Source organism: Rhodospirillales bacterium, assembly GCA_023898805.1.
GTDB lineage: Bacteria > Pseudomonadota > Alphaproteobacteria > Micavibrionales > UBA1664 > UBA6145.
This window is the reverse complement of record CP060260.1, coordinates 1,819,186-1,875,644: the sequence shown is the minus strand read 5'-3', so window position 1 is coordinate 1,875,644 and position 56,459 is coordinate 1,819,186. Positions and strand designations below refer to the sequence as shown.

Here is a 56,459-nt window from a genome sequence, read left to right as displayed (position 1 = left end):
TCCTCGGCAATCCGCCCGCCTGCCACCAGCAGGATGCGGTCGGCATGCAGGACGGTGGACAGGCGGTGCGCGATCACCAGTGTGGTACGACCCTTTTCCAGACGACGGAGCGAATCCTGCACATAGCCTTCCGATTCGCTGTCCAGCGCCGAGGTCGCCTCGTCCAGCAGCAGGATGGGCGCGTCCTTGAGGAAAGCGCGGGCCAATGCGATGCGCTGGCGCTGGCCGCCCGAAAGCGAGACGCCGTTTTCGCCCAGCCGCGTTGCATAGCCGTGCGGCAGGCGGCTGATAAATTCATGGGCATGGGCGGCACGGGCGGCGGCGACGACCTCCTCCTCGGTGGCGCCGTCGCGGCCATAGGCGATATTGGCCAGCGCGCTGTCGTCAAAAATCGTCACCTCCTGCGAAACCAGCGCGATATGGCGGCGCAAATACCCGGCATCGAGTTCGCGCACGTCGTGCCCGTCGACGCGGACCGCGCCCGCGTTCACATCATAAAAACGCAGGATAAGGTTCAGGATCGTCGATTTCCCACCGCCAGACGGACCGACCAGCGCGGTGACCTTGCCTGCGGCGGCGGTCAGGCTGGCGTTGTTCAGGGCCGGGCCTTCGGCACCGTCATAGGCGAAATTCACGCAATCGAAGCGGATTTCAGGCAGCGCAAGCGGCGGCGTCACGCCGCCGGATTCGCGGATTGCGGGCTTGGTGTCGATCACCTCGAACACGCGTGCAGCGGCGCCAAGGCCAATCTGAAGCGTGTTGTTCAGCTTGGCGATGCGCTTCATCGGTTCGTAGGACATCAGGAAGGCGGTGATGAAGGAAGTCAGTTCCCCCGCCGTCAGGTGTTCGAGGCGCACCTGCTGTGCGCCATAACAGATCAGCCCGAACATGCACAGGCCGACCAGCACGTCGTTGACCGGCGCGTTGATGGTGCCGGTGCGCACGTTTTTGATGTTGAGATCGCGGACCTCGTCAATCCTTGCGCGCATCCGCGCGGCCTCCCACCCCTCGCGGCCATAGGCCTTGACCTGCCGGATGCCCTGAAAGGTCTGGGTCAGCAGGGCAGCCATGCCGGCAACCGATTCCTGCGTGCGCTGGGAGAGTTTGCGCAGACGTTTGCCAAGCTTGGAAACGAAGATCGAAGTCACCGGAAAAATAACGAAGACCGCCAGCGCCAGCACCCAGTCGCGCCAGAACATCACCCCGATCAGCAGGATCAGGGTCAGGGTGTTCTTGCCAAGGTTGGTCAGCCCCTCGGCAACCGCCATGCGCATCACGGAGGTATCGGCGGTCATGCGCGAAAGCAGCGTGCCCGACGCGTTGCGATGGAAATACGCCAGATCCAGCCCCATCAGATGCCCAAAGACGTCGCTTTGGATGTCGGAAACGATGTGCTGGCCGGTGCGGTTCATCAGCACGGTCTGCATATACGTGGCAAGCCCGCGCATGACCAGACAGGTCAGCACCCCGAACGCCAGCGGCAGGACCATGGGCCGGCGGGCATGAACCAGCACGTCGTCGAAAACCGGCTGAACCAGCGCCGCGAAGACGGCGGACATGCCCGCGCCGACCACCATCCAGACCATGGCCTGCGCGACCCATGGCGCGTAGGGGCGGACATAGGTACGCAGGATGCGGTTCATCAATGGGCGGCTGGCCCGGTCTAGTAATGTGATCATGTCTGTTTCTCAGCGCGGAAATTACGCTAAACTTGCGGGAATGAAAAGATTTAGCGCCTTAGGCGTTGCGGTTTTCACGGGGCTGCTTGTGCTTGCCCCCCTGCTCGCCCCCCGGCCCGCCTTCGGGGCGCGGGCGTTTCCGCTGGCCTGCGTGCCGGGAAAAACCTGCTTTATCCTTGGTTATCCGGACCTCGACGCCACGCCGGGCCAGGCGCGCGATTACACCTGCGGCCCCGGTGCCGAGGACGGCGACGTGTTCTTGCATATCGGGTTGCCGGATGTCACGTCGCTGGCCCTGAAGCCCGCGGTGATCGCGGTGGACGACGGTGTGGTCAAGGACGCGAATGACGGTCTGCCCGATCTGGTCGCGGCCAGCAAAAGGCAACTGGCCAAGGGCACGCCGGTGTGCGGCAACGGCGTGGTCATCAAACATGCGGACGGCAGCGAAAGCGCCTATTGCCATCTGCGCCGGGGCAGCGTGACGGTCAAGCCGGGTCAGCATGTGCGGCAGGGCGACGTCATCGGCACCGCCGGGCAGTCGGGCGTCGCGCTGTGGCCCCAGCTTGCCTTCACCTTGCGGCGCGGCGGATATTTCATCGACCCGATGACCGGGGCGACGACGCTGGAAGGGTGCGGCGGACGGATCGCGCCGGAAATCGAAATGCCCGCGCCATTCGACACCTATCAGCCCGCGGCGATCACCGCGCTTGGATTCGCCAATCAGGCGATGGATGCACAGCAGGTCGCGCTGGGCCGTGCGACACGTTTCGCCGCCATCGAGCGCGAGGAGCGGCGCATATCGCTGTGGGGGATGATCGTGGGCCTGCGCGCGGGGGACGAGGTTGAAACCCGCATACGCGACCCGCGCGGGCGGACGATTTTTCACGAAACCTATACCGCCGCGCACGACACGCCGCGCGTGCCCGTCGATGCCACGATCACGCGCGGATTCATCGGTTGGCGCAGCGGCCTTTACAGCGGCGAGGTCGCGGTGACGCGCACCATCAACCTGAAATCTTATACCGTTTCGCGCAATGTGAGCGTGCAGGTAGAATAGACCTCGGGCCTTCGGCCCGCCTTGCAATGACGATTCAATCGCGTTTTTGGCGGCGCTTGTTCTTGCGGTCCAGCAGGACCTTGCCCCAGTGGAATTTCGGAATCCAGAAATTCGGGCGGGCGCCAAAATTGGTGCCCAGCGCACGCAGAACCTTGTGACAATCATCGCGCGACTTGACGCCGCGGAAGGACGCGCCGTGCACGCCGGTCGCCACCAGACAGGTATCAAGCCCGCAGTTGATGCCGCCCATGATGTCCATAGGCAGGGAGTCGCCGATGACCACGGTGGTCGAGGGCAGCACGTCGTGGAACAGGCTTTGCGCGTGGCGGAAGGCGGGCGGGAACGGTTTGCCGATATAGCGTACGACGCCGCCGAATTCCTCATACCTCATGGCCAGCGCGCCTGCCCCGGCATGGGTCGATGCGCCGATCAACGCCTGTAAATCCGGGTTGGCGCAGATCATCCTCAAGCGGCGCTGCACGCCCACGCGCAGCACGGGTTCAAGATCGGCGACCGTGCGCGCACCGGGCGTGCCGGGGTCGTCCATACCGGAAACCAGAATGAAGCTTGCGTCCTCGGGCCGGTCGACCAGCGTCAAGCCCAACCCGTCGACCAGCGTCGCATCGCCCCCGCGCGAGATCAGATAGCAGGCATCGCCCAGTCCCTCGAACGCGCCGATCTTGCGCTCCTTCAGACCCATCCATGTAATTTCGCCCGACGTCAGGACATGGTCGAACAGAGATGGGTCGAATCCCAGATTGCCCAGCCGGCGGATATTATCCTCGGCGCGCTTGCCGGAATTGGAAAGAATAACGACCTGTTTCTTGCGGCTTTTGAGCTCTTTCAGCGCCTCGATCGCGCCGTCATACGGGCGCCGCCCATCATGCAGCACGCCCCACTGGTCGATAATGTACCCAGTGTAGGAATCGCAAAGTTCGGAAATGCCCTGACACAGGCGCGTATCGTCCATGGCCCCTCAAGGATGACCCGTCTTAGGTTATCACCCGGTTAATCGTCGTCTACCCTACAGCAGGTTGCAACACTTTGAAAGGGCTTGACTTTCTTTTAAGAAAGTCAGGGTTGCCGCGCAAAAGCCCGTTGCGCGTCACGCCAGTAGCCGGCGCGCGCGTTTTCGGCAACGACCGTGTATTGCATGCCCATGTCGAAAATGGCGTCGGCAATGGCGGCGTTGTGATTTTCGGCCAGAATAGCGTGGGCGCATTGCGCCGCGTTTTCAAAGACCGCGACCAGTTTCGGGTCTTGCTTTTCAAGCATGATTTCCGCGATGTCGTAACGGGGACCGCAGCGCCGATCCACATCGATGCGCGCAAGCGTGTCCGCATCCAGTTTCAGGCGCGGCTGGTTAGCCGCCCCGCCTTCCAACGCGATAAAGTCGTTTTCCCACTGACGGGCAAGCCTGCCCATGCCCATGGAATCCTCGTCGGCGGCTGGCTGCGTGCGCGGCTTCAGGCCTTTAGCGTCGGCAGACGCGGTCGACAAAATTGCGGCCATTAGAAATCCAGCATTAAAGAATTGATTTGAAATCATTTTTTTAAAAAGCGCCACGTAAATATCCTTGATTTTATTATTATGGAAAATTTTTAACATGAGCGCGTGCCCGCGAGCAAGCTATTTCCTTTCAGGATACCGCAAAAGCCAAGAAAACAAAGCGCCCCTGATCAGGGGCGCTTTGAAGGAGTTCGCAAAAAGCCGAGAGCTTATGCGGCCTTGACCTTTTCGGTGAAGCCGCGCGGTTCGCGGCCCGCCGCGTGGCACAGGAAGCGGTACAGCTTGCCGATGTCCGATGCCAGGAAGGTCGCGCCAAGCAGGTCGCCACGGTCGGTGTCCATCGCCTGATCGAAGACTTCCTCGTACTGGCGGATGTAACGCTGGACGTAGTTGCGGAATTCGCCGTCGCCCGCGAATTTCTCGCGCACCTTGTCGACAGGTACCTTGTCGAGGCTTTCGACCAGACGCTGGGTGAAGACCGTAAGATCGCCCTTCTGGTACGATTTCCAGAGTTTTTCCGGCACCTCGCCTTCCAGCATGCGGACGAAATCGACCGACAGGCTGTGCAGGCTTTCCATGATGAAGCGCGCGGAAGACAGGAAGGTTTCGCGCTGCGCCCGGATTTCGGCGGCACGGATCTTCTCGGCATTTTCCAGCGCGTCCTTCGACGCCTTGAACAACAGATTCGACTGGCGCGAGAAGCTTTGCGCCGCTTCGTCCGCAGAGGTAACGGCCTTGAGCGCGCTTTGCACCAGTTTGTCCGATTGCTCGGTCAACTGTTCGCCCGCGCCATCGACCTTGCGCACCACATCGCCCGCGGATTTTCCGACTTCGGACATGCGGCTTTGCAATTGCGCGGTCGCGCGCGCGATTTCGTCGGCGGTCTTGGACGACGCCTCGGCCATCTGGACGACCTGGGCGCGCAGTTCCTGACCATAGGATTTCGACGTGTCGAGCGAGGATTTCATCTGGCCCGAAACCTCGCGCGCCTTGATCGAGAAGGATTCCCCGATATTGCGCAGGTCGGTCAGCGCCTCGACAGTCTGCTTGAGCAGCATTTCCGACTGGGTTTGAACCTTGGAAACGACGCTTTCCGCCAGATGCACCGATTTGGTCGCGGCATCGTTCAGACGTGCTGTTTCCTCGCGCGCCTTGGTGCCCGCGACGTCGAAGCGTCCGACGATTTTTTCGGACGCCGTCGACACGTCGTCGGAACGGCGGACGAATTCGGCCCCCGCATCCTGCATCTGGGCCAGCGCCTGACCCACGGCCTCGGCCAATTCGTGGAACTGGTCGTTGATCGCCTTTTGCACGCCTTCGATCTTAAGAAGCGTCTGGTCGGTCAAAATGTGGATGTCGGAAGACTGGCGTTCCATCGAGCTTGAGATCGAACGCATTTTTTCCGACGCCGATTTCGCCGCGCCCTCGATGTCATCGACGCGTTCGCGCAGATGGTCGGAGGACGATTTGAGCAGCGATGCCGCCTGCTGCGAACCATCCTGCAACTTGGCAAGGCGGTCATCGAACAGCACGCCGATCTGTTTGAGCCGGTCGAGGTTGGAAGACGCCGTGGCTTCGAACCCGCCGCGCAATTTATCAAGCGATTGCTGAACGTCGCGGGTTTGCTCCATCACCCCATCGAACAGCGGGGAGAAGGTGCTTACCGTTTCCTCAAGCGCGCTGGACACATTGCGGATCGCGCCGGTTGCGTCCTCGGCCCGCAGGACAAGCTGTTTGGAGCGGAATTCAAAATCCGTGTCCACATCCGTGAGCGCATGCACCGCCGCCTTGGCGCTTTCAGTGATGGTGTCGCTGGTCGCGGTCACCGAGTCCTGAAGCCGGGTCACGTCGACGGCCGCATCCGAGGAGATGGCACGCAGACGTTTCGACGTCGTGTCGAGGTCGTCGCGTACCGAGCGCACTTTTTCAAGCGACGCCAGCACCGTGGCGTTGAGGTCGTCGCGCGCCGAGGACATCTGTTCGTTGATGGTGCGTGCGTTGCCCGCGATCTGACCCGAAAGGGCCGAGATTTCCTGCGCCTGACCGCGCAGGATGGAGCGGATGTTTTCCGCCGATTCCGTGGCTTTTTCCGACGCCTCCTTCAGATCGTCGACGCGGCGCGTAAGCGTGGTCTGGATCTGTTCGTGGCGGCCGTCGGCGTCGGCGATGGCGATGCCGATGCTGCGCAGCGGCTCCTCCATCGCGCGCGAAACGGTGGCGATGCGTTCGGCCAGCGTGGTGGTGGACAGGGCGATCTTTTCGGACTGGTCGTCGACCGCCGAGGTCAGTTTCATGACCTGTTCGTCGGCGAGTTCGGCCGCGGCTTCGATCTGTTCGCGCGAGCGTTCAAGCAGCGCGACCATTTCCTTGACCGATTCCACGTTGCCCGCACCCGACGCGTTGAGGCGGTCAATGTGGTTGCGGGTGGTTTCGATAAGGGTGTCGGAGCGTTCCTTCGCCTCGTCGGTCGCGCGGTTGAGGGATTCGACCCCGCGGCGAATGGCATCGCCGATGCGGCTGGCCCCGCCGACTGCGGATTCCACCGCTTCGGAAAGGATGTGCGCCGCGCTTTTGCCGACTTCCTCGATCTTGTCGGCCTGGGCCGAGATACCGGTCACCGTCTGGGTGAGCATCAGAGCCTGTTTCTGGAGGCGGCCTTCAACGCTGTCGGTTTTTTCGATCACAGTGTCGGCGGCCTGTTCGATCATGGTCACCGAACCGGATACCGCCGAGGCGATGTCGCGGGCACGGTTCATCAACTCCGCCGCGCCGGCGTCAAGGCCCATGCGCTGCTGTTCGATCGACAGGGCGGATTCGGTCATCGCCTCGACGGTGCGGGCGGTCGTATCCTGCAATCCGTCGATCTGGTCCTCGACCATCTGGGCGAGGCGCGCGGCTTCACGCGTCACATCCTCGACGACGTTTTTCAGGCCGCTGGTGTGGCCGGCGAATTCGCCGGAAATGCCGCCCAGCTTCTCGGCCACGGTAGCGACCGAGTTCATCAGACCTTCGCAGCTGGCGTCCACGGTGCGGGAAATCTGCTTTGCCTTTTCCTGCGCGCGGTCCGCCGCTTCGAAAATACGGGTCGTGCCCTTGCCCATCGCGGCTTCGATCTCGCCCGCGCGGTCGAGAATGGAAAGGGTCGCGTTGTCCCACGCCTCGGCCCCCGCACGCGATTTTTCGTCGATGCTGGAAACGCGCAGTTCGATTTCGTCGGTCAGCCCCAAAAGCGCGGCCGAACGGTCGTGCAGGCTGTCGGTCAGAGTCTGGATATGGACTTCGGCCTTTTTGGTCAGGGTCGCGAATTCGCGCATCTCGCCACGCAGCCCCTGACGCGCACGGTGCACGGATTTAAGTGTCGCCTTGGAGGCCAGCGCAAGTTCCGCCGCCTGTTGCAGCAGGCGTTCGATATCCTTGTTGACCTGCTGGGCGCGTTCCTCGGAGGGGAAGATCAGGGTCTGGATTTCGCGGCGCATCGCCTGGGCGTAAAGCCGCGCCTCGGCCCCGCGCAGGAACTGACCAAGCGCCATCCACAACACCGCCACCGGCGCAAAGGCGCCCGCAATCATCGCGGCCCAGTCGGCACCGCGCAGCGGTATCTCGCCATCGGCCTGCGCCATCGCATAGACGGCAAAGCCACCCAGCCAGACCGCCGACACAATAACGCCGATGGTGCGCAGCGCGAGCAGCGCGGGGTTGACCTTGAGCTGTGGGACATCCGCGCCGGGCAGGCCCGCGCGCAGGGCTTCGATTTCCTCGCGCAGTTCCTCGGCCAGTACGGCGGAGCCGGTGGGCGCAGCATCGGGATTATAGCCGATATGGGCGCTTGCGTCCTCGCCCACGCCCTCGACGCGGATGCGGCGGCTGCCCGGATTGCCCGAGAAGGTCACAGTGGGGGATGATGCGATCCCGGCCTCCTGCCCCGCTTCCATGACCCCGGTATCCTTGCTGGCAGCATCGTTGGCCACGATTTTCGTGACTGTGGACCGGTCTGTGGACAAGTCTGTGGAAGAAGGCGTTTCAGCGGCGGTTTTGGCCGTTTCCTGCGTCATTAAAGTCCCCATTCTCTTTTTGTAGATGATGGGGACGACCTTAGAAGGTTAATTTTAGCGAATCAAAGGACCGATTCGGCTTATCCACAAGCAAAAGCCGGGCTTGTGAATAAGCTGTTTATATGCCAATTAAAATTATATAAAACAATGAATTATATGATTTTATTAAATCAATATTTTAACTTGCTGTGGCGCATCGAATAGCCGAAGTAAATCAGCAGCCCGACCGCCAGCCAAAGCACGAAACGAATATGGGTGACCAGCGGCAGGAAGGCGATCAACGCTCCACAGGACAGGACCCCCATAACCGGCAAAACAATGCCGCCCGGCACCTTGAACGGGCGCGACAGATCGGGCTGGGTCCGGCGCAGGACGATGACCCCGATACAGACCATCACAAAGGCCGCGAGCGTGCCGATATTGACCAGTTCGGCCAGCACGCCCAGCGGGATCAGACCCGCACCCACGGCCATGATTACGCCGCACAGGACGGTGTTGCGGACGGGGGTGTGGGTTTTTTCGTTCACTCCGGCAAAGAACGGGGGCAGAAGACCATCCCTGGCCATGCCCAGAATGATGCGGGTGAGCGCGTAATACAACACCAGCATCACCGTGGTCAGCCCGGTTATCACCCCGGTCGCGACCAGCGCCGCGGCCCAGTTGATGCCGATTTGCTGTAACGCGTAGGCGACGGGGCTGGAAACGTTCAGGGTCGAATAATGGACGATGCCGGTCAACAGGCCCGAAACCACGATGTAAATCAGGGTACAGAAACCCAACGACCAGATGATGCCGCGCGGGACGTCGCGCTGGGGATCGCGCGCCTCCTCCACCGCCGTGGACACGGCGTCGAAGCCGACATAGGCGAAGAAGACCAGACTAGCCCCGGCCAGCACCCCCACCGTCGTCCCGTCCGCCTGCGTATGGAACCAGCCGAAGGGCATGAAGGGCGTCCAGTTTTCGGGATGGATGTTGAACAGCGCCACCGCGATGAAGACCGTGATGGTCAGCAGTTTCACGAAAACCATGCCGGTGTTGAGGCGCGCGGATTGCTTGACCCCGACGATCAGCATGACCATCAAGGCCAGGATGATGCCCACAGCCGGCAGGTTGATCAACCCGCCCGCCGCCGGTCCCTTGGTCAATTCCTCGGGTATCGGCAGGCCGATGGCGGAAAGCGCGGTCGCGAAATAGCCGGACCAGCCATTGGCCACGGCCGCGACCGAAACCCCGTATTCCAGAATCAGATCCCAGCCGATGATCCATGCCAGCAATTCGCCGAAGGCCGCGTAGGAATACCCATAGGCCGAGCCAACCCCGCCGACCGAGGACGCCAGTTCGGCATAGGCCAGCGCGGCAAAGGCGCAGGCCAACCCCGCCACCACGAAGGACAGAATGACCGCCGGGCCAGCCTGTGTCGCGGCGGCGTGGCCGGTCAGGACGAAGATCCCGGTGCCGATGATCGCGCCGATGCCAAGCAGCGTCAGATCAAGGACGGACAGGCAACGGCGCAGCCCTGTTTCCTCGCCCTCCGGCTTTAGCGGTTTTTTGGCCCAAAGCTGTCCGAATTTCATATTGCCCCCTGAAATGCTTGAATTCCCTTACAATCCGGATGAATGGACCATGAGAGATCGGCCCTGCCAAGGGGCAATGGCGACTTGGTACGCGTTTTATGTGGATAAAGCTGTGAGCCGATTCCGGATAACGCCGGTATGGTGCCGGTATGCTTTGGCTAAGGAAGCCAGGCCAGAAAAGGCTCGAGCGTCAGTAGCCCTGCTGCATCGGCGTGCCGTCATGCGGATCGGCAATTTCGTGTTGCGCGGACATCTGTTCGGGGCCCGCCGCTGTCGGCACGGCTTCCTGTGGCATCATGTTGGCATGGGTCTTGATGATCGGCTTGGCCAGATCGCGGCTGGCCACCGGCGCGGCCTGCGTCGGCGGATTGACGCCGGGGCAGATGCGATGGGTGATCGGATAGGTCGGGAACACGGTTTGCGCCCAGCGGCGGAACTGGTCCTCGGACATCGCGTTCGCCTGCGCGATGCGGTTCGAATAGGCGCGGCAGAATACGTTGGGCTGGAGGCGGACGGCCTCGTTCGCGATGTGGTTGGCCAGCATGGTGCGGAAATTGTTCAATTCGGCTTCGCCGTCGCTCTTGCCCTCGGTTCGGAAGACGCGGCGCATGGCTTCCTCGTAAGCCTCGATCAGGCGCAAGTGCCGGCGCGTGAAATCCTCGTACTGGTGGTTCAGGGCGACGCCCGTCCCTTCCAGATGCTGGCAGTTGAGGGCGATGATCATCAGCTCGGTATGGATGCGCAGGCCCTGCTCCGCCTCCAGCGAGGACATATCGTAACAGACATCGGACGCACGGGCGGCGGTCGCGCCGCACATCAGGGCGGCGGTCAGGGCAATCAGTAAAAGGCGCATGGAGGTTCCCGATAAGGTCAGAGGATAAGTCCGGCCGTCAATTTACCGGTGTTATAAGCGGTTTACCAGAGAAATACGCGTCCAGATTGGCGAGGACGATTTCGCCCATGATGGTGCGCGTTTCAAGAGTGGCCGAGCCGATATGCGGCAGCAGCACGACATTGTCCATGGTCTTGAGCGTATCGGGAACGGCGGGTTCGTTCGCGAACACGTCCAGCCCCGCCCCGGCGATCGTTTTGGCGGAAAGCGCCGCGACCAGCGCATCCTGATCGACCACCGAGCCGCGGGCGATATTGATCAAGTACCCTTTCGGTCCCAAGGCGGCCAGCACCCGGTCATTGACCATGTGGTATGTATCCGGCCCGCCCGGCACCGCGCAGATCAGATAGTCCGCGTCTTTTGCCAGCGATTCCAGATCGTTATAGAATGACCAGGCCAGGTCAGGCTTCCGCTTGCGCCCATGATAGGCGATGCGCATGTCAAAGGCGGTCAGCCTTTTGGCGATGGCCCGACCAATGCGGCCCAACCCGACGATGCCCGCCGTTTTGCCCTTCGGGGTCGTCCCCAGCGGCATCGGTCCGCCCGACCATTTACCGACGCGCACGAACATGTCCGCCTCGCAGATCCGGCGGCTGAGCGCCAGAAGCAGCGCCACGGCAATATCGGCGGTGTCGTCGGTCAGCACATCGGGGGTGTTGGTGACGGCGATCCCGCGTTCGCGTGCGGCATCAAGGTCGATATTGTCCACCCCCACCCCGAACTGGGTGATGATTTCCAGATTCGGCAAGGCTTCGATCAACGGACGGCGCACGGGATGCCCGCCCGCCGTGGACAAAATACCGACCACGTCGTTGCGCACGGCCTGCAACGTTTTTTCCGGGTCGGGTTCATTGTACAGGCGCACGACGCGAAACCGGTCGTCGAGCCGCTTCATTTCCGGCGGCAGCAAGGACGCGAGGGCAAGGATGGCGCGCGGGGACGTGGGCATGACCGATACGGGTATCGGTTTTCGCTTGCCTGCGCAACGTGATTTCCCTGTATAAGGGCGACATGGGCAAAACCAAGACCGTATTCATCAAGACTTACGGCTGTCAGATGAACGAATATGACAGCCGGCGCATGACCGACGTGCTGGCGCCTTTGGGCTATGTACCGGCGGAAGCGGCGGACGATGCCGATATGGTCATCCTGAATACCTGTCATATCCGTGAAAAGGCGACGGACAAGGTTTTTTCCGACCTTGGCCGGATGCGCGCGCATAAAGAGGCGCGAGAAGCGCGCGGCGAAAAGACGATACTGGCGGTCGCGGGATGCGTTGCGCAGGCGGAGGGCGAATTCATCGCAAGGCGCGCGCCGTACGTGGACATGGTGTTCGGGCCGCAAACCTATCACCGCCTGCCGGAAATGATGATCGCGGCGGGCGCGGCGCGGGTCGTGAACACCGATTTCCCGGCCGAGGCCAAGTTCGACCACATGCCCGCGCCGGGCGCGCAGGGCCCCAGCGCCTTTCTTTCGGTGCAGGAGGGGTGCGATAAATTCTGCACATTCTGTGTCGTGCCGTATACGCGCGGGGCGGAATATTCGCGCGGGGCCGACGCGATTTTGGCCGAGGCACGGCATCTGGCCGATCAGGGCGTGCGCGACATCACGCTTTTGGGCCAAAACGTCAATGCCTGGCACGGCGCGAACGGTGAAAGCCTGGGCGATCTGCTGTTCCAGTTGCACGAGGCGGTGCCGGAGATCGCGCAGTGGCGTTACATGACATCACACCCGCGTGACATGCACGAACGGCTTTACGAGGCGCATGCCCTGCCCCGCGTCATGCCCTATGTGCATCTGCCGGTGCAATCCGGGTCGGACGCGGTGCTGCACGCGATGAACCGCAAACACACGGCGCGCGATTATCTGGACATCATCGCAAGGCTGCGCAAGCTGCGGCCCGACATCGCGTTTTCATCCGACTTCATCGTCGGTTTTCCCGGCGAAAACGAGGCGCAGTTCGATCAGACCATGGCGCTTGTACGCGCGGTCGGTTTCGCGTCAGCTTACAGCTTCAAATACTCGGCCCGGCCCGGCACGCCCGCCGCCACGATGGGCGGGCTGGTGCGCGAGGACGTCAAGACCGAGCGTCTGGCGCGATTGCAGGACCTTTTGAACGCGCAGCGTCTGGAATTCAACCGATCGCTGATCGGGCGCGTCTTGCCCGTGTTGCTGGAAAACCCCACAGACCGGGCGGGCCAAATGTATGGCCGCACGCCGTATAATCAGGGCATCCATGTCGACGCGCCCGCCCGTCTTGCCGGGCATGTCGTCGACGTGACGGTGGAGGACGCCAATATCAACTCGCTTAAAGGGTGCGTCGAAATCAGGGAAAGAGCCACAGGATGACGGATTACGATATCAAAGTTTTCGCCATGGGCGGAACCATCGATAAGGACATTTATAGCTACGATCACTCCAGCTATATCGTCAACGAACCGCGCGCGCCGAAAATTCTTGAAGCCGCGAATGTCAGCGCGCGCATCGTGATTGAATCGCTGGTCAAAAAGGACTCTCTGGACCTCGACGATCAGGACCGTGCGTTGTTGAACGGAAAAATCAGGGGCGAGCCCTGTCCCAGAATCGTGGTCACGCACGGCACCGACACGGTAACGAAAAGCGCACAGGCGCTGGACGGCATCAGCGGCAAGACCATCGTGTTCACCGGCGCCATGCTGCCGGGGCGGTTCGTCGATTCCGACGCGGCATTCAACATGGGCGGCGCGATCATCGCCGCGCAAACCCTTCCACCCGGGCTTTACCTGATCATGCACGGACGCGTACTCGACCCGCTGACCGTAAAAAAGGACCGCCTTAAATCACTGTTCCTTCAAGATAACAAAGACTAAAGCAGTGGCTGGATTTTTCTTTGTTTTTTCAAAGGGTTTTCGTGTATAATTGGGTATAGTGACACAAAAAAAGAACTCCACCCTTACGCTTGATGTCGGCACGACGCGGCTGGCGCGCATGCTGGCCGGGCCGCACCACGCGCATATCAGCGAGTTGGAGCAGGCGTTCGGCGTCGTCATCCGCGACGAAAGTTCGTTGTTCCGCATCACCGGCCCCGCCGCCGCCGTGCAGGATGCCGAGCTTGCGATCAAGGCCTTGCTGGACATCGCGCGGCAACGCGATTTCGACACGCATGACGTGATCGCGGTCATCCGCCATGGCGGCGATGCCGACAACGCGGCAGCGGCCATCGCCACGCGTAAAAAAACCGTGGTCGCCAAAACGCCAAAGCAAAGCGACTACATCCGCGCCATTCAATCGAAGGAGCTGGTGTTCGGCATCGGCCCCGCGGGGACCGGCAAGACCTATCTGGCCACCGCCTACGCCGCGGCGCAGCTGGAGGCCGGGGCGATCGACCGCATCATCCTGACCCGCCCCGCCGTCGAGGCCGGGGAACGGCTTGGCTTCCTGCCGGGTGACATGAAGGAAAAGGTCGATCCGTATCTACGTCCGCTTTACGACGCGCTGTACGACATGCTGCCGCCCGAACGCGTGGCGCGCGCGATTGAATCGGGCGCGATCGAAATCGCGCCGCTGGCCTTTATGCGCGGACGGACGCTGAGCAACGCGGTCGTTCTGGTGGACGAGGCGCAGAACACCAGTTCGATGCAGATGAAAATGGTGCTGACGCGGCTGGGCGAAAACTCGCGCATGATCATTACCGGCGACCCCAGCCAGACCGATTTGCCACCCGGCCAGATTTCCGGCCTGAAAGAAGCCGTAAACGTGCTTTCCGGGATCGACGAGATCGGCATCATCACCTTCACCAACCGCGACGTGGTGCGCCACAAGCTGGTGGGCAAGATCGTCGATGCCTATGACCGCACCCGCTCGGCCCATGCCAAATCGCCCGATGCCTGAGTTCGTTTTCGACGTCGTACGCGAAAGCCCTTTATGGGCGCGGGCGCCGCGCCTGAAAACATCGGTGGCGCGCATCGCCGGGCTTCTTGAAGGGCGTGCGTCCGGGCATGTCAGCTATATCTTCAGCGACGACGCCATGGTGCAAGGCCTGAATCTGGCGTGGCGCGGCAAGGACAAGCCGACCAACGTGCTGTCCTTTCCGGACGGTGACGCGGACGAAACCGGCATCACGCACCTGGGCGACGTGATTCTGGCCCATGAAACCGTGACGCGCGAGGCCGAGGAAATGGGTATTCCCGTGGACGACCATCTGGCGCATCTGATCCTGCACGGTTCCCTGCACCTTTTGGGGTACGACCACGAAACCGAAGCCGAAGCGCAGGTGATGGAAAATCTGGAAACCGAATTGCTGGCACGGATCGGCATCAAAGACCCTTATCAATCGGGCGCAAGGGCGCTAGATTAAGGCCGTCATGGATTCACACGATACCGTTTCGGCCGCTGGGGAAAGCGGCGAAGACGCGCATAAGGCACGGGCACAGCCGGCCCTGCCCGTCCCTCGCGTCCAGCAGCATACGCCGGATACCGGCTTTTTCATGCGTATGATGCGCTTCCTGTTCGGGTCGCAGAAGGACCGCGCGTTCAAGGAAGCGATCGCCGAAGTCATTTCCGAGGACCATATCGACGCCGAGGCGGAAAAAACCGCCCTGCACCAAAGGCTGCTGATCTCCAACGTCCTCAAGCTCAAGGACATGCGCGCCTTCGACGTCATGGTGCCGCGCGCCGACATCGTGGGGATCGAGGTCAATACGCCGGCGGAGGACGTGCTTGCGCTGCTTTCACAACGCCAGTTTTCACGCCTGCCGGTTTACCGCGATACGCTGGACGACGTCATCGGCACGGTCCACATCAAGGACATCCTGTCCAAAACCATGACTGGCGAACCCATGGTCATCGCCGAGATGGTGCGCGACGTGCCCGTCATCTCGCCCGCCATGCCGGTGCTGGACCTGTTGCTGATGATGAAGCAGCAGCGCCGCCATATGGCGCTGGTGGTCGACGAATACGGCGGCATCGACGGGCTGGTCACCATCAATGACATCGTCGAAACCATCGTCGGCGAAATCGACGACGAATATTACACCGGCGAGGACGACGGCGAATTGATGGAAAAATCCGACGGCAGCATCATCGCCGACGGGCGCGTTGACCTTGAAACCTTCGAGCAGCGTTTCGGCCGCGTCCTTTCGGAGGACGAGCGCGAACATATCGACACGCTGGCCGGGCTGGTGGCCAAGCTGGCCGGCCGCGTGCCCGCGCGCGGCGAGGTACTGACCCATCCCGCCGGCCTGGAATTCGAGGTGTTGGACGCCGATCCGCGGCGCATCCACCGCCTGCGCATCCGCCATGTCGCTATGACGACAAGCGAACCGGAAAAGGCGCGCGCATGAACGTTCCGCCCCGCCTTGTCCGCGCGGCGGACTGGATATTGAATCACCCCAAACTGTCCGTGACCGTCGCCGGCGCAATGGCGGCCTATGCCATGGCGCCGTTTTATATCTGGCCGCTGATGATGCTGGCGCTGTGCGTGTATGTCCTTGCGATGGCACGGATCACCAGCCCGTGGCGCGGGGCGTGGACGACCTTTTTTTTCGGCATGGGTTTTTTCACCTTCGGGCTGTGGTGGATCGTCAACGCGCTGATGATGGACATCCGTCAGTATTGGTGGGCGCTTGGGTTTTCCATTCTCGGCCTGCCGGTGCTTTTATCGCTGCTGTGGTTCGTCGCGGGCTGGCTTGCGGTGCGGCTCACCCCGCCGGGTGGCCTTGCACGCGCCGTCGCCACGCTTACCCTTCTGATGGCGGCGGAATACGGCCGCGCGTTCAACCTGAGCGGTTTTCCGTGGAACCTGTTCGGCTATATGTGGGCGGACGTGCCCGCGCTGATGCAAAGCGCGGCGATCGGCGGCGCGTATTACGTGACCTTCATGACCAGCCTGTGGATGGCATTGCCCGCCCTTTTGTGGCTGGCGCGCCCGTCGCGGCGGCGGCAGGTTGTCATCGCCGTCATCGGGATCGGCAGTTTCGCCGCTTCCTTCGCCTGGGGTGCGTGGCGGCTGGCGGAACATCCAGCTACGCCGCGCGAGGATACGGCCGTGGTCATCGTCCAGCCCAACATCACGCCTGACGAAAAATGGCGCCCCGAAGACGCGGTCGAGCATTTCAAAACGCATATCGACCTGACCCGCGACGGCCTGAGCGAGCTTGACCAGCATCAACCTCCCTTCATGGACGTGGCGGTGGTATGGCCGGAAACCGCGCTGGACGAACAGATGGTCATGGGCGTGCCGGAGGTGCCGAAACTGCTGGTCGAAACGCTGCGCGGACATCCCTATCGCGCGGCGATGGTCACCGGGCTGTGGCGCGAGGACGGGACCGATTCACTCAACCAGCCGAATTACTACAACTCGGTGGGCGATATTTCGCTGGTGGGCGGCAAGCTCAATCTGGACGACGTCTATAACAAGCACCATCTGGTGCCGTTCGGGGAATACATCCCGCTTGAACAGACCCTGCACATGAAACCGATTGTCGGTTTTGCCGGATTCAAATGGGGCACCGGGCCGAAGGTGCTGCAATCCCCGGTCGTGCCGCCGGTCGCGCCGATGATCTGTTTCGAGGCGATCTTTCCGTGGTACGGCAAAAGCGAGGGCGCACAATGGCTGGTCAACACGTCCAATGACGGGTGGTATGGCGACACCGCCGGGCCGTACCAGCATCTGGCGATGACCCGTTTCCGCGCGGTCGAACAGGGCAAGCCCGTGATTCGTAGCGCCACCACAGGCATTTCGGCGGTCATCGGTCCGTATGGACGGGTTTTAAGGTCCGTTGCCTTCAACCACGCGGGGTATATCGCCCTAGCGCTTCCGGATTATATAAAAGGCGGCACCTTATATACATATTGGGGGGAAACGCCGTTTTTTGCCCTTCTTGCGGCAGGATTGATCGTTGCCGCTTTTCTGCGCTTGCGAAACGATTCAACGAATAGTTGACAAGCGCCACAAAATTTCCATATTTTCACATTTCACGCACTTGTATGTAGAAAACCCGGCCTGTATGGGTGTAGGGTATGATTCAAATTCTTTTATTACGTGAATAGCTGATGATTAAGAGCATGAGAAAAACCAAAGAAAGCGCAGGCACCCGGGACAAGGTCTTTGGTTCCCGTCTGCGCCAACGGCGGACGTTTTTAGGATACTCGCAGCAAACGCTGGGCGAGGCCGTCGGCATGACCTTCCAGCAGATCCAGAAATACGAGCACGGCACCAACAAGATCAGCGCCGCGCGGCTGGTCGATTTTTCCCGCGTACTGAACGTACCGATCAGCTATTTCTATGCCGGGCTGGGCGATATCGGGGAAAAGACGCCGCGGGCGCTTGCCGTTTCCGATGTGTCGCAGGCCAGCCTTGATGATGATCCGATCCTGAAAAAAGAAAGCACGCAGCTTTTAAAATACTATTACAAAATCAAGGATGAAGCGCTGCGCAAGAGCGTACAGAAACTGGTCCGCCAGATGGCCGAGCAAAGCACGTCCGCGAAAAAATAACCCCCCTGCCCGCCGCTTCCCGGCACATACTGCGGCGGTTTTGCTTGACCCCGCTTTTCAAAACTGGTCTGGTGACCGGGCTTAGATATCCTGAAACCTGCAAAGAAGAGTGCACCATGATGGCTCAGCCTAAAATCATGAATGACCAGCCCATGCAGCAAAGCTGCGAACTGAAAGATTACACCTTCGCCTCGGAATCCGTCGCAGAAGGCCACCCCGACAAAGTCTGTGACCGTGTATCCGATGCCGTGGTCGACCTGTTTCTGGCCGCCGACCCGCAAGCGCGCGTTGCGTGCGAAACGCTGGCCACCACCGACACGCTGATCATCGCCGGCGAATGCCGCGGCCCCGCCACCATCACAGCTGAAAAAATTATAGAAACCGCGCGCGAAGCCGTACGCGAAATCGGGTACGAACAAAAGGGCTTCCACTGGAAGACGATGAACGTGCAATGCCTGCTGCACCAGCAGTCGGCGGACATCGCACAAGGCGTCGACGCCGCGGGCAACAAGGACGAAGGCGCCGGCGACCAGGGCATCATGTTCGGGTACGCCTGCCGCGAAACCGACGAACTGATGCCCGCCCCGATCCTGTATTCGCACAAGATCCTGCGCCGCATGGCCGAAGACCGGCATAACGGGAAACTTCAGGACAAGCTTGGTCCCGACGCAAAATCGCAAGTCAGTCTTGAATACCGCGACGGGAAACCGGTGCGCGCGACCTCGGTCGTCGTTTCGACCCAGCATGCCGAAAACCTGTCGCAAAGCGACGTGCGCGAAATCGTGCGTCCTTACGTGATGGAAGTCCTGCCCGAAGGGTTCATGTGCGACGAGGCGGAATTCTACGTCAACCCGACCGGACGCTTTGTCATCGGCGGGCCTGACGGGGATTGCGGCCTGACCGGGCGCAAGATCATCGTCGACACTTATGGCGGCGCCGCACCGCACGGCGGCGGCGCGTTTTCGGGCAAGGATCCCACAAAGGTCGATCGTTCGGCCGCCTATGCCGCGCGCTATCTGGCCAAGAATATCGTCGCCGCCGGGTTCGCCGACCGCTGCACCATCCAACTGTCCTATGCGATCGGCGTGTCCAAGCCACTGTCGATTTACGTCAATACGCACGGCACGGGCGAGGTCGACGAACAGGCACTGGTCGCGGCCATTGGCAAGACCATGGACCTTTCGCCCCGCGGTATCCGTACGCACTTGGCCCTCAACCGTCCTATTTACAAAAAGACGTCGTCTTACGGGCATTTCGGCCGTCAACCGGAAGCGGACGGCAGTTTCTCGTGGGAAAAGACGGATCTGGTCGAAGCCTTGAAAAAGGCGCTTTGACCCGCGAACGGACCCTGTTCCACGGACGGCGCAAGGCCCGGCCCATCAGGGCCGGGCGGCAAGACGCCATGGATGCGGTCCTGCCGAAAATCCAGATCACGCATGATCAACTGGATTCCGGCCTGCGCCGAGGGGATGAGAGCGTTTCAGGTTTCAGGGAAACATGGCTGGAAATCGGGTTCGGCAACGGCGACGCGCTGGCGGCGTGGCACCGGGCGCATCCCGATATCGGGTTCATCGGTTGCGAGCCGTTCATCAATGGCGTTTCAAACCTGTGCAAGCTGGTCGCGGAAGACGATCTTTCCAATCTGCGTATCTGGAACGATGTCGCGCAACCGCTGATCGACGCGCTGCCCGATGTGTCCATCGACCGCATCTATCTGCTTAATCCGGACCCATGGCCCAAAAAGCGCCATGCCAAGCGGCGCTTCATCCAACAGGAATCTTTAAGCGCCCTCGCCCGCATTCTCAAACCCGGCGGCGTCCTGACCATGACCACCGACCACGCGGCGCTGGCGGAATGGATGGGCGCGCACGCCGACGCCCACCCCGCTTTTCAGGGCAGCGCCAGCCATACGCCGCCCGAAGGCTGGCTGCCGACGCGGTACGAAGGCAAGGGCCGCGATGCGGGCCGTCGCCAAGTCTATTTGACCTGCCGCAAAATCTGATACCCTTGTGGTTTGTATGTCCATTTCGGGGGAAGCATGATCGATATGACCACCGCGCCGTTCGCGCATCTGCTGATCAATTTCCTGTTGTCGATCGGGGTCGGCCTGACGATCGGGATCGAGCGCACGGTCAACAACCGCGAAGACTGGAAAATGGCGGGCTTGCGCGACTTCATCTTGGTCGCGGCGCTGTCCTTCGTCGCCAGCCTGTATTACGAGGAAGCCCCGTTCGCGTGGATGGGATCCTTCGTTACCGTCATCCTGTTTACCGTGGCCGTGTTCGTCATCCGCAACCTGCAGGTCGAGGAGCGCACCATCGGCATGACCACGCTTTTGGCCCTGCCCTTTACCTTCATGGTCGCGGGGTTGCCGAATTTCGGGGCACCTTACTGGACCATCGCCACCATCGTGTTCGTGGTGTTGCTGGTTTTGGGCATGAAGGTGCGCTTTTATCAATTCGTCAGCACCATCGACAAGGCCGAGGTCATCGACTTTGCCATCCTGATCGGCATCGCGATCAGCATTACGCCGCTGATCCCCGGCGAGGCGAAACTGCCCATTCCCCTGATCGATTTCGCGGACGGGATGGCCGAGGTGACGTATCGCTACGTCAGTTTCTCGTCGCTGTGGAACGTGGTCGTGATGGTCAGCCTGATGAGCTTTACTGCCCATTTCGTGACCAAATACGTGCGCGGGAAAAACGCGCTTTTGATCGCGTCGTTCCTGGGCGGGCTTGTGTCCTCGCTTGCCACGATGACCATGCTTTTGCGTTCGAACGCGGACCGGGACGCGGGGGCAGAACTTAACCGCCGCCAGATATTCCTTGCCTTCGCTGCGGCCAGCACCGGTGCGATCGCCCGCGCCATCCTGATTTTGCGCGTCACCGTGGGCGGCGAGATGTTTTCGCCTTTCTCATTTCCGTTGATCTCCATTCTGGTGCTGTTCATGTCGATCACCGGCTATGTCTTCGCCGCGCAGGCGAATACGGAACAAACCCTGCGTCTGGCGCCACGCGCCTTGCCGCTGAGTTTTATTTTACGCTTTTCGCTTACGCTGGCCGGGTTGATCATCGCGATGACCATGATCAAGTTCTACCTTGGGCCAGAGGCGCTGATCCCCGCGTCGTTCCTTTCGGGTATCGCTTCCTCCGGTGCGGCCGTATCGTCGATCGGCGCGGCGATGATGCAGCGGGGCGGCGTCGATCCATGGATCGCCGGACTTGCCATCATCGGCACCATCATCGGCAGCCTGTACGCAAAATATATGGTGATTTCGCGCCATATCGGGTTTAACCGCAGCGCGCTGTTCCTGCTGCCCTTGTTCGGGCTGGCGGCAGTGGGGCTGATCACGCTGTGGATTTCGCTGAACAGCCCGGTTTAAGAATTATCTTGCCAACACGGCAAGAAAGGCCTACATATCCGTCATCCTGAAAGTTTAAAACTTTATCGGGTGGGTCCCTAACAAGACCCGCCTTTTTTGTTTGCCACTTTGTTTGCCGCATGGACCACAGAGCAAAAAAGACATTGCAAGACCCCGAAGGCAGGTTCGCCCATTTCATCGAACCCGTCGCGGCGGCGCATGCCTGCCGTCTGGTGCAGGTGCGCATCGGCGGGTCACAGGCCGGGTCCGGCAACGCGCTTGAGGTGTTCGTCGAAACGCTGGACGGCAGCCCGCTGTCCATGGATTCCTGCGCTAAAATCAGCCGCGAGGTTTCGACCCTGCTGGACGTCGAAAACCCGATGGGCGGCGCCTATCGCCTTGAGGTCGGCTCGCCGGGGCTGGACCGTCCCCTGACCGCCCTTGCCGATTTCATGCGGTTTCAGGGTTATGAGGTCAAACTGGAATTCAAACGCCCGCTTTCGGACGGGCAAAAGCGTATGCGCGCGCGCATTCTTGCCGTGAACGACAAAGGTTTTTCGGTCGAAGATGACCAGAAAAGGCATTTCGAGCTTGAGATGGGCGACATCGCATCGGCCCGCCTTATTGCCTCGGAAGAGTTGATCCGGGCTGTTCAAAAAGGGCAGTTCCCGAAACCCGTCATTACCACACACCCTATGGAGGCATAGAAAAAAATGGAAATCCTGCACGTTGCCGACACGGTCGCCCGTGACAAGCACATCGATCGCGAAATCGTCATTCAGGCGATGGAGGAAGCGATTCAGAAAGCCGGTCGTACAAAATACGGCTATGACCAGGACATTCGCGCCACGATCGACCGCAAGACCGGCGCGATCAGCATGAAGCGTTATCGCACCGTGGTCGAGACCATCGAGAACGAAGGCGCGGAACTGACACTGCCGCAGGCCAAGCGCATCAAGCCGGACGTGCAGATCGGCGACCAGTTGATCGACGACCTGCCGGCCATCGATTTCGGGCGCATCGCCGCACAGACCGCCAAGCAGGTCATCATCCAGAAAGTCCGCGACGCCGAACGCGAACAGCAATACGAAGAATTCAAGGACCGCGTGGGCGAGATCGTTTCAGGCATCGTCAAACGCGTCGAATACGGCAACGTGACCATCGACATGGGCAAGGGCGAGGCCGTCTTGCGCCGCGACGAATGCATCCCGCGCGAGCATTTCAAGCCGAACGACCGCGTGCGTTGCTATATCTACGACGTGCGCAAGGAACTGCGCGGGCCGCAAGTGTTCATGTCGCGCACCCATCCGGGTTTCATGGCCGCGCTGTTCAAACAGGAAGTGCCGGAAATCTATGACGGCGTGATCGAGATCAAGGCCGTGGCCCGTGACCCGGGTTCCCGCGCCAAGATCGCCGTGTACACCCGCGACAACTCCATCGACCCGGTGGGCGCTTGCGTGGGGATGCGCGGGAGCCGCGTGCAGGCCGTGGTCGGCGAATTGCAGGGCGAAAAAATCGACATCGTGCCTTGGTCGCCGGATATCGCGACCTTCATCGTCAACGCGCTGGCCCCGGCGGAAGTCGCCAAGGTCGTGCTGGACGAGGAAGAAGGGCGTATTGACGTCGTCGTTCCCGACGAGCAACTTTCGCTTGCGATCGGCCGCAGGGGGCAGAATGTGCGTCTGGCGTCGATGCTCACGGGCCTCGACATCGACATCCTGACCGAGGCCGAAGAATCGGAGCGCCGGGCCGAGGAAACCAAAACCCGCACCGCCCTGTTCATGCAGGCCCTCGACGTCGACGACGTCATTGCGCATCTGCTGGTGGCCGAAGGCTTCAAAAAGGTCGAGGAACTGGCGGAATCCGAACTGGGCGAGCTGGTTTCGATCGAAGGGTTCGACGAGGACGTGGCCGCGGAACTGCAATCCCGCGCCAGAAACTGGCTGGAGGCCAAGGCCCGCGAATTCGCAGCCAAGCAAAAATCGCTGGGCATCGCGGACGACATCATCGGCTTTGAAGGGCTGGACTTTGATTCGATCGTCAAGCTGGCGGAAGCCGGCGTGAAATCGAAAAACGACCTTGCCGATCTGGCCGGGGACGAACTGGTCGAGATTCTGGGCAGCGAAAAGATGAACGAGGCGCAAGCCAACCGCATCATCATGGCGGCCCGCGCCGAGTGGTTCGAAGCCGAGGACGCGGCGGCTGCTGAAGCGGCCGAAGCAGCGGCTGACGAGGCCGCAGCCTGATTTAAAAAATAGTTTTTCCTGCCCGCCCCTGCCCGGGGTGGGCGGGAAAAGCGGTCAAATACTTTGCGTTTGCAGCATAACGGTATATAAGTTTGGCGAATTTCGGCCAAAAGGACGAGAATGGGCACGGACGGAAAAGACAAAAACAAGCTGACGCTTTCGGGCAAAAAGACCTTGTCCCTGAAGGGCAATGTCGCGTCGAACATCGGCACCAGCGGCACCAGCGCAGGACAGGTACGGCAAAGCTTTTCCGGCGGCCGCACCAAGGCGGTGGCGGTCGAAGTGCGACGTCAGCGCGGCGGCACCGAGCGTACCAACGATGATGCGTCGGCCCGCAATCTGTCGGATGCCGAACGCGAACGTCGCGCCCGCGTCCTGCAGGAGGCCTTGCAAAACAAGGACGCCCAGCCCAAGGCGCCCGCCGCCGACCCGGCCGAGATCGGCCCCGCGGCGATGGAGCCGGTACGCACCGCGCGCGAAAAAGAGCTTGAAGAACTGCAACGCATCCGCGCGGCGGAACTGGAACAGGCGCAAAGCATCGAGCGCACCCGTCAGGACGCCAGCAGCAAACGGCTTGAGGCCGCGTCGAAAATCGTGCGCACACAAAGCCGCGCGCACGGCGACCATTTGCATCCGGGCGTTAGCAGCGGTGACGAAGGCGCCGCGACATCCTATCGCGACCGGCTGCGTAATACCGATCGCCGCAACGACAACGACACCCGCCGTTCGCGCGAGGAAGAGTGGCGCGCGCAAAACCGGATGACGGTGACGCAGGCGCTGGGCACCGATTTCGAAGGGGATACGGGCGGAAGATCCCTCGCCTCCGTGCGCCGCGCGCGCATGAAAAACAAAAACAAGAGCATGGAGCTCGATCCGGGCAAGAAGCAGGTGCGCGAGGTCGTCCTGCCGGAAGCCATCACGGTTCAGGAACTTGCCAACCGCATGGCGGAACGATCGGGCAATGTCATCAAATCGCTGATGAAAATGGGCGTGATGGCCACGGTCAACCAGACCATCGACGCGGATACCGCGGAACTGATCATCATCGAATTCGGGCACACGGTGAAACGCGTGACCGAGGCCGACGTCGAAACCGGCATCGAAGGCGCGGAGGATACCGACGCCAACCTGCTGCCGCGCCCGCCCGTCGTCACCATCATGGGACATGTCGACCACGGCAAGACATCGCTTCTGGACGCGCTGCGCTCGGCCAACGTGGTCGCGGGCGAAGCCGGCGGCATCACCCAGCATATCGGCGCATATCAAGTCACCGCGCCCTCGGGCAAAAAAATCACCTTCCTTGACACGCCGGGCCACGCGGCCTTTAGCGAAATGCGCGCGCGCGGCGCCAACATCACCGACATCGTCGTGCTGGTGGTCGCGGCCAATGACGGCGTGATGCCGCAGACGATTGAGGCGATCAACCACGCCAAGGCGGCAGGTGTGCCGATGATCGTCGCGATCAACAAGATCGACCTGCAGGATGCCAACCCGACGCGCGTCAAGCAGGACCTGTTGCAGCATGAAGTCATCGTCGAGGATATGGGCGGTGAAACCCAAGTCGTCGAAGTGTCGGCGAAGCAGAAAAAAGGCCTCGACACCCTTCTGGAGTCCATTCTTTTGCAGGCCGAGGTGCTGGACCTCAAGGCCAACCCCAACCGCCACGCGGTGGGCACGGTCGTCGAATCGCGCATGGAAACCGGGCGCGGCTCGGTCGCCACCGTGCTGATCGACAAGGGCACACTGAACGCCGGCGATATTTTCGTTTCTGGTTCCGAATGGGGCCGCGTGCGCGTCATGCTCGACGATCAGGGCAAAGCCATCAAAACCGCCATCCCCGGCCAGCCGGTCGAGGTGATGGGATTGAACGGCACGCCGGACGCGGGCGACGATTTCGTCGTCGTCGAATCCGAAGCCAAGGCGCGCGACATTTCGGAATACCGTACCAAGAAAAAGCGCGACCAGCAGGCGCAAGGCCGCGCGCAGACGATGGAACAACTGTTCGCGTCGGCCAAGCAGGGCGACAAGGTCACCCTGCCCGTCATCATCAAGGGCGACGTGCACGGCTCGGTCGAGGCGATCATCGGGTCGCTGCGCAAGATCGATGAAGACAACGAGGACCTGGCGATCACCGTCATCCATTCGGGCGTCGGCGGCATCACGGAAAGCGACGTGTCGCTGGCCTCAGGCTCCAAGGCCATGGTCATCGGCTTCAACGTGCGGGCCAACGCGCAGGCACGCGATCTGGCCACGCGCAACGGTGTGGACATGCGCTATTACTCGATCATCTACAACGTGATCGACGACGTGAAGGCGTTGATGGGCGGGATGCTTAGCCCCAATATCCGCGAGGAATTCATCGGCAACGCCGAGATCAGGGAAGTCTTCAACATCACCAAGGTCGGCAAGATCGCCGGTTGCGTGGTCACGCAGGGCTTCGTCAAACGCGGGGCCAAGGTGCGCCTGCTGCGCGACGACGTCGTCATTCACGAAGGAAAGCTCAAGACCCTCAAACGCTTCAAGGACGAGGTCAAAGAGGTCAAGGAAGGCACCGAGTGTGGGATGGCGTTCGAGAATTACGAGGACATCCGCCCCGGCGACACGATCGAATGTTTCGACGTCATCGCCGAACAGCGCAGCGTGGCGTAAACCATAGCCCGAGCTAAACCGCAGGGAATTTATATGCGCAAGCTATTTCAATCCATAGCCCGGCGAGTGTCGTGGCATCAGGTCCGCGAATTCGGAGTTCAGTTTCCTTCGGGAACACAGGCCGATGTCGCTTTTCTTCTTGGTAAGACCAGCCCTGAGAACGCGCAGGTTTTTGAGAGGTTCCTAGCGGACGCTTTCAATAAGAAACTGGATTTTTTTGATTTTCAATTCAGGGGCATGCACCTCGCCATGATCTTCAGGGATGCACAAACATCACCATGCGGCGCTTTGCGGCGCGGCAGGTTCCGTTCCACCCGCACTTTCGGCAGCGGCCATGGATTGAAGATGACAGGTCAGACATGAAGCGGCAACGCAAACAACCAGCAGGACAAAGGCAGTTGCGCGTGGGCGAAGAAATGCGCCACGTCATTTCCGCATCGCTTCAGCATGGCGGGTTCGACGACCCGGCGCTGATGCAATCAAGCCTGATCACGGTGACCGAGGTGCGGATCGCGCCTGATTTGAAAAACGCGACCGTCTATGTCATGCCGCTGGGCGGACGGCGGATCGCGGAAACGCTGGCCGCGCTTAACGCCAATGCCTTCGCCTTCCAGCGCGATATCGCGCGGCAGATGAAGATGAAATTCACCCCGCGCCTGAATTTCAAAGCCGATGAAAGTTTCGACGAGGCGGACAAGATCGAGCGCATCATCCAGCAGATTCATGACGAATCTTAAAGCGCCGCGAAGCGATTCAGACAATGCCTGGATTGCCGCGCTCCTTTCGGTCGATCGCAATGGCGGATAAAATATGGCGAAGCATAAAAAAATAAAGCTCGACGGCTGGATCAACCTGAACAAGCCCGCGGGCATCGGATCGACGCCCGCGTTGGGTGCGGTCAAGCGGTGCCTGCGGCCCGAAAAAGCCGGGCATGGCGGTACGCTGGACCCGTTGGCCAGCGGCGTCCTGCCCATCGCGCTGGGCGAGGCGACCAAGACCGTCGCCTATGCCATGGATGCCGACAAGGACTATGATTTCACGATTACATGGGGCGAAAACCGCAGCACCGAGGACGCGGAGGGCGCGGTCACGGCAACCAGCGACGTGCGCCCCGACGCAACGCAAATCGAAGCCGCCCTGCCCGCCTTTATCGGACAAATAAGCCAGATACCGCCCCAGTATTCCGCCGTCAAAATCGACGGAAAGCGCGCCTACGATCTGGCCCGCGCGGGTGAAACCGCCGATATAAAGCCCCGGGACGTCACCATTTTCGACCTGCGGCTTGTCGAATCCGCACCCGATTTCGCCCGGTTCCACGTGGTTTGCGGCAAGGGCACCTATGTACGCGCGCTGGCGCGCGATCTGGCCGCGCATCTGGGCGCGTGCGGCTATGTCAGCCGCCTGATCCGCACACGGGTCGGACCGTTCCGGCTGGATGCCGCGATTCCGCTGGACTTTTTTACCCAAGGGGGTGTAGAACCCCCGGCAGAGGGCTTGCTTATGCCCGTCCAAACCGTGCTGGACGACATCCCGGCACTGGCGGTTGACGCGGCGGAGGCAGCCCGGCTTCGGCAAGGTATGTTCCTGAATTTTATATCCAGGGGTCATGCCGCCCGCCTGCCAGACGACCCGACCGGTCCCATCCTTGCCGTTAATAACGGACAGGCGGTGGCCATGGTCCGGTACGAGGCGGGCACGGTCAAACCGGAGCGTGTTTTCAACCTCTAAATCAAGGAGATGACGATGTCGAATAATGCCGCCACCAAGGCGAAACTGATCAAGGATTACCAGCGCGACACCAAAGACACGGGCAGCCCCGAAGTCCAGATCGCCATTCTTTCGGCCCGCATCGCGGAGTTGACCGAGCACATGAAGATCCACAAGAAGGACCTGTCCTCGCGCCGCGGCCTTTTGAAACTGGTGTCGAACCGTCGCACGCTGCTCGACTATCTTCGCGCCAAGAACGAAGGCAAATATAACGAGATCGTCAAAAGCCTCGGCCTGCGCGGCTAATCCGTATCAAACCCCGCCGCATCGTTGCCGCGGGGTTTTTTCGTTTCAGGAATATATATTATGTCCACTTTTTCCAATGCTTTTGCCCTTGCCGCCGGCATCGGCGCCCTGCTCGGCCTGTATGGCTGCACCGAAAAACGTCCTGCCACGCCTCACACCGCGACCAGCCGCGCCGAACTTAAACAAATGCGCGGGAAGACGTTACACGGGCGGGCCGTCGTCTATGACGGCGACACGCTGCGCCTATTCACCGCCTTTCCGCAAAAGCCCCTTCGCGTACGCATATGGGGGATCGACGCGCCAGAATTGAAACAGCGTTGCGGCGCGGTGGCCTGCGGGGAAATCGCCAGGCAGCGTATGAATGCGATCATCGCGGACCAGCCCGTGTCATGTCAGGTCAAGGATGTCGATCGCTATAAACGTCTTGTCGCGCAATGTTTCGCGCAATCGGTCGATATCGGCCGCGCGCTGGTGCAGGCTGGCCTGGCCGTCGATTACGCGCAATTCAGTCATGGCGCTTATGCATCCGACGAAATAACCGCGCGGACCAACGGCGCAGGCGTGTGGGGCATGGCGAATTTCGAAGAGCCAACGCACTGGCGCATATGCAACCTGCCGCAGCGGGGGCGCGCGCGTCCCGCCACATGCGATCTGCCCTAAAACTGCACAACCTTTGATTGAATTTTTACTTTTTGTATACCGACTGAATGATACTATATCCGGGTGAGAATCCATGCCCGTATGATCGGCTTTATCGGTATCCTGTACCTGCTTTTGCCGATTCTTCTTTTGGTTGCATCCATTTTCCTATATTCCAGCACAGCGCCCGCAGGCACCGTTCTAAACGGCCATGCGCAGGTGCATGATGGGGACACCATCCGTATCGGGCAGGCCAGTATCAGGCTTTGGGGCATCGACGCAGCGGAGTTGAAACAGCGCTGCGGCGGCACCCCTTGCGGAGAGCAGGCGCGCGCGGCACTGGCCGCCATCATCGATGGTCGCGTCGTCACCTGCTTTCCACACGGGAAAAGTTATCGCCGCATCGTCGCCAGATGCAGCGTGGACGGCATGGATCTTGGGTCCGCGATGGCGCGTGCGGGCATGGCATTCGATTATGCACGATACAGTCATGGCGCTTATGCGGATGACGAGCGCGCGGCGCACGAATCCCGCGCGGGGCTGTGGGCCGATGGAAGCGAACCCATCGAAGAACCGGCGCACTGGCGCGCGTGCAACCTGCCGCAGCGGCGACACAACCGTCCGGCGGATTGCCTTGATCAATCCCGTGGATGACTTACAGCCTGCCCCTCGCCTCGGCAAAAGAATCGCATAGGGTCGAGGTATGGTTCGTCTGGTTCTATTTTCCCTTGTCTTTTTCGGGTTGGTTTCGGTGGCGTCCGCGTCGGAGCCGTGCCCCGGTTTCGTGAACAGCATGCGCACGGTCGAGAACGCGCTTGCCACACATGACCGCAGCACGATGCAAGCCACGTACACGCGCGCATTAGGCCGCGCGGACATCGCCCGTCTAAGCCCTGTCGAACGCCAGCAGGTCAGGCGCACCATCGCCAACCGCATCTTCACCCGCCCCGCCAACGCCATCGCCATCGGGCGCATCAGCCTGCCGACGGAATAAAGCCTGATCGTATTTGACGTGCCGCGTTTGGCTGTCGTATACCTTTCTTCAGTTATGTGAAGGAGATACGCATGCGCCCACGCAACATCCTTACCGCCATTTTCATGACCTGCGCAGGTGCCACCGGCGCGTGGGCACAATCCGCGCCCAAATTCGACGCCGGCGAACGCGCCGTGCTGCAACGTTATGCCGCGGCCTGTCCCGCAAAGTATGCGGCGGATATGGCGCCCCAATCCCTTGCCGCTTGCGCGCGCGTCATTCGTGACGAAGTTTTCAAGGCCGCTTTGGCATTTCGCGAGGCAACCAACAGCGCGGAAAAAATTCTGGGGAACCCGAAACTTGGTTACTGGCGCGAAGAAGCGCATCTGAAATGCGGCGCGGTGCTGGACGGGTATGATCCCGAATTCAAAAGTAAAACGCCATTCACGGCAGATCGCCTGAGCAGCTTTGCGTTTGGTATCAGCGCATGCGCGGGCGCGCTTTATTTCGGTGAAGCGCAGGGCGGCGCCATCGCCAGCGAACCTGGGTTCTCGGCCATAGCCGCCACGCAGGAGGCCGCCTGCATCAAGGGCGCGGTTACGGGCGATTATGCGCTTTTAGGCCGCTGCGCAGCATACAAGAAAACTATCGCACCCAATTAAGGTAACACTTATAAACCCATAACAACCAACCGGACCTTGGAGAATATGCGTAAATATCCCTCCCTTATCGCCGTTGCCTTTATAGCCGCAGCAACCACGGCGCAGGCCGGTACGGTCCGGCATCCCCGGATTTCGGTTTCCCCCAAAGCGATCAGCGCGCAACTTTTCGATGCCTGCAGACCGCTGGCCCCCACGGCGAACAGCAAGCCGGAGCAAGCGCAAGGATCATCCGCAGAGATTGATGCATGCACCTCTGCCGTGTGGCATCAAACGGCGGAATACGGACGCCGGGTCATGCTTGCGCTTGAACACCTCCCCAGCGCCGGCCCCCAAGCCAATTTCCAGCGGGCGGTCATGCTGAGCACCTTGAAAAAAGACTGCGCTACAAAGGATTTGAGCGCACAGGCCATCAAGATGTGCCTGAGCAGCGTTTCCCTGACACAGGCGCGCTTTCCAACGCATGCCTATAACGGGCATATTCAAGACATGCTGTATCATACGGCCGTGTTTCTGGGCGAGATCCAGTCGCGCCTTGCCGTGCGCTAGCGCGTTTTCTTTTTAGACTGACGTAATTTTTCACGTGTCACGCCCCGATTTGTTCGGGGCATCCATTGTGTCGAACGACAGATATCCGTCATTCCTTACCATAGATTACCCGCATGCGCAGGTAATGACGGTTTTTGTCATGACCCAACCTGATCGCGGACCGTCTTAAATCAAAGGTAGTATTCCTTCGTCACCGCGCCTTTTGCGTCGACTTCCATCACCAGCGGCGCGCCGGTGGGGATTTCAGCCTCGTTGATGTTCTCGGGCGTGCGCAGCCCCAGAATGATCAGCATCGCGCGCAGCGTATTGCCGTGCGCACCGATGAAGACGTTTTTACCTTCCAGCAGGACTGGCTTGATCTTGCGGTCGTAATAGGGCCGCACGCGATTGACCACGTCTTTTAGGGACTCGCCGTTCGGCGGCGGCACGTCGTAGGACCGACGCCAGATGCGCACCTGCTCGTCCCCGAACTTTTTCGCCGTTTCGGCTTTGTTCAATCCGGTCAGGTCACCGTAGTCGCGTTCGCGCAGATCCGGCTCCATAATGAAATTGTCACGACGGATGTTCAGGGCCAGTTCGGTCGTATAAATGGCGCGCTCCAGCGTCGAAGTAAAAATGCCGCCAAAGATGTTTTCGCCTTCGTCGTTGATCATGCCAGCCGCTTCCATTTTCTCGCCGCCGGCGATGGCCTCCTCCTCCCCTTTTTCACTCAAGGGGACATCCTTGAACCCGGTAAACCGGTTTTCCTTGTTCCAAAGACTTTCTCCATGGCGCATCAGAACGAGTTTGGGCATAGCAGCTCTTTCCTAATTTACAGTCGTCATTCGCTATATCTTGGCCTTGCCGAGGATACAATGGGCAAAAACAGGTATACTGAAGCTTCACCCGTTCTTCATGATTTTTTGTTAATAATACCCTATGTCAGAAGCGACACAGGCTGGCTATATGGCAATCGCAACCGAGCTTAGAGCATGGGCGGAAACCGATGCGCCTGCCTTTGCCGCCGCCTGCCGCTATATCGACGACAGCAATATCGTCATCGATGGAGAGATTCCGGCGGCACTTCTGGATAAAGGCGTGCGCGGCCTCGCCGCACCCCGCACCATCCGGGTCGCGGCGGATGGTGACACGCTTTCGGCGTTTTTGAATTCCATGAGTCATGAGATCAAGCACACCGCGCAGATGGCCGCGTATCCGGAGATCGCCGGTCGCGCGCAATTCTGGCACGATCTAAGGCGGACCATCGATACGCAAACATACCACATGTCCGCGCGCTACGACTTCCTCGACAAGGCGGATAGCTTTGTCGCACACTGCGTGAAGGAGGCCGATGCCTACCATTTCGGCACCGCCGTGTATTGCGAAACCAGTGTCGTGGACCCAGAAGTCAAACCCCAAGGCCCGGAAGGATTGCGCAACATGCGGCTGCTGGCAGGGGCTTACTACACGCAAGGGGCGTTTCTGCAGAGCTGTCTTAAGAACGACCGCCCGGTGTACGCAGGCGATATTGATAAAGGCCTTGCGCATCTGCAAGACTATTACGGGCAGGCCCCGGTTATCGGCAGGGCACAGCTTGATGAGAACAGGTTATTCGACATGACCCAGACCCTGTGGCCGGAAACCTATATTGGCGATATCGCGCTCGATCGCGAAAACGTGGGACGGATCAGCCAGCATGCCCGCCGCCTCCATACCACAACGACAAGCCCCACGCCCGTTCACGGTACAGAAGCGCCGCGGTCCACCGGACTTGATATTTGACTTGCCGGTGGAAGAGTGCCATATCTAGCCCGGCTTGAATGAGACCGGATACCGGTCGACAGGCAAAGACAGCCCGCTGCCTTTCCCCGTCCACCGATACCTCGGACACCTCTCCTCAAACCCGGCTTTTTGAAACCCTGCCCTGTCGGCGGGGTGGGCCGTACACATAAAAAGGAAATTGCAATGTTTAATGTCTTCCGCAAGGAAATCGATTTCGCGGGTAAAAAACTCGTTCTTGAAACCGGCAAAATCGCGCGTCAAGCCGATGGCGCGGTCATGGCCTCGATGGGCGGCACCTGCGTGCTGTGCACCGTCGTCGGCGCCAAGAAAGTCAAGGAAGGACAGGATTTCTTCCCGCTTTCCGTCCATTATCAGGAAAAATTCTATGCCGCCGGGCGCATCCCCGGCTCGTTCCACAAGCGTGAAGGCCGCCCGTCGGAAGGCGAAACGCTGACCAGCCGCCTGATCGACCGTCCGATCCGCCCGCTGTTCCCGGAAGAATTCCTCAACGAAGTGCAGGTCATCTGCACCGTCGTCAGCCACGACATGATCCATTCGCCCGACATCGTGGCGATGATCGGCTCCTCCGCCGCGCTGACCATTTCCGGCATTCCGTTCATGGGCCCGATCGGCGGCGCCCGCGTCGGTTACATCGACAACCAGTACGTCATCAACCCGACGCTGGCCGAACAGGAAGACGCCGTGCTGGACCTGATCGTGGCCGGAACCACTGAAGGCGTTTTGATGGTCGAATCCGAAGCCAAGCAATTGTCGGAAGACGTCATGCTGGGCGCGGTCATGGCCGGCTGGAACGCGTTCCAGCCCGTTATCAGCGGCATCATCGAACTGGCAGAAATGTGCGCGAAAGAGCCGTGGGCCGTGCCGGAAGTCAGCGACGCGATCAAGGAACTGTACAAGGCGATCAAGGGCGATTTTGAAAAAGACCTGCGCGCCGCGTACGGCCACACGGTCAAACAGGAACGCTATAAGGCCGTTGGCCAAGTGCGCGAAGCGGCCGTCACCAAATACGTCACCGAGGAAACCCCCAAGGACGTGGTCGGCGGGCTGTTCTTCAAGCTGGAATCCGAAATCGTGCGCAACGCAATTCTGGATACCGGCAAGCGCATCGACGGCCGCACCACGGTCGACATCCGGCAGATCGTCGCCGAAGCAGGCGTACTTCCGCGCACGCACGGGTCGGCGCTGTTCACACGCGGTGAAACGCAAGCGCTGGTCGTCACCACGCTGGGCACCGGCCAGGACGAACAATTGATGGACGTGCTGGAAGGCGAGTATCACGAAAACTTCCTGCTGCATTACAACTTCCCGCCTTATTCGGTCGGCGAAGCAGGCCGCATGGGCAGCCCCGGCCGCCGCGAAATCGGCCACGGCAAACTGGCGTGGCGCGCCATCCACCCGATGCTGCCGAAGGCGGACGAATTCCCGTACACGCTGCGCGTGGTGTCGGAAATCACCGAATCCAACGGGTCGTCGTCGATGGCCACGGTCTGCGGTTCGTCCCTTGCCCTTATGGACGCGGGCGTGCCGCTGGGCGCGCCGGTCGCGGGTATCGCGATGGGCCTGATCAAGGAAGGCGACAAATACGCGGTCCTGTCCGACATTCTGGGCGACGAGGACCATCTGGGCGACATGGACTTCAAGGTCGCGGGCACCGAGGCCGGTGTTACCGCGCTGCAGATGGACATCAAGATCACCTCGATCACCGAGGAGATCATGAAAATCGCGCTGGCGCAGGCGAAACAGGGCCGTATGCACATCCTGGGCGAAATGGCGAAGGCCATCAAAACCGCCCGCTCCGACGTGCGCGAAACCGCCCCGAAAATGACCGTTTTGAAAATCCCGGTCGACAAGATCCGCGAGGTCATCGGCACGGGCGGCAAGGTCATCCGCGACATCTGCGAAAAATCCGGCGCCAAGGTGGATATCGAGGACGACGGCACGATCAAGGTCGCCGCGACCGATACCGCCAGCGCGGATATCGCGATCAATATGATCAAGTCGATCACGGACGAACCGGAGATGGGCAAAATCTATACCGGCAAGGTCGTGAAAACCGCTGATTTCGGTGCGTTCGTCAACTTCATGGGGGCGAAGGACGGGTTGGTTCACATCTCTGAACTGGCGCCCCAGCGCGTCGCCAAGACCACCGACGTGGTCAAGGAAGGCGACATGGTGAAGGTGAAACTGATCGGCTTCGACGAGCGCGGCAAGGTCAAGCTGTCGATGAAGCGCGTCAATCAGGAAACCGGCGAAGAAATCGAAATGCCGAAAAAAGAGCCGAAAGGCGAAGAAGCGGCGTAAGGTCGTTTCCATTACAGATGAACAAAAAGGCCCCTTTTCGGGGCCTTTTTCATGCTATCTTTTGCTTTATGGCACTTCACACTCACGACCATTCTCATGGGCATCATCACCATCAACACTTCCCGTCGATGGATTCTTATGATCGTGCCTTCGCCGCGGGCACGGCGCTGAATATCGGTTTCGTGCTGATCGAGCTTGGATACGGTTTCGCCGCGCACTCGCTCGCGCTTCTGGCCGACGCCGTGCATAATTTTTCCGACGTCGTTGGGCTGGTCCTGGCATGGTGGGCGCACGAACTGGGGCACAAGCCATCCACGCCCCGCTTCACCTTTGGCTTTCACCGCGCATCCATCCTTGCGGCGCTGGCCAATGCCGCCCTTCTGCTGGGTGCGGTCGGCATGATCGTCGCACAGGCGATCTATCGTTTCATGACGCCTGAAACGGTCGCGGCGCAGACCGTGGGCTGGGTCGCGGGCGCGGGCATCGTCATCAACACGGCCACCGCCCTTTTGTTCCTGCGCGGGCGCAAGACCGATTTGAACATCGACGGCGCGTTTTTGCACATGGCGGCGGATGCCGCCGTATCGCTGGGCGTGGTCGTGGGCGCCATCGCCATCGCCTATACCGGTTTCGCGTGGATCGACCCGTTCTTGAGCCTGATCATCGCCGCGGTAATTTTCGCCGGAAGCTGGGGCCTTGCGCACAAGGCGCTGGTGCTGGCGATGGACGGAGTGCCGCATGGCATCGACCGTGCGGCGGTGCGCGAACATCTGACCGCCCTGCCCGGTGTCGCGAGCGTCCACGACCTGCATATCTGGGCAATGGGGACGACCGACACGGCGTTGAACGCGCATCTGGTGCGTCCCGGCCATGGGCCCGACGATGCATTTTTGCAGGCCGCGCGGGCGGGGCTTAAAGAGCGGTTCGGGATATGTCATGCCGTCCTGCAGGTCGAAACAGGCGCAATTCCGTGCGATTCCGATAGCGATGCATAGTTTTTACGTAATATTTACACAGACCGTGCTATCATCCCGTCATGGTTGATTATTCCCGCCCGAATCCGCGCCTGCAGCGCAAGATAACCGCCCTGCGCGAACAGCGAGGGCTGACCGAGCTTTTTCTTGAAGCCGCACGCGGCAAGGACGGCGGCATTAGTCTGATTTTTGCCGAGCCAAATAAACGCGCTAACTCCGACGCGCCGTCGCGCGGGGTTACGCCCGATCGGGTTTACGCCCTTAGCCCCGATCAGGTCCAGAACCTGATCAACGAAACGCTGGAGGGCATCGCCTACGACAAGCGGGAGAATACCCACCGCCCGCGCGCTCTCAACGACGCCAACCTTGCCCAATCGCGCTTCAGGGTCGCGGAGTATAAAAAGGCGTTGCGCCATGCGCGCAAGCTTGGCTACGGCGCAACAGGCGCATAGGACTTCAGGTCCCGCTTTTTTTCAGCCGCGCTTTATGCAAGGCTGGCATCCATGAAGCTTCCCAAAATCATCGGTCATCGCGGCGCGTGCGGATACGCCCCGGAAAACACGCTTGAATCGATCCGCACCGCGGCCGAGATCGGCGCAACATGGGTCGAGATGGACGTTAAACTGAGCAAGGATTGCGTGCCCATCATCCTGCACGACGACACGCTGGAGCGCACGACCAACGGGTCGGGCAAGGTGGCAGATACGCTGTATACCGACATCGAGGCGCTGGACGCCGGCGCGTGGTATGCCGAAAGCTTTGCCGGGGCCAAGGTGCCGACGCTGGAGGAAGCGGTGGATGTGATCCTTGAACTGGGCCTTGGCCTCAACCTTGAGATCAAGCCCTGCCCCGGACGCGAGGTGGAAACCGCCGAGGCCGCGCTGGATGTGCTTTCGCGCATCTGGGACGACGCGGACAAGCTGCTTATATCCAGCTTTCAACATGTCAGCCTTGAGAGTGCGCGCGAAATGGCACCGGAATGGCGGCGCGGGCTTTTGATCGACACGCCTATGCGCGACTGGGCCGCGCTTGCGGATTACCTGAAGGTCAGCACCATCAATATCGACGGCCGCGACCTGTCGCTTACGCGCGAGGGGGTGGAAGCGTATCTGGAATCCGGTCTGGGCGTGCTGGCCTATACCATCAACGACCCGATGCGCGCCCGCACCCTGTTTTCGTGGGGCGTGGACGGCGTATTCAGCGACGTGCCAGATGCGATCGAAGGCAGCCTGAATTTACGACACTAAGCTATTGTTTTTATTTTGTTTAACAGTTTTGTTGCAAGAAAACCCGGCAGGCTTTATAAATGCGTTATGTTAAAAGACGTCTTTGCCACCTACGCTGATTGGTCGCGCCCGATCAATCTCCATCACCCCCTGATATCCGGGGCCACGGATAAAGAGATGCGCGCCGCAACACCCCTTTTGCGGCGCATGACACGCCTGCATAAAGAGCTGATCGCACTTTATCCCTCGGGCAGCGTGCCGACAAAACATCTTCGGCTGGCGCTATCGGTTTATCTGGGGCGGCGGCAGTTCGAGGGCCATATGGAGCGTAGCGCGCAAAACGAATACGAGAGGCTTTTCGCCCCTATTTTCAATCGGCGCGATACACTCAATCGGCGCGATACACAGGGGGAGGAGGACAGCGTCGGAGTCCCCACCTATGGCCGTGACGTGATCGCCGCCTATGACCGGGTGCTTGCGTATTACTGTGACCAGCACCAAACCAAGACATCCACCCGCGCAGACCTTGGCACATACGATGCGCGCATGCGCCGATATATGATTTTTCACAGCTATGCGCCCACGCATCGCCGCCTGAGAGCAATATGGGCCCTGAGTTTGGGGGGCGTGTTGCTGCCGGACTGGATGATCGATAAAAACAAGTTAGGGTTGAAACGGGTCGATCAGGCATTCCGTGCCTTCGATTTTTACAGGCACATCCATCGCAGTGAAATTGATACACGAAATGCTATCATCGCAAAGACCCCGACACAGCTTCGCCCGATTGGCTTCTAAGGGCCGTTTTGAAAACCCGAAACCCGCGTGGCAAAAGCTCGACGCCCATGGCGCCGCGCGCATCCTTAAAATCGAAGGCGGTTCGCCGCGCCAGCAAAAGGCCACGCATGATTTTTACCGCCGTCTGATCGCCCTGCACAATGCGCTGGCGGATGTCGCCCGGCAATGCGAAATGCACCAAGACGCCATGTCGCTTCCCGACATTCTGATAAATTTCACCGGGCCGGAATGCAATGCGCGTAATGACCGATACATTAATGCATACCGCATGATCGGCGATGCCGTCGAAACGCACGGCATGAAGATTTTTTGTGCCTATCAGGCCGCCGTCAGGCAATACAACCGCGATTCCATCACCTGGTTTTCGCGTCTTTACAGGCATGAAGGGACTTCAGGATACACGACGTTTACGCTTGATATCCCCTTTCACGACATGATTCATGCGCGCTGTCTTGATGTACCCGTCGACCGCGACGGCGCAACCCTGAGCACGGAAAAAATCGCGACTGCCGCTTACTACAGGCTGAAGCCCAGAAAAAATATCGACAGCGAGCGCCCGGATTACGAGCGCGTCTATCAACGCAACGTTCTATTACCTTCCGATTTCAAGCGCCGGACGATCGCACAACAGGGCGGTTATCTGAAGCGAGAACTGCACGATTTCTTCCCCTACAGCGCGGCGATGCAGACTTATCTGCAGATCGAGGCGGTCGCGCATGTCGCGCGCCAAAGCGGCATCTGGCGCTTGATACCCCGTTTTACTTTCTGAGTTTCAAGAGCACTAGAACCGGTGGGTGGGACGGCACCTGTCAGTCGTCCCCGTTCGCGGCCGTGTCCGGCTTTTTCATGCCCATGACGTTATAGCCGCCGTCGACATAGTGGATTTCGCCGGTCACGCCAGACGCCATGTCGGACAGCAGATAAAGCGCCGCGCCGCCGATATCCTCCAGCGTCATCGGGCGTTTCATCGGGCTGGTTTCGACCGCGGCCCTGTATGTGGCTTTCGCGCCACCGATGGCCGATCCCGCCAGCGTGCGCATCGGGCCAGCCGATATCGCGTTGACGCGGATATTATCCGCGCCCACATCGGCGGCAAGATAGCGCACCGACGCCTCAAGCGCGGCCTTGGCCACGCCCATGACGTTGTAATTGGGCATCACCTTTTCCGCGCCGTAATAGGACAGGGTGATCGCGCTGCCGCCGTCCGACATCATCGGCGCCGCGCGGCGCAGGCAGGACACGAAGGAATAGCAGGACACGATCATCGTGTTTTTGAAATTGTCCTGCGTGGTGTCGATGAAACGGCCTTTGAGTTCGTTCTTGTCGGAAAAGGCCAGCGAGTGGACGATAAAGTCGATTTTGGGCCAGCGTTTGGCCAGCGCCGCGAAGGCCGCATCGACCTGTTCCTCCTGCCCCGCGTCGCAAGGAATCAGGATGTCGGAGCCGACCTCTTTCGCCAGAGGCTCCAGCCGCTTGAGGATTGGATCGCCCAGATAGGTAAAGGCGAGCTCAGCCCCCGCCGCGTGCAGCGCCTGCGCGATGCCCCATGCGATGGAATAATCGTTGGCGACGCCCATGATCAGGCCGCGCTTACCCTTCATCAAAGCGGGAACGTTCATAGGATCAGGCCTCGTAAGTGGACAGGGCCAGCGTCGCGTTGGTGCCGCCGAAGCCGAAGGAGTTGGAGATCACGGTCCCGTGTTTCACCCCGTCGCGCCGCGTGCGCACGAGGTCCAGCCCTTCCGCCGCGGGGTCCAGGGTTTCGATGTTGGCGCTGGCGGCAATGAAGCCGTTTTTCATCATCAGCAGGCTGTAAATCGCTTCTTGCACGCCGGTGGCGCCAAGGCTGTGACCAGTTAATGATTTGGTTGAAGAAAATGCAGGAACATCCTGTTTTACAATTGAAAAAACTTCCTTCATTGCACCAAGCTCGGCTGTGTCGCCCACCGGGGTCGACGTGCCGTGGGTGTTGATATAGGTGACCGGCGACGGCACCGTGGCCAGCGCCTGTTTCATGCAGCGCACGGCCCCCTCGCCCGAAGGTGCGACCATGTCATAGCCGTCGGAGGTGGCGCCATAGCCCGTCACCTCGCCGTAAATCTTCGCGCCGCGGGCCAGTGCGTGGCCCAGTTCCTCAAGCACCAGAACGCCCGCGCCGCCCGCGATCACGAATCCGTCGCGGTTGGCGTCATAGGCGCGCGAGGCCGTTTCCGGCGTCGCGTTGTATTTGCTGGAAAGCGCGCCCATCGCATCGAACATGCAGGTCATGGACCAGTGCACTTCCTCGCCGCCGCCGGCGAAGACGATGTCCTGCTTGCCCATCTGGATCAGCTCGACGCCGTTGCCGACGCAATGCGCCGAGGTCGCGCAAGCCGAGGAAATGGAGTAATTCACGCCCTTGATTTCAAACGGCGTCGCAAGCGTGGCGGAATTCGTGGACGACATGGTCCGGGGAACCATGAGAGGACCCATTTTTTTCGGCCCCTTGCCTTCGCGCGTCGCGTCGTGCGCGGCCAGCAGATTGACCGTCGACGGACCGCCAGACCCCATGACGATGCCGGTGCGTTCGTTGCTGATATCGGCTTTTTCAAGGCCGGCGTCCGCAATCGCCTCGACCATCGCGACATAGTTATAGGCCGCGCCGTCGCCCATGAAGCGGCGTACGCGGCGGTCGACCAGCGCGTCGAGATCGATCACCGGCTTGCCATGAACATGGGAGCGGAAATTGAGGTCGGCGTATTCCTGCGCGAAGCTGATGCCGGATTTGCCGTGCATCAGGGAATCCAGAACCGCCGCCTGTCCCACACCGATGCACGAAACGATGCCAAGACCGGTGACGACCACGCGGCGCAGGTGTTTTTGCACGTCGGGGCTGAGATTCGGCTTGAAATCCGGGAACTGGAAATGGCGGTTCATGATGCCCTCACAGGGAACGGGGGTTGTCGAACAGGCCGACGCGCAGGTCGGACGCCTCGTAAATCACGGTGCCGTCGGCAATGACCTTGCCGTCGCCGATGCCAAGCACCAGCTTGCGGTTGATCAGGCGTTTGATGTCGACGACGTATTCAACCTTTTTGGTTTCGGGCAAGACCTGACCGGTGAATTTCAATTCGCCCAGCCCCAGCGCGCGGCCGGAACCCGGCGCACCGGTCCAGCCAAGGTAAAAGCCCAGCAACTGCCACAGGGCGTCGAGGCCGAGGCAGCCCGGCATCACCGGGTCGCCGATGAAATGACATTTGAAGAACCATAAATCCGGCGTGACGTCGAGTTCGGCACGAATGAACCCCTTGCCGTGCGCACCGCCTTCGGTCGAAACCTCGGCAATACGGTCGAACATCAGCATCGGCGGCACGGGCAGCTTGGCATTGCCGGGGCCGAACAGCTTCCCCTCGCCGCAGGCGATCAATTCGTCCCTGCTGTAGGATTTCTGGGGTACGAACCCCGCGTCTTTCGGCGCGATCTGCGTCATCTGGCGTCTTCTCCCTATCGAGGCCCGTTATAAAGACCTATCGCCGGGCAAACAAGCCATAATGGGCAGGGATTTTTCGGCCTTATACGGCGGCGCGGAAAGCGCCCATCATCGCGCGCAGGGCCAACGGGCGGGCAACGATGTGTTCGATATCCGGGGCTTCGCCCGCAGCCGCGACCGCAAGCATGCGGCCCGCCGCCTTGGCCAGCGCGATTGCCTGAATCGTCCGGTCGATGATGTGCATTTCCTCAAGTACCGTCAGGGCCAGCGGTTCGATCGAACGGATCAGTTCGGCGTTCATCGCAACCGGTACGTCGTTCGCGGGAATACCGTGGAGAAGCCCCACTTCCTCGGGCACGCCGTGGCGGATCGCCTCCTCCATCATCACGCGCATCAGATCGTCGAGCGCCCTTTCGATCGAGGCCTGATTGGAGATACCGGCATCGAACAGCAGCCGCGCCTGATGCGACCCCGCCAGCGCGGAAAGACCCAGAATACAATCGGCGATGGTCCAGCGCTGGGCCGCGATTTTCACATCGATGGCGCGATCGCAAATGCCGTGGGCGCTGAGTTCGTAGCGCACGCCGGTGCGCAGCGCATCGGCCATCAGGGCGTCGCACGCATCGTCGGCGCCGGCCATGGCGCGGATGCCGCGCCCGACCTCCACCAGCGCGTTGCGCGCGTTGAGCGACCATTCCAACCCGTCGCCCAGATAAAGCCGCGCAAGAGTGCGGCCAAGTTCGGTATCCTGTTCGGCGGCAGCGGCGGAGCGCAGCGCGGGGGCGACCCAATCGTCCGAATTGAGCGTGATTTCGATTTCTTCAAGGCAACGTTCGGCCGCAGCGTCAGGGGCGTCGTAATCAAGCAGGCATTCCGCCAGCGCGCCGCCCCAAAGATTGATCAGGCGCAGAAGGTTGACCGACGGCCCCTCCTGACACAGGTCGCAGGCCTGCCCATAGAAAGACTGGGCAATGTCGATGTATGACGGCAATGACCGGGAAAGCATTGAGGGATGATACCTTGGTGGGAAGCTACTGATTCGGAAGGGTGATTCGATACACTTAGCAGGCTAACTGGATTAAGGGTTACTCCGATTCCTCGCGTTCGTAAACGCCCCATAGCGAAGTCTTCAACACCCAGCCATGATAGCCGCTTGCGGACACGTCACACCAATTGTCCGCGCATTCGTTCAATTTTGCAACTACGCCGGGTTCCATCTGGGCCACGGGGCGGGCATCGGGTTCCGGTTTTTTCAAAATCGTCACTGGCGCCTTGCCCGCGATCAGGACGTGGCGGTTGCCGGAGAGCAGCGACTGGTGGACCCAGCCTTCCTCGCCGTCGCTGTCGCGGATTTTGCGCCATGTGTCGAATTCCTGAATCACTTCAAGCGGATAGTTGCGGCGCTGATAGACCCATTTGACCGGATAGCGCATCCCCGGCCCGGCGCGCACATATACAATGTCGGAGCGCAGAGAAACGAAGCGCGGCAGTGGGTAGCCGGTGACCGAGCCGACATTGTCGGCAAGCGGGATGGTTTTGCCCGTACGCGCGGGCGCATCGCCGTCCTGTGCGCGGGCGGCATGGTCGGCAAGCAGGCGGCCACCCGTCAAAACCATCGACAGCAGCACTGCGAAAAGGATAGAAAACAGCAGTTTCAACATTGGTCCGGTTTAGCCGCAAATCCGGCCCACAGCAACGGTGCAGCACCAGCAAGCCACGTTTCATGCACAAAACTTCGCCATCGCTTTCCGGCCCTGTATCCGTGGCGCCGATGATGGACTGGACGGATCGGCATTGCCGGTTCTTTCACCGTCTGCTGGCGCCCCATGCCGTGCTGTACACCGAAATGGTGACGGCGCAAGCGGTGATCAACGGTGCGCGCGACCGGCTTTTGGGATTCGACGCGGCGGAACATCCGGTCGTGCTGCAGCTTGGCGGCAGCGAGGCGACGGACCTGGCCGAGGCGGCAAAAATCGGCGCGGATATGGGATATGACGCGATCAACCTGAATTGCGGTTGCCCGTCCGAGCGCGTGCAAAAAGGCGCGTTCGGCGCCTGCCTGATGGCGGAACCGGCGCTTGTGGCGGAGTGCGTCGCGGCGATGAAGCAGGCGGTGCGCATCCCCGTCACCGTCAAATGCCGCATCGGCATCGACGATTGCGCGGCGCGGGACATGCTGTTCGCCTTTACCGACACGGTGCGCAAGGCCGGGTGCGAAACCTTTGTCGTGCATGCGCGCAAGGCGTGGCTTAAAGGTCTGTCGCCGCGCGAAAACCGCGAGGTGCCGCCGCTGGATTACGATCTGCCGTACGCGCTTAAACGCGAAACCGGGCTTGAAGTCATCCTGAACGGCGGGATTACGGACGCCGATGCCGCCGCCACGCATCTGGAACGGTTCGACGGGGTGATGCTGGGCCGCGCGGCATACCAGAACCCGTCCATCCTGCAAACGCTGGAGGCGCGCCTACACGGCACCACGCCCATGCCCCTTTCCACAGTCATCGCATTGATGGGCGAATATGCCGACAGGCAAAAGGAACGCACCGATACGCCGGTACATTCGATTACCCGGCACATGCTGGGGCTGGTCAACGGGCGGCGCGGCGCGCGGCGCTGGCGGCAAATACTGGGCGCCGGGTCGGTAGGCGCGACACGGGCGCGCGACGTGCTGATCCCGGCGCTGGAGGCCGTGGAAGGGGCGGATTAGAACGGTATAAAGCGCCCTCGCCCCCCTGTTTGCATCTGTGGTATGATGGCGCCAGCGATTCTGGACCGTTATGAACTGGCAAAAACTCGACCGCACCGAAACCGCCAAGATCATCCAGCGCGTTGGACAGACGCCGGATGGTGCGCTGTTTTCGTCCACCACCAGCGAGGCGACGGTGGCGGAGCTGCCGTTTTATCGCGGCATCATGCTTTTGCGGCTGACCAATTATGCGACATTGCCCAGTTTTTCGCTCGATTTCCTGTCGGACGGCACCAGTTTCTACCTGCTTGACGGATCGCCCGGCCCAATCCAGAAGGTGGCCGCGCGCGGCGCACTGAACCTGACCGAGCGCAACGTCGCCGATTACGTCGATTTCTTTTTCCGGCACGTAACGACCGAGGAAGGCGACATTTATCTGATCCGCGACCCGGATACGCTGCCATTCCTCGATTCCCTTTCGCTCGACCAGCAAATCCAGATCAAGCGCCGCCATTCCGAGGTCACGTCCGCTTATAACCGGGACGACGACACGTTTTCGGTCCAGGCCGACCTGTATTTCGCGGGTACGCTGCTGAAAGCAACGCTGACGGTCCAGGCCGACGGGGGAATCGAAGTTTCAAACCACGCCATGCTGCTGGGCGATCAGGGTCGGGACGGCAATGGCAACGGCGCGCATACGGGTAGAATGTGATGGATCTTCTTGGAAAGCTTAACAAGGGGTTAAAATTCGGCGGTGCGCAGGGCGGCGGCACCAGCGTCTATCACGACAACGAGGGGGCGATTCTGGACGCCGCGACCAAATTGCTGGCCAAATGCCAGACCGGTCAGGCGCTTTTGGATTTCGCGCGCGAAAACGGCATCGTCATGCATGTCATGCGCACGAAGCAGGATTTTGGATTTACCCCTGAAAAATCAACTGTTTACATATCAACCCCCGGCGGGCAGGACATGCCGGCCATGCGCGCGGTCATCCATCTGGCCGGGGCGCTCAGACAGGCCGAGCAGGAGCGGATTCCGGGGCTTGAGCGGCCCGTGCCCACAAAACTGCCCCCACGGGATCAGTTCGTGCGCACCCATGTGGCCAAGGACCGGGATACGCTGCTGACCCAGACCGCCGTGGTCTATGAGCTTGGGGATATTTACGGAATATCTGAAATAGTTGACGAGTTTGCCCGTATGGGATACCATTCTTTGTATGAAGCCTATAAAGAGGACATGAAATCCCAAGAGGCTTGAAGGAACAAATAAGTTCCGCCCGTTGTTGGGTTGTTTGAAAAGTTGAGGGAGCGCCGAAAAGGTGTGTGTGACATGAGATTTGACAAAGCTTTTGGAAAATTTGGCGAAGAAGCTGCAGCGCTTGCTGCTACTGCTTTTGACAAGCTGCGTTCTTTAAACGGTTCTGACGCTGTTAACGCACCGGCTGCGCCGCGTCCGACGTTTTAAGCGTCCGGCATAGTACCCGTTGTAATTCCACCGCAAAGCGGCCCCGATGAGGGCCGCTTTTGTTTTGGTCACACATCACGCCACCCGCCATTGCCCGGTTATTGCTGGCGATTCCTTTCCTGTCGTGATTGCTGTAAGCGTCCTAACCACGCAGCACACGAAACCTCGGCGTCAGCCTGAGATCGGTCACTTCGTTCGGGATGATGAATCCTGAGGAAGGTTCACGCTTTCGCCGCAGCCGCAGCGCGAAAGCTCGTTCGGGTTCCTGAAATCTAGGCGGGTGTTGAACCTGTCCTTGTGCAGCACCAATTCGGCCCCGATCAGCGAAAGCAGCATGGTTTTGGCGAAGTAGATCTTCACGCCATTGTTTTCGCTTACATCCAGATCTGGCGTCACGTCAGCCGCCGCAAGCGGCGTGAATTCGTATTCCCCGCCCGCGCAACCCTTTTTGTTCATGCGTACCAGCACGCCCGCGAAACCTTCCAGTTTCGGGGCCAGAAAGGCGGCGGCATCGGACGATACGGTTACAAGCGGTTTCATGTCGGCGGCCTTTAAAACATGTTGAGTTGCAGTTTTGCGGTTTCGGCCATGAAGGATTTATCCCATGGCGGATCGAAGACGATTTCGACCCGCACCTCGCCCACGCCGGGAATGGGCATCAGCGCATTGCGCACCATGTCCGGCATGTCCTGCGCCACCGGGCAGTTGGGCGATGTCAGAGTCATTTCGACCAGAATGTCGGTGACGCCGTCCGCGTCCGTTACCTCGATATCGTACATCAACCCCAGTTCGTAGATGTTCACGGGGATTTCAGGGTCGTAGACCTCGCACAACGCAGCGCGAATTTTTGGCCAGAGCGCGTGGCCGTTATGTTTGGTGAAGGGCGGCTCGGAGAGCGGGTCGAACTCGGTGTCCGTCGCGTCGGATGTGTTTTCGCACATGGTTTTATCGGCGGTCCGGGTCATGACAACAGCTTCGCGGCCTTGTCCAGCCCCGCCTCCAGCGCGCTTATATCGTCAGGCGTGTTGTACAGCGCGAGCGAGGCGCGCACCGTGCCCGGCACGCCGAACCGGTCCATCAGCGGCTGGCAGCAATGGTGACCGACGCGCACCGCCACCCCGCATTGGTCGAGAATCATGCCGATATCGGCCGCCGACGCCGTTTTGTGCACGAAAGACACAATGCAGGCGCGGTGCGACGCCCGCCCGATCACGCGGATGTCCTTGCGCGCGGACAGGCGCTTGAACAACGTATCGGCCAGCGCCTTTTCATGCGCCGCGATCGCGGGCCAGCCGATCGCGGCGATATAATCGACCGCCGCGCCCAGACCGATCGCCTCGGCAATCGCGGGGGTGCCGGCCTCGAACCGTTGAGGCGCGGGCAGATAGGTCGATCCGTCCAGCGTCACGCGTTCGATCATGTCGCCGCCGCCCTGATAGGGCGGCATCGCGTCCAGCACGTCCGCCCTGCCCCACAGCACGCCGATGCCCGTGGGACCGTAAAGCTTGTGCCCGGTCATCACGAACCAGTCGCAACCCAGATCGCGGACGTCGATCTTCATATGCGCGGCCGATTGCGCGCCGTCGATCAGGATGCGGGTTTCGGGATTGATCGCGCGGATGCGCGCGGTCAGATCGCGCACCGGATTGATCGTGCCCAGCGTGTTTGAAACATGGACGAAAGCCGCCAGCTTCGTGCGCGGGCCCACCAAGGCGGGCAATTTATCGAGATCGAGTTCGCCCGCATCGGTTACCGGGATGTATTTGACGACGATGCCCAACTGATCGCGCAGCATATGCCACGGCACCAGATTGGCGTGGTGTTCCATTTGCGTGAGCAGAATTTCGTCGCCGGGTTTCAGGTTGGCGCGGCCCCATGCGGCGGCGACCAGATTCACGCCTTCGGTCGCGTTGCGGGTAAAGACGATTTCGTTATCCCGCGCGCCAAGAAAGCGCGCGATTTTCGCGCGCGCGGCCTCGTACGCCGCGGTCGTTGTTTGCGAAAATTCATACAGGCCGCGATGGATGTTCGCGTATGGACCGGTCAGGCAGGCATCCATCGCGTCGATCACCGCGCGGGGTTTCTGGGCGCTGGCGCCGCTGTCGAGATAGACCAGAGGCTTGCCGTTCATCGTACCGGCAAGCGCCGGGAAATCGGCCTTCCAGTTCGGCAGTGCGGGGGACAGCGCGCGTTCAGGCAAGGTCATCTAGCCCCCCTTGCGCGCGGGCGGCCAGCGCGGCGGCCAGATCTTCGGGCAGATGGTCGAAGGCGGCGGTAACAAAAGCGCCCAGCAAAAGACGTTTCGCCTCCGCTTCCGGAATGCCGCGCGCGCGCAGGTAAAACAGCGATGCGTGGTCGAGGCTGCCGGTCGTCGTGCCGTGCGAGCATTTAACGTCGTCGGCGTAGATTTCCAGTTCCGGTTTGGTGTTCATCGCCGCATGGTCGGAAAGCATCAGCGTGTTGCACAATTGATATCCGTCGGTGCGCTGGGCCACGCGGTGGACGTGGATCTTGCCTTGAAAGACACCCACGGCCCGCCCAGCCAGTACGTTGCGGATAGTCTGGTTCGATGTGCAATCGGGCGCGGCGTGTTCGATCAGGACCGTGGTGTCCATGTGCTGACGTCCGCCCGCCATCTGAACCCCCCGCACCGCCGCGTGAGCGCCGGGTTCCAGCAATTCGGCCCAGAATTCCTGCCGCACCAGATGCCCGCCCGCGTTCAGGAACGTGCATTCATAAGACGCGTCCCGCGCGACGCGGACATGCGTGCCGCCCAGCACCGTGCGGTCGCGCCCTTCTGCGTTGATACGGATATGGGTGCAGCGCGCCCCGTGTTCGAGTTCGATTTCCAGCGCCGCGTTGGTATGAACCGGGGCCGCGCCCTCGGCCAGATAGTGCTCGATGACCGTCGCGTTCACGCCGGGGGCGATTTCCATCACACCGCGCGGGCTGGCCAGCAACGGGGCTTCTTCCCCCTGTCCGACATGGATGATTTCGACGCACGCATCGGATTGCATTTGCAGATACGGGCCGTCCTGCATGAACGCGGTATTCAAAGCCCACAGCATACCGTCGCCGAACCGGTCCATCGGCGCGGTGTCGTAAGGCAGTTCCAGCGCGTGGCCGGCAAGGCTTAAACGCGCATCGCCGAACACCAGATGCCCGTTCACGAATACCAGTTTGCGCGATTGCGGCACCAGCCACGGCAGAGTCAGAGGATTGACGGAAAGCGCAGGTTTTTCGGCGGGGCGCGGCGCCGCCTGTTCCAGCGCGGCTAAATTCGTATAGCGCCAGCGTTCCAGTTTCGGCGTCGGCAGGCCGCGGATTTTAAGCTGGTCAAGCGCGGCGCTGCGCCACGGCGCGCCATCGGTCGGGTTTTGCAAAAACCCGTGCGCCGTTTCGGGGCGGTAACGCGTGGTCGCCGCAAGGCTCATGCCGCGATCCCCGCATAGCCGGTGGCTTCCAGTTCTTTCGCCAGTTCCGGGCCGCCGGATTTGACGATCTTGCCGCCCGCCAGCACATGCACCGCATCGGGCACGATGTAATCGAGCAAGCGCTGGTAATGCGTGATGACCAGAAAACCGCGATCAGGCCCGCGCAGCGCGTTGACGCCTTCGGCCACGATTTTGAGCGCGTCGATATCAAGCCCGGAATCGGTTTCGTCAAGCACCGCGAAAGCGGGGTCGAGCATCGCCATCTGGAGGATTTCCATGCGCTTTTTCTCGCCGCCTGAAAAGCCGACATTGACCGGGCGTTTGAGCATCTCGTCGGTGACGCCGAGTCTGTGCGCATGGGCCTTGAGCGTTTTCAGGAAGGTCAGCGCGTCCATTTCCTCCTGCCCATTTTGTTTGCGAATGGCATTCACCGCGGTTTTTAAAAACGTCGTCGTTTGCACGCCGGGAATTTCGATGGGATATTGAAACGCCAAAAACAGGCCCGCGGCGGCGCGTGCCTCCGGCTCCAGCGCCAGCAGGTCTTTTCCCTTCAATGTGGCGGCGCCGTGGGTCACGGCGTAATCCGCGTGCCCCGCCAGCACGTTCGATAGCGTGGATTTGCCCGCGCCGTTCGGCCCCATGATCGCGTGCACCTGTCCAGCCGGAACGACAAGGTCGATGCCCTTGAGGATTTCCCGGTCGCCGACCGTGGCGTGGAGGTTTTTGATTTCAAGCATTACCCGACACTTCCTTCCAGTGAGATGCCGACCAGTTTCTGTGCCTCGACCGCGAATTCCATCGGCAGGTTCTGCAATACCTCGCGGCAGAAGCCGTTGACGATCAGGGCCACCGCCTCCTCCTCGCTCAAACCCCGCTGGCGGCAGTAAAACAACTGGTCCTCGTTGATCTTGCTGGTCGTCGCTTCGTGTTCCAGTGCCGCGCTTGCGTTGCGACTTTCGATATAGGGCACGGTATGTGCGCCGCACTGATCGCCGATCAGCAGGCTGTCGCATTGCGTGAAATTGCGGGCGTTGGCCGCGCCGGGCATTACCTTGACCGCGCCACGATAGGTGGAATCCGAACGCCCCGCCGAAATCGTCTTGGCGATGATGCGCGAACGCGTGTTTTTGCCCAGATGGATCATCTTGGTGCCGGTGTCGGCCTGCTGGCGGTTGTTGGTGACCGCGACCGAGTAAAACTCGCCCTGACTTCCGTCGCCCTTGAGGATGCAGGACGGGTATTTCCATGTGATGGCCGAGCCGGTTTCGACCTGCGTCCATGACACATGGCTGTTGCGTCCTTCGCACAGCGCGCGCTTGGTGACGAAGTTGTAGATGCCGCCGCGCCCGTCCTCGTCGCCTGGATACCAATTCTGGACGGTCGAGTATTTGATTTCGGCATCGTCATGCGCGACCAGTTCGACCACGGCGGCGTGCATCTGGTTTTCGTCGCGCATCGGCGCGGTGCAGCCTTCGAGATAGGATACATACGCCCCACGGTCGCAGATGATCAGCGTGCGTTCAAACTGGCCGGTGTTTTTGGCGTTGATGCGGAAATAGGTGGATAATTCCATCGGGCAGCGCACGCCGGGGGGCACGTAAACAAACGATCCGTCGGTGAACACCGCCGAATTCAGGCAGGCGTGTTTGTTGTCGCCCGGCGGAACCACGGAACCCAGATATTTGCGCACCAGATCGGGGTGGGTGCGCACCGCTTCGGAAATCGGGCAAAAAATCACGCCCGCTTCCTCCAGCTTCGCCTTGAAGGTGGTGGCGACGGACACGGAATCGAACACGGCGTCGACGGCAACGCCCGCCAAAATCGCGCGTTCCTTCAAGGGGATGCCCAGTTTCTCGTATGTTTCCAGCAGTTTCGGATCGACCTCGTCCAACGATTTGGGCGCGGTTTTGGTTTTCGGCGCTGCGTAATAATGCGCGTCCTGATAATCGATGGGCGCGATATCCAGCTTGGCCCAATCCGGTTCCGGCATGGTCAGCCACTGGCGATAGGCCTTGAGCCGCCATTTCAGCAGCCAGTCCGGTTCCGTCTTTTTTTGCGAGATCAGGCGGATGATGTCCTCGTTCAGCCCCTTGGGGGCGAATTCCATGTCGATCTCGGTGGTGAAACCGGCGGTATACGCACCGGACATCGCCTGAACCTGTTTGAGAGTGTCCGCACCCGCCGCCATCACGCCACCGCCTTTTTGGAGACCATGTCGGCCAGCGTGATGCTTTCAAACGCGCCACGCACCGCCGCGTTGACGGGATTCCAGCGCCCGGTCATCGCGCAGGCGCCTTCCAGCGCGCAGGGTTCGTCGTGACCTTCGACGCAGGCGGTCAGGCTCAGGCGCCCCTCGATCGCCGAAACGATGTCGAAGACGCTGATCTCCCCCGCCGGACGGGCAATGGCATAGCCGCCATTGACCCCGCGCACCGAGGTGACAAGGCCACCCGTCGCCATCTGTTTCAGGACCTTGGCCACCGTCGGTTCGGGCAGGCCCGCGCCTTCCGCGATCTGCGGCGCGGACAACGGCGCGCCGCTGTTGCGGGAGAGCATCTCCAGCACCACCACGGCGTAGTCGCTCATGCGCGAAAGCTTGATCATCAGCAAGGCCTTAAATCAGGACGAATTCAGTGCGGTTTATATAACAGCGCCTGACCGACATGGCAAATACCTGATTTTTAAGTGAGAATGGTTCGCAGCTTGATGGCCCGTACGGCAAAAAACGACTTTATGCCGCTAATTTCCGGCGTGCCGGCGATTACCCCGATAGCAAAACAGACGAAATATACATAACTTATTGAAATGGCATAAAAACCGCTAACACGAACACGACATTATCTTGACTAAAGTCAAGCGACAGCGCATCCTTATCCTGTATCATGGTTGGGTGCGGCAGACTGTCGCAATTAAGGAAATAAGATAGGATAATCAATGACAAAGGCGTCCATATCCTCAACTTATCTTACGCGTCACGAACGCTTTTTCAACAATGACGAGATTATTGTCAGCAAGACCGACCTGAAGGGCCGAATTACCTATGCCAATCCGCTGTTCATGAAACTGGCGGATATGGGCGAAAAGGAATTGCTGGGCGCACCGCATAGCATCATCCGCCACCCGGAAATGCCGCGCTGCGTGTTCAAGCTTTTGTGGGACACGCTGGAAGCGAAACGCGAAATCTTCGCCTATGTCGTCAACCGTTCGGCCAATGGCGACCATTACTGGGTCCTCGCCCACGCCACCCCCACTTTCGACGGCACCGGGAACATCACCGGCTATCATTCCAGCCGCCGGGTCCCCGACAAGCGCATCGTGAGCGAGATCATCGCACCGCTTTACCAAACCCTGCTGGCCGAGGAAACCCGCCACGCCAACGCCAAGGACGGCATGGCCCATTCCACCGCCATGCTGTTGAACATCCTGAAAAGCAAGGGGATCGCGTATGACGAATTTGTCTTCTCTCTCTAAGGCGCTTGGCCTTCAGGCCGGGGCGGCAGTCGTCGCGCTCGTTTCCTGCACCGCGCTGCACGGTCCCGCCGCGCTTGCGGGTGGGGTTCTGGCCCTCGCCGCGCTGGGCGGGGCCGCCTATTTCATCCTGCGCACGCAGCACGACATCGCCCGCGCCGCCGAGGCGTGCCACAAGCTGGAAAAAGGGCTGTTCGACACGCGGATCACCAACATCACCAATGGCGGCGAAGTCGGCGCATTGATGTGGGAAATCAACAATATGGTCGACCGGATGGACGCATTCGTGCGCGAAGCCGGCGCGGTTCTGGATTACGTCAGCCGCAACCAGTATTTCCGCAAGATCAAACCGGACGGGATGCTGGGCATCCTTCTCAACACCAGCCAGACCATCAACACGGCGGTCGAGCAAACCGCCGCGAAAATGAATCGCGCCGTCAGTGTCGCGGATTCGGTCGATTCCACACTGAAAAACGTGGTCAATGAAATTGGCGGATCGGTCGGCGACCTGTCGTCGTCCTCGACCACAATGAAATCGACAGTGCAGGCGACGCGTTCCAATTCCGACCACGCGGTCGAGAAGTCGGGCATGGCTTGCGCCAGCGTGCAGATGATTTCCGCCGCGGCGGAGGAAATGAGCGCATCGATCCAGGAAATCAGCCGCCAGATCGTGCGCACGTCTGATTTAAGCGAAAAGGCCGTGGCGCAGGCGGGCGAAACCCGCGCGATCATCGATACGCTGGTCGAAACCGCGCGTCAGGTCGGACAGATCGTCGCCCTGATCGACGAGGTCGCCGGGCAGACCAATCTTCTTGCGCTCAACGCCACCATCGAATCCGCGCGCGCGGGCGAAGCGGGCAAGGGTTTCGCCGTCGTCGCGAACGAGGTCAAGGCGCTGGCCGCGCAAACGGCGGAAGCGACCGAAACCATCCGCGGCCAAATCGAACACATCCAAACCATATCCGGCAACGCAGCGAATTCTTTCGCAGGGATCGAGGCCGACATCAAAAGCATCAGCGAGTCCGCGACACTGGTCGCCGCCGCAGTCGAGGAGCAAACCGCCGCATCCAAGGAAATCGCCACCGGCGCGCAGCGCGCGTACGAGGGCACGGCGTCAATGGCCGACGATCTGCGCCTGATCAACGAGGAAGCGGTTAAATCCGACGACGCGGTGGGCGGCGTGATAAAGGTCAACGAGCATTTGTCAGGCAGCATCGTCGGGCGTGTCGAGCGCCTGATGCACGACATGGCTGGGTTTGTCGCGGACCTCAAGCGCGTGGGTTGATGGGATAGGCTGGCATCCAGTCATCCAATTTTCGCTCCGTCATGAGAGTAGGACAAAGTCCAACGCGGCAATCCATGCCGCGTGCCCCCCAGCCACCTTTGTGGATTGCTTCGCGCTTGCGCGCTCGCAATGGCCGCGTAAAGGCAAAGAGATCAGGCGGCCTTTTTCTTCAGGCTTTCCAGCAGGCCGGATGCGAAGTCTGAAAGCGTGTCGTCGCGCGCGCCCATGACGACGATGCGGTCGCCGGGTTGTGCCTCAAGCAGCGCTGAAAGGCCGCAGGCATCACGCGTTTCACACCAGTGCGCGCGCGGACCGATGGCTTCGCAAACCTGTTTCGTGCCGATGGCGCGGTCGGCGGTGCCGCCCAGATAAAGCGGGTCTGGCATATAGATGCAGTCGTGTTCGTCCGTATGGGTGCGGAACGTTTCGGCCAGTTCGCGCCACATCAGTTTCAACGGTCCATAGCCGTGCATCTGGAAGATCACCAGAAGCCGCCCCGGATGGCGGCGCAGGGTGGACAGCGTGGCCGCGATCTTGTCGGGGTTGTGGGCGAAGTCGTCGATGACCGCAACGCCCCCTGCCTCGCCCACCCATTCCATGCGGCGCTTGATGCCCTGAAACCGGGCCAGAATATCGCAGGATTTCTCGACGCCGATGCCATATGCCTCGGCCGCCGCGATCGCGGCCAGCGCGTTGGAAAGGTTGTGTTCGCCCGGCAGATCGAGCGAGAGCGCGACGCCGTTGACCACGGCGGCGGTCCCCTCCTCCAGATGATAGACATGCGTCGTGGCGTAATCGCGCCCGGAATCGTGCAGGCTGAAGCTTCGTGCGCCGGGGCCGATCAGCCGCGCGCTTTCGGCGTTGTCGGCATTGACGACCGGCACGCGCGCACGCGCGACGAAGTGGGAGAACAGGGCGCGCAGCTCATCCAATCCCTTGTGATCGACCGAGATATTGGTCAGCACCGCGACATCGGGATCGTAGAGCGCAATCGACCCGTCACTTTCGTCGCATTCGGTGACGAAGACATCGCCCTTTCCGGCCAGCGCGGTAACCCCGTAATTCTTCATCACGCCGCCGCACATCACCGTCGGGTCCAGCCCCGCTTCCTTGAGGATATACGCGATCATGCCCGTGGTTGTGGTCTTGCCGGACGTGCCGCCCACCGCGATGCGGCGGGGAAAGGCGTTGAAAATTTCGGCCAGAAGTTCGGCGCGTTTGAGGATTGAAACGCCCGCGTCGCGCGCGGCCTTTACATCGGGCACCGTATCCTCGACCGCCGCCGATACCACCAGCGCGTCGATATCATGCACACCGGACCCGTCCTGCGGGTGCAACGCGAATCCGTCCACCTCCAGCCGCGCGAATTTTTCCGGGCTACGGCCCTGATCCCGCCCGCGGTCCGAACCGGACACGCGGTGCCCGCGCCCTTTAAGGATATAGGCCAGCGGCATCATGCCCGATCCGCCGATGCCGGAAAGGAAGTAGTGTTTTTTATTGCCCGTCGCCGTCATATCACGTCCGCTTACGCCGGTCCCTTGCCGCGGGTCAGCGCGGCGAGGATTTTGCCCTGAAGCGACGATCCGTCACCGGAAAAATCAGGCGGGGAAAGTTTCAGCGGCGCGGCGGACGCCTCGGTCATAATCCGTGTCACCGCCCCAGCGGTGCGCCTGTTCCCCTTGTCGCGCTTTTTCCCTGCGGTCATGAGGTCTTCCGGATGCTGAGCGTCTTAACCTGACAGGCGTCGCGGAAACCCTGTTTGCCGCCGGTGCGTTTGAGGCCGGAATCCTTGTAGCCGCCAAAGGCGTTATACGGCCCGGAATAATCGACGCCGTTATGCGATATGCTGCCTGCGCGCAGGGCGGCGGCGATTTTTTGTGCGCGGCCTTCGTCTTTCGTGAACACGTAACCCGACAGGCCGTAGGGCGTGTCGTTGGCCATGGCAATCGCATCGTTATCCGTCTTGAAGGTCCGGATAGGCAGGACGGGGCCGAAGACCTCCTCGCACCATACGCGCATATCTGGCGTGACGTTGGTCAACAAGGTTGGCGCATAGTAAGCGCCTTTCAGGTTTTCGGGCACCGCGCCGCCGGTCACGCAGACCGCGCCCTTGGCGCGCGCGTCCGCGACCTGTTCGATCAGGCGTTTTTGCTGGCGTTCGGCCACAAGCGGGCCCAGATCCGTATTTTCGTCCAGCGGGTCGCCGAGTTTTTGTGATTCAATAATCGCCTTCAGCGCCGCCACGGT

General features: G+C 60.7%; 58 protein-coding genes (2 of these 58 only partly in view). 35 read left to right on the top strand and 23 right to left on the bottom strand.

Annotated elements, in window-relative coordinates; genetic code table 11:
- Nucleotides 1-1,679: the 5' portion of an ABC transporter ATP-binding protein gene (locus H6866_09300; protein USO07588.1), read on the bottom strand. Its footprint begins 88 nt before the window's first position; 1,679 of the gene's 1,767 nt are visible here — the first part of the coding sequence; it begins with the start codon at nt 1,677-1,679; its stop codon lies off the left edge, out of view.
- Between the two features lie 40 nt (nt 1,680-1,719).
- Here H6866_09300 and H6866_09295 point away from each other — a divergent pair, with 40 nt between their 5' ends.
- Entirely contained in the window at nt 1,720-2,736 is a 1,017-nt protein-coding gene (locus H6866_09295; GenBank protein ID USO07587.1) for a M23 family metallopeptidase, read from the top strand.
- Between the two features lie 34 nt (nt 2,737-2,770).
- Here H6866_09295 and H6866_09290 read toward each other — a convergent pair whose 3' ends face one another.
- The 6 genes from H6866_09290 to H6866_09265 form a co-directional block, all read right to left on the bottom strand.
- Nucleotides 2,771-3,706 (bottom strand): TIGR01459 family HAD-type hydrolase, encoded by a 936-nt coding sequence (locus H6866_09290; protein USO07586.1) that lies wholly within the window; start codon nt 3,704-3,706, stop codon nt 2,771-2,773.
- A 104-nt stretch (nt 3,707-3,810) separates the two neighbouring features.
- Nucleotides 3,811-4,248 carry a hypothetical protein gene (locus H6866_09285; protein USO07585.1) on the bottom strand — a complete coding sequence of 146 codons (438 nt, stop codon included), beginning with the start codon at nt 4,246-4,248 and terminating at the stop codon, nt 3,811-3,813.
- A gap of 206 nt (nt 4,249-4,454) precedes the next feature.
- Nucleotides 4,455-8,297, bottom strand: coding sequence for a hypothetical protein (locus H6866_09280; GenBank protein USO07584.1), 3,843 nt, complete (start codon nt 8,295-8,297; stop codon nt 4,455-4,457).
- 170 nt (nt 8,298-8,467) lie between these two features.
- Nucleotides 8,468-9,871 (bottom strand): amino acid permease, encoded by a 1,404-nt coding sequence (locus H6866_09275; protein USO07583.1) that lies wholly within the window; start codon nt 9,869-9,871, stop codon nt 8,468-8,470.
- Between the two features lie 190 nt (nt 9,872-10,061).
- Nucleotides 10,062-10,724 (bottom strand): hypothetical protein, encoded by a 663-nt coding sequence (locus H6866_09270; protein USO07582.1) that lies wholly within the window; start codon nt 10,722-10,724, stop codon nt 10,062-10,064.
- Nucleotides 10,725-10,761: 37 nt separating this feature from the next.
- A complete protein-coding gene (locus H6866_09265) occupies nt 10,762-11,712 on the bottom strand; it encodes a 2-hydroxyacid dehydrogenase (GenBank protein ID USO07581.1) in 951 nt (316 codons plus the stop codon).
- 62 nt (nt 11,713-11,774) lie between these two features.
- Between H6866_09265 and miaB the strand changes: the two genes are divergently transcribed.
- From miaB to H6866_09155, 22 genes are all read left to right on the top strand, one after another.
- Nucleotides 11,775-13,112 carry a tRNA (N6-isopentenyl adenosine(37)-C2)-methylthiotransferase MiaB gene (miaB, locus tag H6866_09260; GenBank protein ID USO08652.1) on the top strand — a complete coding sequence of 446 codons (1,338 nt, stop codon included), beginning with the start codon at nt 11,775-11,777 and terminating at the stop codon, nt 13,110-13,112.
- Nucleotides 13,109-13,612: an asparaginase gene (locus tag H6866_09255; protein ID USO07580.1), complete on the top strand. Its 504-nt coding sequence runs from the start codon at nt 13,109-13,111 to the stop codon at nt 13,610-13,612. Before miaB ends, H6866_09255 begins: the two co-directional genes overlap by 4 nt.
- A gap of 118 nt (nt 13,613-13,730) precedes the next feature.
- On the top strand, nt 13,731-14,633 hold the full coding sequence (locus H6866_09250; GenBank protein ID USO08651.1) for a PhoH family protein: 903 nt from the start codon (nt 13,731-13,733) through the stop codon (nt 14,631-14,633).
- On the top strand, nt 14,626-15,099 hold the full coding sequence (ybeY, locus tag H6866_09245) for an rRNA maturation RNase YbeY (GenBank protein USO07579.1): 474 nt from the start codon (nt 14,626-14,628) through the stop codon (nt 15,097-15,099). Before H6866_09250 ends, ybeY begins: the two co-directional genes overlap by 8 nt.
- Nucleotides 15,100-15,106: 7 nt before the next feature.
- The gene (locus H6866_09240) at nt 15,107-16,084 is read left to right on the top strand and encodes an HlyC/CorC family transporter (protein USO07578.1); all 978 of its coding nucleotides are present in this window, start codon (nt 15,107-15,109) and stop codon (nt 16,082-16,084) included.
- Nucleotides 16,081-17,685, top strand: a complete 1,605-nt coding sequence (lnt, locus tag H6866_09235) for an apolipoprotein N-acyltransferase (GenBank protein USO07577.1) — start codon at nt 16,081-16,083, stop codon at nt 17,683-17,685. Before H6866_09240 ends, lnt begins: the two co-directional genes overlap by 4 nt.
- 122 nt (nt 17,686-17,807) lie before the next feature.
- Entirely contained in the window at nt 17,808-18,239 is a 432-nt protein-coding gene (locus H6866_09230; protein USO07576.1) for a helix-turn-helix transcriptional regulator, read from the top strand.
- A 152-nt stretch (nt 18,240-18,391) separates the two neighbouring features.
- Nucleotides 18,392-19,573 (top strand): methionine adenosyltransferase, encoded by a 1,182-nt coding sequence (locus H6866_09225; GenBank protein ID USO08650.1) that lies wholly within the window; start codon nt 18,392-18,394, stop codon nt 19,571-19,573.
- Nucleotides 19,528-20,241: a tRNA (guanosine(46)-N7)-methyltransferase TrmB gene (gene trmB / locus H6866_09220; protein ID USO07575.1), complete on the top strand. Its 714-nt coding sequence runs from the start codon at nt 19,528-19,530 to the stop codon at nt 20,239-20,241. The genes H6866_09225 and trmB overlap by 46 nt, the downstream gene beginning before the upstream one ends.
- Nucleotides 20,242-20,277: 36 nt before the next feature.
- A complete protein-coding gene (locus H6866_09215) occupies nt 20,278-21,621 on the top strand; it encodes a DUF4010 domain-containing protein (GenBank protein USO07574.1) in 1,344 nt (447 codons plus the stop codon).
- Between the two features lie 119 nt (nt 21,622-21,740).
- The gene (locus H6866_09210; protein ID USO07573.1) at nt 21,741-22,307 is read left to right on the top strand and encodes a ribosome maturation factor RimP; all 567 of its coding nucleotides are present in this window, start codon (nt 21,741-21,743) and stop codon (nt 22,305-22,307) included.
- A 6-nt stretch (nt 22,308-22,313) separates the two neighbouring features.
- The gene (gene nusA, locus H6866_09205; protein USO07572.1) at nt 22,314-23,846 is read left to right on the top strand and encodes a transcription termination/antitermination protein NusA; all 1,533 of its coding nucleotides are present in this window, start codon (nt 22,314-22,316) and stop codon (nt 23,844-23,846) included.
- 120 nt (nt 23,847-23,966) lie between these two features.
- Nucleotides 23,967-26,495 carry a translation initiation factor IF-2 gene (gene infB / locus H6866_09200; GenBank protein USO07571.1) on the top strand — a complete coding sequence of 843 codons (2,529 nt, stop codon included), beginning with the start codon at nt 23,967-23,969 and terminating at the stop codon, nt 26,493-26,495.
- Between the two features lie 33 nt (nt 26,496-26,528).
- Complete coding sequence (locus H6866_09195) at nt 26,529-26,858, top strand: hypothetical protein (protein ID USO07570.1); 330 nt, start codon at nt 26,529-26,531, stop codon at nt 26,856-26,858.
- The gene (gene rbfA, locus H6866_09190) at nt 26,855-27,232 is read left to right on the top strand and encodes a 30S ribosome-binding factor RbfA (protein USO07569.1); all 378 of its coding nucleotides are present in this window, start codon (nt 26,855-26,857) and stop codon (nt 27,230-27,232) included. Before H6866_09195 ends, rbfA begins: the two co-directional genes overlap by 4 nt.
- Before the next feature lie 73 nt (nt 27,233-27,305).
- Nucleotides 27,306-28,223, top strand: coding sequence for a tRNA pseudouridine(55) synthase TruB (gene truB / locus H6866_09185; protein ID USO07568.1), 918 nt, complete (start codon nt 27,306-27,308; stop codon nt 28,221-28,223).
- A gap of 15 nt (nt 28,224-28,238) precedes the next feature.
- On the top strand, nt 28,239-28,508 hold the full coding sequence (rpsO, locus tag H6866_09180) for a 30S ribosomal protein S15 (protein ID USO07567.1): 270 nt from the start codon (nt 28,239-28,241) through the stop codon (nt 28,506-28,508).
- A 60-nt stretch (nt 28,509-28,568) separates the two neighbouring features.
- Nucleotides 28,569-29,168: a thermonuclease family protein gene (locus H6866_09175; protein ID USO07566.1), complete on the top strand. Its 600-nt coding sequence runs from the start codon at nt 28,569-28,571 to the stop codon at nt 29,166-29,168.
- 81 nt (nt 29,169-29,249) lie between these two features.
- On the top strand, nt 29,250-29,801 hold the full coding sequence (locus H6866_09170) for a thermonuclease family protein (protein USO07565.1): 552 nt from the start codon (nt 29,250-29,252) through the stop codon (nt 29,799-29,801).
- A 49-nt stretch (nt 29,802-29,850) separates the two neighbouring features.
- Complete coding sequence (locus H6866_09165; GenBank protein USO07564.1) at nt 29,851-30,141, top strand: hypothetical protein; 291 nt, start codon at nt 29,851-29,853, stop codon at nt 30,139-30,141.
- Nucleotides 30,142-30,212: 71 nt separating this feature from the next.
- Nucleotides 30,213-30,782: a hypothetical protein gene (locus H6866_09160; GenBank protein USO07563.1), complete on the top strand. Its 570-nt coding sequence runs from the start codon at nt 30,213-30,215 to the stop codon at nt 30,780-30,782.
- 45 nt (nt 30,783-30,827) lie between these two features.
- Nucleotides 30,828-31,328, top strand: a complete 501-nt coding sequence (locus tag H6866_09155) for a hypothetical protein (protein USO07562.1) — start codon at nt 30,828-30,830, stop codon at nt 31,326-31,328.
- A 170-nt stretch (nt 31,329-31,498) separates the two neighbouring features.
- Here the strand turns inward: H6866_09155 and H6866_09150 are convergent, their stop codons facing one another.
- Nucleotides 31,499-32,122 carry a 2,3-diphosphoglycerate-dependent phosphoglycerate mutase gene (locus H6866_09150; GenBank protein USO07561.1) on the bottom strand — a complete coding sequence of 208 codons (624 nt, stop codon included), beginning with the start codon at nt 32,120-32,122 and terminating at the stop codon, nt 31,499-31,501.
- 124 nt (nt 32,123-32,246) lie between these two features.
- On the opposite strand from H6866_09150, the gene H6866_09145 reads away from it, so the two are divergent.
- The 7 genes from H6866_09145 to H6866_09115 all read left to right on the top strand — a co-directional run bounded on the left by H6866_09145 (nt 32,247) and on the right by H6866_09115 (nt 39,175).
- Entirely contained in the window at nt 32,247-33,089 is an 843-nt protein-coding gene (locus H6866_09145; protein ID USO07560.1) for a hypothetical protein, read from the top strand.
- Between the two features lie 183 nt (nt 33,090-33,272).
- The gene (pnp, locus tag H6866_09140; protein USO07559.1) at nt 33,273-35,411 is read left to right on the top strand and encodes a polyribonucleotide nucleotidyltransferase; all 2,139 of its coding nucleotides are present in this window, start codon (nt 33,273-33,275) and stop codon (nt 35,409-35,411) included.
- 68 nt (nt 35,412-35,479) lie between these two features.
- Entirely contained in the window at nt 35,480-36,406 is a 927-nt protein-coding gene (locus H6866_09135) for a cation transporter (protein ID USO07558.1), read from the top strand.
- A 41-nt stretch (nt 36,407-36,447) separates the two neighbouring features.
- The gene (locus H6866_09130) at nt 36,448-36,837 is read left to right on the top strand and encodes a hypothetical protein (protein USO07557.1); all 390 of its coding nucleotides are present in this window, start codon (nt 36,448-36,450) and stop codon (nt 36,835-36,837) included.
- 51 nt (nt 36,838-36,888) lie between these two features.
- Nucleotides 36,889-37,632, top strand: a complete 744-nt coding sequence (locus H6866_09125) for a glycerophosphoryl diester phosphodiesterase (GenBank protein ID USO07556.1) — start codon at nt 36,889-36,891, stop codon at nt 37,630-37,632.
- Between the two features lie 15 nt (nt 37,633-37,647).
- On the top strand, nt 37,648-38,406 hold the full coding sequence (locus H6866_09120; protein USO07555.1) for a hypothetical protein: 759 nt from the start codon (nt 37,648-37,650) through the stop codon (nt 38,404-38,406).
- On the top strand, nt 38,396-39,175 hold the full coding sequence (locus H6866_09115; GenBank protein ID USO07554.1) for a hypothetical protein: 780 nt from the start codon (nt 38,396-38,398) through the stop codon (nt 39,173-39,175). The genes H6866_09120 and H6866_09115 overlap by 11 nt, the downstream gene beginning before the upstream one ends.
- Nucleotides 39,176-39,215: 40 nt before the next feature.
- Here H6866_09115 and H6866_09110 read toward each other — a convergent pair whose 3' ends face one another.
- The 5 genes from H6866_09110 to H6866_09090 form a co-directional block, all read right to left on the bottom strand.
- A complete protein-coding gene (locus tag H6866_09110) occupies nt 39,216-40,007 on the bottom strand; it encodes an enoyl-ACP reductase (GenBank protein ID USO08649.1) in 792 nt (263 codons plus the stop codon).
- 22 nt (nt 40,008-40,029) lie between these two features.
- Nucleotides 40,030-41,259, bottom strand: a complete 1,230-nt coding sequence (gene fabB / locus H6866_09105; GenBank protein ID USO08648.1) for a beta-ketoacyl-ACP synthase I — start codon at nt 41,257-41,259, stop codon at nt 40,030-40,032.
- Nucleotides 41,260-41,329: 70 nt separating this feature from the next.
- Nucleotides 41,330-41,875 carry a 3-hydroxyacyl-[acyl-carrier-protein] dehydratase FabA gene (gene fabA, locus H6866_09100; protein ID USO07553.1) on the bottom strand — a complete coding sequence of 182 codons (546 nt, stop codon included), beginning with the start codon at nt 41,873-41,875 and terminating at the stop codon, nt 41,330-41,332.
- 82 nt (nt 41,876-41,957) lie between these two features.
- On the bottom strand, nt 41,958-42,881 hold the full coding sequence (locus H6866_09095) for a hypothetical protein (GenBank protein ID USO07552.1): 924 nt from the start codon (nt 42,879-42,881) through the stop codon (nt 41,958-41,960).
- A 79-nt stretch (nt 42,882-42,960) separates the two neighbouring features.
- Nucleotides 42,961-43,491, bottom strand: coding sequence for a hypothetical protein (locus H6866_09090; GenBank protein USO08647.1), 531 nt, complete (start codon nt 43,489-43,491; stop codon nt 42,961-42,963).
- Nucleotides 43,492-43,598: 107 nt separating this feature from the next.
- On the opposite strand from H6866_09090, the gene dusA reads away from it, so the two are divergent.
- The 3 genes from dusA to H6866_09075 all read left to right on the top strand — a co-directional run bounded on the left by dusA (nt 43,599) and on the right by H6866_09075 (nt 45,818).
- Nucleotides 43,599-44,582, top strand: a complete 984-nt coding sequence (gene dusA / locus H6866_09085; protein ID USO07551.1) for a tRNA dihydrouridine(20/20a) synthase DusA — start codon at nt 43,599-43,601, stop codon at nt 44,580-44,582.
- Between the two features lie 70 nt (nt 44,583-44,652).
- Nucleotides 44,653-45,273: a hypothetical protein gene (locus H6866_09080; protein USO07550.1), complete on the top strand. Its 621-nt coding sequence runs from the start codon at nt 44,653-44,655 to the stop codon at nt 45,271-45,273.
- Nucleotides 45,273-45,818 carry a hypothetical protein gene (locus tag H6866_09075; protein ID USO07549.1) on the top strand — a complete coding sequence of 182 codons (546 nt, stop codon included), beginning with the start codon at nt 45,273-45,275 and terminating at the stop codon, nt 45,816-45,818. The genes H6866_09080 and H6866_09075 overlap by 1 nt, the downstream gene beginning before the upstream one ends.
- Nucleotides 45,819-46,211: 393 nt before the next feature.
- Here H6866_09075 and H6866_09070 read toward each other — a convergent pair whose 3' ends face one another.
- From H6866_09070 to H6866_09040, 7 genes are read right to left on the bottom strand one after another with little or no spacing between them, the layout of a single operon-like run.
- On the bottom strand, nt 46,212-46,565 hold the full coding sequence (locus H6866_09070) for a FeS assembly scaffold SufA (GenBank protein ID USO07548.1): 354 nt from the start codon (nt 46,563-46,565) through the stop codon (nt 46,212-46,214).
- An 11-nt stretch (nt 46,566-46,576) separates the two neighbouring features.
- Nucleotides 46,577-46,966, bottom strand: coding sequence for a DUF59 domain-containing protein (locus H6866_09065; GenBank protein ID USO08646.1), 390 nt, complete (start codon nt 46,964-46,966; stop codon nt 46,577-46,579).
- A 20-nt stretch (nt 46,967-46,986) separates the two neighbouring features.
- Complete coding sequence (locus H6866_09060) at nt 46,987-48,231, bottom strand: cysteine desulfurase (protein ID USO07547.1); 1,245 nt, start codon at nt 48,229-48,231, stop codon at nt 46,987-46,989.
- Entirely contained in the window at nt 48,218-49,459 is a 1,242-nt protein-coding gene (gene sufD, locus H6866_09055; GenBank protein USO07546.1) for a Fe-S cluster assembly protein SufD, read from the bottom strand. The genes H6866_09060 and sufD overlap by 14 nt, the downstream gene beginning before the upstream one ends.
- Nucleotides 49,456-50,196 (bottom strand): Fe-S cluster assembly ATPase SufC, encoded by a 741-nt coding sequence (gene sufC, locus H6866_09050; GenBank protein USO07545.1) that lies wholly within the window; start codon nt 50,194-50,196, stop codon nt 49,456-49,458. The genes sufD and sufC overlap by 4 nt, the downstream gene beginning before the upstream one ends.
- Complete coding sequence (sufB, locus tag H6866_09045; protein USO07544.1) at nt 50,196-51,647, bottom strand: Fe-S cluster assembly protein SufB; 1,452 nt, start codon at nt 51,645-51,647, stop codon at nt 50,196-50,198. Before sufB ends, sufC begins: the two co-directional genes overlap by 1 nt.
- Nucleotides 51,647-52,063, bottom strand: a complete 417-nt coding sequence (locus tag H6866_09040) for an SUF system Fe-S cluster assembly regulator (GenBank protein USO07543.1) — start codon at nt 52,061-52,063, stop codon at nt 51,647-51,649. Before H6866_09040 ends, sufB begins: the two co-directional genes overlap by 1 nt.
- Before the next feature lie 330 nt (nt 52,064-52,393).
- Here H6866_09040 and H6866_09035 point away from each other — a divergent pair, with 330 nt between their 5' ends.
- Nucleotides 52,394-52,930 (top strand): PAS domain-containing protein, encoded by a 537-nt coding sequence (locus tag H6866_09035; GenBank protein ID USO07542.1) that lies wholly within the window; start codon nt 52,394-52,396, stop codon nt 52,928-52,930.
- Nucleotides 52,905-54,212: a hypothetical protein gene (locus tag H6866_09030; protein ID USO07541.1), complete on the top strand. Its 1,308-nt coding sequence runs from the start codon at nt 52,905-52,907 to the stop codon at nt 54,210-54,212. Before H6866_09035 ends, H6866_09030 begins: the two co-directional genes overlap by 26 nt.
- Before the next feature lie 152 nt (nt 54,213-54,364).
- Here the strand turns inward: H6866_09030 and H6866_09025 are convergent, their stop codons facing one another.
- The 3 genes in view from H6866_09025 to H6866_09015 are tightly spaced (at most 11 nt apart) and all read right to left on the bottom strand, a layout consistent with a single transcriptional unit that may run on beyond the window.
- Nucleotides 54,365-55,726, bottom strand: a complete 1,362-nt coding sequence (locus H6866_09025) for a UDP-N-acetylmuramate--alanine ligase (GenBank protein USO07540.1) — start codon at nt 55,724-55,726, stop codon at nt 54,365-54,367.
- Between the two features lie 11 nt (nt 55,727-55,737).
- Entirely contained in the window at nt 55,738-55,917 is a 180-nt protein-coding gene (locus H6866_09020) for a hypothetical protein (protein USO07539.1), read from the bottom strand.
- A protein-coding gene (locus H6866_09015) for an aldehyde dehydrogenase (GenBank protein USO07538.1) crosses the window boundary here: on the bottom strand, nt 55,914-56,459 show its 3' end. It continues 867 nt past the right edge of the window; 546 of the gene's 1,413 nt are visible here — the last part of the coding sequence; the start codon falls outside the window, past its right edge; the stop codon is at nt 55,914-55,916. The genes H6866_09020 and H6866_09015 overlap by 4 nt, the downstream gene beginning before the upstream one ends.

Coding starts and splice junctions, on each gene's coding strand:
- H6866_09125 (USO07556.1), top strand. CDS start 36,889: ATGAAGCTTCCCAAAATCATCGGTCATCGCGGCGCGTGCGGATACGCC.
- H6866_09130 (USO07557.1), top strand. CDS start 36,448: ATGGTTGATTATTCCCGCCCGAATCCGCGCCTGCAGCGCAAGATAACC.
- H6866_09090 (USO08647.1), bottom strand. CDS start 43,491: ATGGTTTTGACGGGTGGCCGCCTGCTTGCCGACCATGCCGCCCGCGCA.
- dusA (USO07551.1), top strand. CDS start 43,599: ATGCACAAAACTTCGCCATCGCTTTCCGGCCCTGTATCCGTGGCGCCG.
- H6866_09025 (USO07540.1), bottom strand. CDS start 55,726: ATGACGGCGACGGGCAATAAAAAACACTACTTCCTTTCCGGCATCGGC.
- H6866_09155 (USO07562.1), top strand. CDS start 30,828: ATGCGTAAATATCCCTCCCTTATCGCCGTTGCCTTTATAGCCGCAGCA.
- H6866_09170 (USO07565.1), top strand. CDS start 29,250: ATGATCGGCTTTATCGGTATCCTGTACCTGCTTTTGCCGATTCTTCTT.
- ybeY (USO07579.1), top strand. CDS start 14,626: ATGCCTGAGTTCGTTTTCGACGTCGTACGCGAAAGCCCTTTATGGGCG.
- H6866_09195 (USO07570.1), top strand. CDS start 26,529: ATGCGCAAGCTATTTCAATCCATAGCCCGGCGAGTGTCGTGGCATCAG.
- H6866_09095 (USO07552.1), bottom strand. CDS start 42,881: ATGCTTTCCCGGTCATTGCCGTCATACATCGACATTGCCCAGTCTTTC.
- H6866_09290 (USO07586.1), bottom strand. CDS start 3,706: ATGGACGATACGCGCCTGTGTCAGGGCATTTCCGAACTTTGCGATTCC.
- H6866_09210 (USO07573.1), top strand. CDS start 21,741: ATGGACCACAGAGCAAAAAAGACATTGCAAGACCCCGAAGGCAGGTTC.
- infB (USO07571.1), top strand. CDS start 23,967: ATGGGCACGGACGGAAAAGACAAAAACAAGCTGACGCTTTCGGGCAAA.
- H6866_09040 (USO07543.1), bottom strand. CDS start 52,063: ATGATCAAGCTTTCGCGCATGAGCGACTACGCCGTGGTGGTGCTGGAG.
- H6866_09295 (USO07587.1), top strand. CDS start 1,720: ATGAAAAGATTTAGCGCCTTAGGCGTTGCGGTTTTCACGGGGCTGCTT.
- H6866_09165 (USO07564.1), top strand. CDS start 29,851: ATGGTTCGTCTGGTTCTATTTTCCCTTGTCTTTTTCGGGTTGGTTTCG.
- truB (USO07568.1), top strand. CDS start 27,306: ATGGCGAAGCATAAAAAAATAAAGCTCGACGGCTGGATCAACCTGAAC.
- pnp (USO07559.1), top strand. CDS start 33,273: ATGTTTAATGTCTTCCGCAAGGAAATCGATTTCGCGGGTAAAAAACTC.
- H6866_09270 (USO07582.1), bottom strand. CDS start 10,724: ATGCGCCTTTTACTGATTGCCCTGACCGCCGCCCTGATGTGCGGCGCG.
- H6866_09080 (USO07550.1), top strand. CDS start 44,653: ATGAACTGGCAAAAACTCGACCGCACCGAAACCGCCAAGATCATCCAG.
- rpsO (USO07567.1), top strand. CDS start 28,239: ATGTCGAATAATGCCGCCACCAAGGCGAAACTGATCAAGGATTACCAG.
- H6866_09070 (USO07548.1), bottom strand. CDS start 46,565: ATGAAACCGCTTGTAACCGTATCGTCCGATGCCGCCGCCTTTCTGGCC.
- H6866_09065 (USO08646.1), bottom strand. CDS start 46,966: ATGTGCGAAAACACATCCGACGCGACGGACACCGAGTTCGACCCGCTC.
- H6866_09035 (USO07542.1), top strand. CDS start 52,394: ATGACAAAGGCGTCCATATCCTCAACTTATCTTACGCGTCACGAACGC.
- H6866_09285 (USO07585.1), bottom strand. CDS start 4,248: ATGGCCGCAATTTTGTCGACCGCGTCTGCCGACGCTAAAGGCCTGAAG.
- H6866_09030 (USO07541.1), top strand. CDS start 52,905: ATGACGAATTTGTCTTCTCTCTCTAAGGCGCTTGGCCTTCAGGCCGGG.
- H6866_09255 (USO07580.1), top strand. CDS start 13,109: ATGACGGATTACGATATCAAAGTTTTCGCCATGGGCGGAACCATCGAT.
- H6866_09225 (USO08650.1), top strand. CDS start 18,392: ATGCAGCAAAGCTGCGAACTGAAAGATTACACCTTCGCCTCGGAATCC.
- rbfA (USO07569.1), top strand. CDS start 26,855: ATGAAGCGGCAACGCAAACAACCAGCAGGACAAAGGCAGTTGCGCGTG.
- H6866_09150 (USO07561.1), bottom strand. CDS start 32,122: ATGCCCAAACTCGTTCTGATGCGCCATGGAGAAAGTCTTTGGAACAAG.
- H6866_09215 (USO07574.1), top strand. CDS start 20,278: ATGATCGATATGACCACCGCGCCGTTCGCGCATCTGCTGATCAATTTC.
- miaB (USO08652.1), top strand. CDS start 11,775: ATGGGCAAAACCAAGACCGTATTCATCAAGACTTACGGCTGTCAGATG.
- H6866_09060 (USO07547.1), bottom strand. CDS start 48,231: ATGACCTTGCCTGAACGCGCGCTGTCCCCCGCACTGCCGAACTGGAAG.
- sufB (USO07544.1), bottom strand. CDS start 51,647: ATGGCGGCGGGTGCGGACACTCTCAAACAGGTTCAGGCGATGTCCGGT.
- H6866_09240 (USO07578.1), top strand. CDS start 15,107: ATGGATTCACACGATACCGTTTCGGCCGCTGGGGAAAGCGGCGAAGAC.
- H6866_09280 (USO07584.1), bottom strand. CDS start 8,297: ATGACGCAGGAAACGGCCAAAACCGCCGCTGAAACGCCTTCTTCCACA.
- H6866_09160 (USO07563.1), top strand. CDS start 30,213: ATGCGCCCACGCAACATCCTTACCGCCATTTTCATGACCTGCGCAGGT.
- H6866_09020 (USO07539.1), bottom strand. CDS start 55,917: ATGACCGCAGGGAAAAAGCGCGACAAGGGGAACAGGCGCACCGCTGGG.
- H6866_09265 (USO07581.1), bottom strand. CDS start 11,712: ATGCCCACGTCCCCGCGCGCCATCCTTGCCCTCGCGTCCTTGCTGCCG.
- lnt (USO07577.1), top strand. CDS start 16,081: ATGAACGTTCCGCCCCGCCTTGTCCGCGCGGCGGACTGGATATTGAAT.
- fabA (USO07553.1), bottom strand. CDS start 41,875: ATGACGCAGATCGCGCCGAAAGACGCGGGGTTCGTACCCCAGAAATCC.
- sufD (USO07546.1), bottom strand. CDS start 49,459: ATGAGCCTTGCGGCGACCACGCGTTACCGCCCCGAAACGGCGCACGGG.
- H6866_09230 (USO07576.1), top strand. CDS start 17,808: ATGAGAAAAACCAAAGAAAGCGCAGGCACCCGGGACAAGGTCTTTGGT.
- H6866_09135 (USO07558.1), top strand. CDS start 35,480: ATGGCACTTCACACTCACGACCATTCTCATGGGCATCATCACCATCAA.
- H6866_09110 (USO08649.1), bottom strand. CDS start 40,007: ATGAAGGGTAAGCGCGGCCTGATCATGGGCGTCGCCAACGATTATTCC.
- H6866_09275 (USO07583.1), bottom strand. CDS start 9,871: ATGAAATTCGGACAGCTTTGGGCCAAAAAACCGCTAAAGCCGGAGGGC.
- H6866_09175 (USO07566.1), top strand. CDS start 28,569: ATGTCCACTTTTTCCAATGCTTTTGCCCTTGCCGCCGGCATCGGCGCC.
- H6866_09250 (USO08651.1), top strand. CDS start 13,731: ATGCTGGCCGGGCCGCACCACGCGCATATCAGCGAGTTGGAGCAGGCG.
- H6866_09145 (USO07560.1), top strand. CDS start 32,247: ATGTCAGAAGCGACACAGGCTGGCTATATGGCAATCGCAACCGAGCTT.
- H6866_09075 (USO07549.1), top strand. CDS start 45,273: ATGGATCTTCTTGGAAAGCTTAACAAGGGGTTAAAATTCGGCGGTGCG.
- sufC (USO07545.1), bottom strand. CDS start 50,196: ATGCTTGAAATCAAAAACCTCCACGCCACGGTCGGCGACCGGGAAATC.
- nusA (USO07572.1), top strand. CDS start 22,314: ATGGAAATCCTGCACGTTGCCGACACGGTCGCCCGTGACAAGCACATC.